Source organism: Trichocoleus sp. DQ-A2, from assembly GCF_039961915.1.
Taxonomy (GTDB): domain Bacteria; phylum Cyanobacteriota; class Cyanobacteriia; order Cyanobacteriales; family FACHB-T130; genus FACHB-T130.
In genome coordinates, this window is the sequence record NZ_JAMPKD010000018.1 from 57,672 (window position 1) to 115,342 (window position 57,671).

General features: G+C 47.0%; 48 protein-coding genes (1 of these 48 only partly in view). 14 read left to right on the top strand and 34 right to left on the bottom strand.

Features of this window, described 5'->3' with window-relative positions; genetic code table 11:
- Positions 1-536 precede the first annotated feature (536 nt).
- From NC997_RS18260 to NC997_RS18270, 3 genes are all read left to right on the top strand, one after another.
- Positions 537-2,312, top strand: coding sequence for a S8 family peptidase (locus NC997_RS18260; RefSeq protein WP_190525922.1), 1,776 nt, complete (start codon positions 537-539; stop codon positions 2,310-2,312).
- Positions 2,309-2,539 carry a hypothetical protein gene (locus tag NC997_RS18265; protein WP_190413096.1) on the top strand — a complete coding sequence of 77 codons (231 nt, stop codon included), beginning with the start codon at positions 2,309-2,311 and terminating at the stop codon, positions 2,537-2,539. The genes NC997_RS18260 and NC997_RS18265 overlap by 4 nt, the downstream gene beginning before the upstream one ends.
- Positions 2,540-3,058: 519 nt before the next feature.
- Complete coding sequence (locus NC997_RS18270) at positions 3,059-5,608, top strand: CHAT domain-containing protein (RefSeq protein WP_190525854.1); 2,550 nt, start codon at positions 3,059-3,061, stop codon at positions 5,606-5,608.
- Positions 5,609-5,717: 109 nt separating this feature from the next.
- Here NC997_RS18270 and NC997_RS18275 read toward each other — a convergent pair whose 3' ends face one another.
- Positions 5,718-6,407: a hypothetical protein gene (locus NC997_RS18275; RefSeq protein WP_190413092.1), complete on the bottom strand. Its 690-nt coding sequence runs from the start codon at positions 6,405-6,407 to the stop codon at positions 5,718-5,720.
- 374 nt (positions 6,408-6,781) lie between these two features.
- Between NC997_RS18275 and speA the strand changes: the two genes are divergently transcribed.
- On the top strand, positions 6,782-8,839 hold the full coding sequence (gene speA / locus NC997_RS18280) for a biosynthetic arginine decarboxylase (protein WP_339380229.1): 2,058 nt from the start codon (positions 6,782-6,784) through the stop codon (positions 8,837-8,839).
- 73 nt (positions 8,840-8,912) lie between these two features.
- Here speA and NC997_RS18285 read toward each other — a convergent pair whose 3' ends face one another.
- The 3 genes from NC997_RS18285 to NC997_RS18295 form a co-directional block, all read right to left on the bottom strand.
- Positions 8,913-10,082, bottom strand: coding sequence for an NDP-sugar synthase (locus NC997_RS18285; RefSeq protein ID WP_190413091.1), 1,170 nt, complete (start codon positions 10,080-10,082; stop codon positions 8,913-8,915).
- A 199-nt stretch (positions 10,083-10,281) separates the two neighbouring features.
- The gene (locus NC997_RS18290; RefSeq protein ID WP_339380694.1) at positions 10,282-11,100 is read right to left on the bottom strand and encodes a ScpA family protein; all 819 of its coding nucleotides are present in this window, start codon (positions 11,098-11,100) and stop codon (positions 10,282-10,284) included.
- A 29-nt stretch (positions 11,101-11,129) separates the two neighbouring features.
- The gene (locus NC997_RS18295; protein ID WP_190413090.1) at positions 11,130-11,540 is read right to left on the bottom strand and encodes a LapA family protein; all 411 of its coding nucleotides are present in this window, start codon (positions 11,538-11,540) and stop codon (positions 11,130-11,132) included.
- Between the two features lie 54 nt (positions 11,541-11,594).
- On the opposite strand from NC997_RS18295, the gene NC997_RS18300 reads away from it, so the two are divergent.
- Positions 11,595-11,726 (top strand): hypothetical protein, encoded by a 132-nt coding sequence (locus tag NC997_RS18300; RefSeq protein WP_277878341.1) that lies wholly within the window; start codon positions 11,595-11,597, stop codon positions 11,724-11,726.
- 197 nt (positions 11,727-11,923) lie between these two features.
- On the opposite strand, the gene NC997_RS18305 is transcribed toward NC997_RS18300, so the two are convergent.
- Complete coding sequence (locus tag NC997_RS18305; RefSeq protein ID WP_190525924.1) at positions 11,924-13,009, bottom strand: AI-2E family transporter; 1,086 nt, start codon at positions 13,007-13,009, stop codon at positions 11,924-11,926.
- Between the two features lie 199 nt (positions 13,010-13,208).
- Here NC997_RS18305 and pdxH point away from each other — a divergent pair, with 199 nt between their 5' ends.
- From pdxH to NC997_RS18320, 3 genes are all read left to right on the top strand, one after another.
- Entirely contained in the window at positions 13,209-13,853 is a 645-nt protein-coding gene (gene pdxH, locus NC997_RS18310; protein WP_190413088.1) for a pyridoxamine 5'-phosphate oxidase, read from the top strand.
- Between the two features lie 391 nt (positions 13,854-14,244).
- Positions 14,245-14,745: a hypothetical protein gene (locus tag NC997_RS18315; protein WP_190413087.1), complete on the top strand. Its 501-nt coding sequence runs from the start codon at positions 14,245-14,247 to the stop codon at positions 14,743-14,745.
- Positions 14,746-14,893: 148 nt separating this feature from the next.
- Positions 14,894-15,358 (top strand): translation initiation factor, encoded by a 465-nt coding sequence (locus NC997_RS18320; protein ID WP_190525856.1) that lies wholly within the window; start codon positions 14,894-14,896, stop codon positions 15,356-15,358.
- Between the two features lie 126 nt (positions 15,359-15,484).
- Here the strand turns inward: NC997_RS18320 and NC997_RS18325 are convergent, their stop codons facing one another.
- Both NC997_RS18325 and NC997_RS18330 read right to left on the bottom strand, forming a co-directional pair.
- Entirely contained in the window at positions 15,485-16,144 is a 660-nt protein-coding gene (locus tag NC997_RS18325) for an HAD family hydrolase (RefSeq protein WP_190438643.1), read from the bottom strand.
- A 111-nt stretch (positions 16,145-16,255) separates the two neighbouring features.
- Positions 16,256-18,274: a hypothetical protein gene (locus NC997_RS18330; protein ID WP_190525926.1), complete on the bottom strand. Its 2,019-nt coding sequence runs from the start codon at positions 18,272-18,274 to the stop codon at positions 16,256-16,258.
- Positions 18,275-18,764: 490 nt separating this feature from the next.
- On the opposite strand from NC997_RS18330, the gene NC997_RS18335 reads away from it, so the two are divergent.
- Both NC997_RS18335 and NC997_RS18340 read left to right on the top strand, forming a co-directional pair.
- Positions 18,765-19,508 carry a DUF2993 domain-containing protein gene (locus NC997_RS18335; protein WP_190525858.1) on the top strand — a complete coding sequence of 248 codons (744 nt, stop codon included), beginning with the start codon at positions 18,765-18,767 and terminating at the stop codon, positions 19,506-19,508.
- 579 nt (positions 19,509-20,087) lie between these two features.
- Complete coding sequence (locus NC997_RS18340; RefSeq protein WP_190525860.1) at positions 20,088-21,398, top strand: nucleotide disphospho-sugar-binding domain-containing protein; 1,311 nt, start codon at positions 20,088-20,090, stop codon at positions 21,396-21,398.
- Between the two features lie 173 nt (positions 21,399-21,571).
- Here the strand turns inward: NC997_RS18340 and NC997_RS18345 are convergent, their stop codons facing one another.
- On the bottom strand, positions 21,572-21,766 hold the full coding sequence (locus tag NC997_RS18345; RefSeq protein WP_190428159.1) for a hypothetical protein: 195 nt from the start codon (positions 21,764-21,766) through the stop codon (positions 21,572-21,574).
- A gap of 573 nt (positions 21,767-22,339) precedes the next feature.
- On the opposite strand from NC997_RS18345, the gene NC997_RS18350 reads away from it, so the two are divergent.
- A complete protein-coding gene (locus tag NC997_RS18350; protein ID WP_190438630.1) occupies positions 22,340-22,684 on the top strand; it encodes a helix-turn-helix transcriptional regulator in 345 nt (114 codons plus the stop codon).
- Positions 22,685-23,189: 505 nt separating this feature from the next.
- Here the strand turns inward: NC997_RS18350 and NC997_RS18355 are convergent.
- From NC997_RS18355 to NC997_RS18370, 4 genes are all read right to left on the bottom strand, one after another.
- Entirely contained in the window at positions 23,190-23,456 is a 267-nt protein-coding gene (locus tag NC997_RS18355; protein ID WP_190438627.1) for a hypothetical protein, read from the bottom strand.
- A gap of 392 nt (positions 23,457-23,848) precedes the next feature.
- Positions 23,849-24,253, bottom strand: a complete 405-nt coding sequence (locus NC997_RS18360; protein WP_190525862.1) for an endonuclease domain-containing protein — start codon at positions 24,251-24,253, stop codon at positions 23,849-23,851.
- Positions 24,254-24,550: 297 nt separating this feature from the next.
- On the bottom strand, positions 24,551-24,757 hold the full coding sequence (locus NC997_RS18365; RefSeq protein WP_190413078.1) for a hypothetical protein: 207 nt from the start codon (positions 24,755-24,757) through the stop codon (positions 24,551-24,553).
- A gap of 191 nt (positions 24,758-24,948) precedes the next feature.
- Positions 24,949-26,760, bottom strand: coding sequence for an ATP-binding protein (locus NC997_RS18370; protein WP_347276076.1), 1,812 nt, complete (start codon positions 26,758-26,760; stop codon positions 24,949-24,951).
- Between the two features lie 767 nt (positions 26,761-27,527).
- Here NC997_RS18370 and NC997_RS18375 point away from each other — a divergent pair.
- On the top strand, positions 27,528-28,511 hold the full coding sequence (locus NC997_RS18375; protein WP_190525864.1) for a hypothetical protein: 984 nt from the start codon (positions 27,528-27,530) through the stop codon (positions 28,509-28,511).
- Here NC997_RS18375 and NC997_RS18380 read toward each other — a convergent pair.
- The 14 genes from NC997_RS18380 to NC997_RS18445 form a co-directional block, all read right to left on the bottom strand.
- On the bottom strand, positions 28,508-28,651 hold the full coding sequence (locus NC997_RS18380) for a hypothetical protein (protein WP_190525866.1): 144 nt from the start codon (positions 28,649-28,651) through the stop codon (positions 28,508-28,510). The two genes, NC997_RS18375 and NC997_RS18380, sit on opposite strands and share 4 nt — an antisense overlap.
- A 62-nt stretch (positions 28,652-28,713) precedes the next feature.
- A complete protein-coding gene (locus NC997_RS18385; protein ID WP_190413075.1) occupies positions 28,714-29,589 on the bottom strand; it encodes a manganese catalase family protein in 876 nt (291 codons plus the stop codon).
- Between the two features lie 342 nt (positions 29,590-29,931).
- Positions 29,932-30,273 (bottom strand): cupin domain-containing protein, encoded by a 342-nt coding sequence (locus tag NC997_RS18390; RefSeq protein ID WP_190413074.1) that lies wholly within the window; start codon positions 30,271-30,273, stop codon positions 29,932-29,934.
- 40 nt (positions 30,274-30,313) lie between these two features.
- A complete protein-coding gene (locus NC997_RS18395) occupies positions 30,314-31,471 on the bottom strand; it encodes an L-dopachrome tautomerase-related protein (RefSeq protein WP_347276079.1) in 1,158 nt (385 codons plus the stop codon).
- 239 nt (positions 31,472-31,710) lie between these two features.
- Positions 31,711-31,893, bottom strand: coding sequence for a hypothetical protein (locus NC997_RS18400; RefSeq protein WP_190413073.1), 183 nt, complete (start codon positions 31,891-31,893; stop codon positions 31,711-31,713).
- Positions 31,894-31,902: 9 nt separating this feature from the next.
- Complete coding sequence (locus NC997_RS18405; protein WP_190413072.1) at positions 31,903-33,072, bottom strand: zinc-dependent alcohol dehydrogenase; 1,170 nt, start codon at positions 33,070-33,072, stop codon at positions 31,903-31,905.
- A 247-nt stretch (positions 33,073-33,319) separates the two neighbouring features.
- Positions 33,320-33,760 (bottom strand): hypothetical protein, encoded by a 441-nt coding sequence (locus NC997_RS18410; RefSeq protein ID WP_190525869.1) that lies wholly within the window; start codon positions 33,758-33,760, stop codon positions 33,320-33,322.
- A gap of 65 nt (positions 33,761-33,825) precedes the next feature.
- Positions 33,826-34,995: a zinc-dependent alcohol dehydrogenase gene (locus NC997_RS18415; RefSeq protein WP_190525871.1), complete on the bottom strand. Its 1,170-nt coding sequence runs from the start codon at positions 34,993-34,995 to the stop codon at positions 33,826-33,828.
- A gap of 129 nt (positions 34,996-35,124) precedes the next feature.
- Positions 35,125-35,529 (bottom strand): hypothetical protein, encoded by a 405-nt coding sequence (locus NC997_RS18420; RefSeq protein ID WP_190438613.1) that lies wholly within the window; start codon positions 35,527-35,529, stop codon positions 35,125-35,127.
- Positions 35,530-35,618: 89 nt separating this feature from the next.
- Positions 35,619-36,323 (bottom strand): SRPBCC family protein, encoded by a 705-nt coding sequence (locus tag NC997_RS18425; RefSeq protein ID WP_190438610.1) that lies wholly within the window; start codon positions 36,321-36,323, stop codon positions 35,619-35,621.
- 60 nt (positions 36,324-36,383) lie between these two features.
- Complete coding sequence (locus NC997_RS18430) at positions 36,384-37,259, bottom strand: SDR family oxidoreductase (protein ID WP_190525873.1); 876 nt, start codon at positions 37,257-37,259, stop codon at positions 36,384-36,386.
- A gap of 97 nt (positions 37,260-37,356) precedes the next feature.
- Positions 37,357-38,457 (bottom strand): DJ-1/PfpI/YhbO family deglycase/protease, encoded by a 1,101-nt coding sequence (locus NC997_RS18435; RefSeq protein WP_190413066.1) that lies wholly within the window; start codon positions 38,455-38,457, stop codon positions 37,357-37,359.
- Positions 38,458-38,552: 95 nt separating this feature from the next.
- On the bottom strand, positions 38,553-38,960 hold the full coding sequence (locus tag NC997_RS18440; protein ID WP_190413065.1) for a DUF2267 domain-containing protein: 408 nt from the start codon (positions 38,958-38,960) through the stop codon (positions 38,553-38,555).
- A gap of 249 nt (positions 38,961-39,209) precedes the next feature.
- A complete protein-coding gene (locus tag NC997_RS18445; protein ID WP_190425293.1) occupies positions 39,210-39,467 on the bottom strand; it encodes a hypothetical protein in 258 nt (85 codons plus the stop codon).
- A 904-nt stretch (positions 39,468-40,371) separates the two neighbouring features.
- Here NC997_RS18445 and NC997_RS18450 point away from each other — a divergent pair.
- The gene (locus NC997_RS18450) at positions 40,372-42,924 is read left to right on the top strand and encodes a PAS domain S-box protein (RefSeq protein ID WP_190525875.1); all 2,553 of its coding nucleotides are present in this window, start codon (positions 40,372-40,374) and stop codon (positions 42,922-42,924) included.
- A 148-nt stretch (positions 42,925-43,072) separates the two neighbouring features.
- Positions 43,073-45,214 carry an EAL domain-containing protein gene (locus NC997_RS18455; protein ID WP_190525877.1) on the top strand — a complete coding sequence of 714 codons (2,142 nt, stop codon included), beginning with the start codon at positions 43,073-43,075 and terminating at the stop codon, positions 45,212-45,214.
- 62 nt (positions 45,215-45,276) lie between these two features.
- Here NC997_RS18455 and NC997_RS18460 read toward each other — a convergent pair whose 3' ends face one another.
- The 8 genes from NC997_RS18460 to NC997_RS18495 form a co-directional block, all read right to left on the bottom strand.
- Positions 45,277-48,837 carry an AAA-like domain-containing protein gene (locus NC997_RS18460; protein ID WP_190525880.1) on the bottom strand — a complete coding sequence of 1,187 codons (3,561 nt, stop codon included), beginning with the start codon at positions 48,835-48,837 and terminating at the stop codon, positions 45,277-45,279.
- Complete coding sequence (locus NC997_RS18465) at positions 48,834-50,264, bottom strand: AAA-like domain-containing protein (RefSeq protein WP_190525882.1); 1,431 nt, start codon at positions 50,262-50,264, stop codon at positions 48,834-48,836. Before NC997_RS18465 ends, NC997_RS18460 begins: the two co-directional genes overlap by 4 nt.
- Before the next feature lie 359 nt (positions 50,265-50,623).
- Positions 50,624-51,196, bottom strand: a complete 573-nt coding sequence (locus NC997_RS18470) for an HD domain-containing protein (protein ID WP_190525932.1) — start codon at positions 51,194-51,196, stop codon at positions 50,624-50,626.
- Between the two features lie 109 nt (positions 51,197-51,305).
- Positions 51,306-51,962, bottom strand: coding sequence for a hypothetical protein (locus tag NC997_RS18475; protein ID WP_242031304.1), 657 nt, complete (start codon positions 51,960-51,962; stop codon positions 51,306-51,308).
- Between the two features lie 307 nt (positions 51,963-52,269).
- On the bottom strand, positions 52,270-53,292 hold the full coding sequence (locus tag NC997_RS18480) for a serine/threonine-protein kinase (protein WP_190525884.1): 1,023 nt from the start codon (positions 53,290-53,292) through the stop codon (positions 52,270-52,272).
- Between the two features lie 193 nt (positions 53,293-53,485).
- Entirely contained in the window at positions 53,486-55,033 is a 1,548-nt protein-coding gene (locus NC997_RS18485) for an ATP-binding protein (RefSeq protein WP_190525886.1), read from the bottom strand.
- Positions 55,030-55,476, bottom strand: coding sequence for a response regulator (locus NC997_RS18490; RefSeq protein ID WP_190413057.1), 447 nt, complete (start codon positions 55,474-55,476; stop codon positions 55,030-55,032). Before NC997_RS18490 ends, NC997_RS18485 begins: the two co-directional genes overlap by 4 nt.
- 41 nt (positions 55,477-55,517) lie before the next feature.
- On the bottom strand, positions 55,518-57,671 hold the 3' portion of the coding sequence (locus NC997_RS18495; protein WP_190525888.1) for a PAS domain S-box protein. The gene runs 279 nt beyond the window's last position; only the last 2,154 of its 2,433 coding nucleotides appear in the window; the start codon falls outside the window, past its right edge — the gene reads right to left on this strand; the stop codon is at positions 55,518-55,520.

The window sequence follows — 57,671 nt, forward strand, 5'->3', positions numbered from 1 at the left end:
TGATGTTATTCAGTTTACAGCACTGAATAATAGATCTGATTTAAAAAAATAATTTCATCATAATTATTTCAAAACGATAAAAATTTTATGAGTCATCTACTACTAAAAGCTACAGGAATATTCATCTTTATATTTGGGTTACAACTGCTCAATATTCAATTGAACTTTAGCGTCAGAACTCCCAATAATACTACACAAAATCAAACCTACAAACCCCCAAATCTAGGATTCTCGGACGATAATAGTCAAGGCGCAGGAACCCGCTAACGACAAGAGAATGCCTCCCTCACCTCAAACTGAGTATTAAATAGACGCTCATCGGCTGAAAACCCACAAGTCCTTCAGTAAGAGTAAAAATAGGGTTCTTTCGCTTCAAGAGAACTTTTGCCACAAGCAGCCTGATTCGTATCGCTTATTACTGCAAACGAGCGGTATTACTCCAACAAACAAAAATTAATAACTAAAAACTAAATACACCACGGGGCAGATGCATGAGTTATCGTGGGGAGAAACTGGCGCTCACAAGACGGGTGAATATGAGAAAGCTTTTGATAGCGTGCTTGTTTTTATTGGGGGTAGGTTTTGCCCTGTTTAACTTCAAAGGACTGGCAGCACAAGGTGAGTTTGACTCGATTGTGCTGGATTTCCGCGAAGACGTACCAGCAGAGGTGGTGCAAGAACAGGTGCGATCGCTTGGCGCTCAGTATAACAGCGAATTTTCCGAGTCAGATCAGTTGTATATCATTAAAGGCGATCGCAACCTGCTGAAAACTCTAAAAAAATCGCCTTTAGCCAAAAAAACCGAATATATTGAACCGAATTATGTCTACAAAGCTCTGGAAGTCCCCAACGACCCAGAGTACAGCAAACAGTGGAACCTACGGAGTATCAACGTAGAATCTGCTTGGGACGAAACCAAAGGCGCAGGGATGACAGTTGCCGTCATTGACACCGGCATCAGTCGCGTTCCTGACCTGAAAGATACCAAGTTTGTCCAAGGCTACGACTTTGTTAACAACCGAGACCAAGCAGACGACGACAACGGGCACGGCACCCACGTTGGCGGTACTGTTGCCCAAGCCACCAATAATGGCTATGGCGTCGCGGGTATTGCTTACGAAGCCAGCCTTATGCCTTTGAAAGTGTTGAGTGCAGAAGGCGGCGGCACCGTTGCCGATATTGCTGAAGCCATCAAATTTGCTGCCGATAACGGTGCTGATGTCATTAACATGAGCTTGGGCGGTGGTGGCGAAAGTCAGGTAATGCAAGAAGCGATTGATTATGCCTACAACAAAGGCGTCGTCATCGTAGCCGCAGCAGGAAACTCTAATGAGAATTCTGCCTCCTACCCAGCTCGATATCCCCACGTTATCGGTGTTTCAGCAATTGATTCTGCCGGTGAAAAAGCCTTTTACTCCAGCTATGGTGCTGGTGTGGATATCTCAGCCCCTGGTGGTGCAATCACCGAAGAAAATCCATCGGGTGGGATTCTGCAAGAGACCATTAGTTATGACGAAAACGGGAAGCTCATCCCCACTTTTGCTGCCTTCCAAGGCACCAGTATGGCGTCTCCCCACGTTGCCGGTGTCGCCGCTTTAGTGAAAGCCTCTGGCGTAACCGAACCGGAGGAAGTATTGGGTGTCCTCAAAAAGTCGGCACGGGTAATTTCAGATGACGCTCTCAACTACTTTGGTGCCGGTCATCTCGATGCTTCTGCGGCTGTAAAACTGGCGGTACGCGGGCAAATTACCTTCCGCGACTTCTTCCGCTGGTTGCGCGATAATGGCTATCTCAATCCTCGCTTCTGGATTGATGGCGGTGCGGTGGCACTGTTACCTAAGATTGCGATGGTATTAGGTTCTTATGTCCTTGCCTGGTTCTTGCGGAATTATTTCCCCTTTGGCTGGAGTTGGTCGCTAACCAGCGGTTTAGTTGCCGGGAGTTCTGGATTATTCTTCCTGCGCGGCTTCTATATTTTCGATCTTCCTCAGTGGCCTTTCCGGATGATGGGCAGTTCGATTCCCGAACTGGGCAATACGATTCAAGGCAGTGGTTTATTGAATCCCATCTTCGCCAGCGTGTTGATTCCTTTTGCATTAATCGCCTTGCTACTGGGACACCGCAGTTGGAAGTGGTTTGCGATCGGCTCGACCTTGGGCGTGGCATCCTGTTTATTAGTGAGTGCCGTAGCAGATCCGGCGATGTTGTGGTTAGGTCATGGCGCGATCGCTAGGCTATTCCTAATTACTAATGCCCTCCTGTGTATCGGACTCGCCTATTTATCCAGCAAAGGAGAAGGGCAAACAGCATGAGCATCAGCGTAGAAGGCACTATCGAACGCAAGGGGCTTGGTCCAGGCACCTGGGCGCTAGTCACACAAGAGGGTGAAACCTACGAACTCCACAAAGCTCCAGAAGATTTACGCAAATCGGGACTCAAAGTGAAAGTCAAAGGTGAGGTGCGAAAGGACGTGATGACCTTCGCGATGATTGGCCCAGTTCTAGAAGTTAAATCTTTTGAGGAAGTCAGTTCGGATTAGCCATGAGCGCTTAGCGGTTGGTCATTCGTTAACAGCGAATGAGCGATCGCTAATCTGCCTTCTGCTTCTTGTTATTTCTAGCACAGTGGCTCTCCCATCGCGGGGTTGAGGGATGGAAATGCCAAGCAACTTGTGTCAGTTCCCCCCTAACCCGCCTTTGAAGCCGGGAGAAATCCAGAAAGTCTTACACCGCCTAACGAACCGAAAAAAAAATCCCCGGCTCAAACCGGTGAGCCAGGGGATGTCAATCAGGGTGCATCTACCAATCTACTCTTCTAAAGGATTCCTCAACTATCCGGATTAAGTTGGGGTAAATTTAACGATTAAATTAGAATAAATAGAAATTTTCTCTCCCTTTCCCGGAATCCATCAACGGCATCAGCGTTCAAGAAAACGAAACTGCCCTTCATGGAAACTTTAAGTAACTTGAATCTATCTAGGAAGAAAGGGAAACAGTTCCTCCTCCAGGTAAGAAAAGCAGCTAGAAGGTTCTAACTGAAGCAGGAGTGCATAGCAGCAGTGGCTCAGGAATTTCATATCTCTGTAAATCCCTTAGGGGAAAGTAAATATTGGGTGCGGACAGAATGGGTTGCCGCACCGGGTGCCGTCCCATTTGCCGAAGAGCAGGTAACGTGGCAAGTAGAGGATTGGTTAGCTCAGGCGAGGCACCTGATGAATGACCCTTTGCTGATGGCTTTGTCTCCCAGCGATATTTCTCGCTCGGGTTCCCCGAACCGAGAAGCCACCCAATCTTCCCTTAACTTGGTGGCGCTGGGGCAGCAGATGTACGATGCTTTGTTCCAAGGAACGCTGCGAGATAGTTGGATGATCGCGCAAGCGATCGCTCAAGATCGGCAAGAAGTATTGCGGCTGCGCTTGGGATTAAAAGATAGTCGCTTACTGAGCTTACCTTGGGAAGTATTGCACGATGGCGATCGCCCCTTGGCAACTGGAACCGATGTTGCCTTCTCCCGCTACCAGATGAGTACAAGGTTGAGAAGTCCCACCGTTTCGTTAGGTTCTGGGTCAAATCAACCGGCGGTGCGAATCTTGATGGCGATCGCTGCCCCCAACGACCAGGAAAGTTTGGCGCTCAAACAAGAAGTCAGCCACCTGCAAGCAGAACTGAGTCACCGTTCCCGGAATGGCTTACCCGAAATTCAACTCACTGTTCTGGAGCAACCCGGTACGGAGCAGCTGACGCACGAGCTGGAACAAGGTCAATATCAAGTTTTCCACTACGCAGGTCATAGCGACCAAGGAGCCTACGGCGGCAATCTCTACCTCGTAAGCCGCCAAACCGGGCTGACGGAGATGTTAAGCGGAGATGACTTAGCGGGGTTGCTCGTCAATAACGGCATCCAGCTCGCAGTGTTTAACTCCTGTCGGGGCGCTCATACCGCCGCTTCAGCTCCCAGCGACGGTGCCGCAGAGGGAAATTTGGCAGAAGCGCTGGTCAAACGCGGCATCAAGAGCGTGCTGGCAATGGCAGAACGCATTCCGGATCAAGTCGCTTTGACCTTGGCACGGCGGTTTTACGGCAATCTGAATCAAGGTTATCCGATTGACCTCAGCCTGAGCCGAGCGCGGCAAAGTTTAATTTCTACTTACGGTTCTCGCCAGCTTTACTGGGCTTTACCGATCCTCTATCTTCACCCGGAATTTGACGGTTACTTGACACCAGGTCATCATGCCATCAATGCCAAAGCAGAGCGACTTCAGTTGCCTGACGCTTCTGGGGCAGACATTGCTTGGGGAGGAATGCTGAATCCTCTCTCTAGGGAGGAAGAAGCGGTCTTCACGGCAGCGCCGACTGGATCTCGATCCGGTTTCTTAACCACCGACGAGGCTTTAGACTCCTTAGAGGATGACTTCTACGGGGATGACGATCCCGACTGGACCGATCCGGTTGATGATTTGGAGTATGACGATATTGGCTACGAAGACGACTCGGCTTTGGTTGCGGATCTGTTTCGCCAGCTAAAGCCTGAAGTAGCAGCAGAGACACCGAGGGAAACTGAGGTAGACCAGACAAGGGACAGACCTGTAGAAAGAGAAAATCAGACAACGATCGCCCCTCACCCGCCCAGCGAGTCGAAAACCCCCCCCCAACCCGTCGCCGCAGCGATCGCTGCTGAGTCAGCAACGAAAAACGCGGGATCGGGAGAATCGCTACTGGGATATGCCGCCGGGAACCCCCGGCTGCGATTTTGGCAGCGTGGTGAAGGGAAGAAGGGACAGCGACAAGGCAAGCGTGCCCCACTGATTTTGCTGGCGTTAGGCTCGACGATGGCGATCGCGCTTTTGGGTTTCTGGTTCTTGCAACGTCGTCCGCAACCTTCAGACTTGTTGTTCTCTCAGGAGAATACCTCAACCTCCCTTCCGGCGCTCCCTAGCCCCAATCTCAAAAATGTCAATCTCCAGAAAGCCAATACCCCGACTGTCACGGCGATCGCCATTGAACAATTCAGTCAAAATAACTTATCCGCCGCCGGGGTGGCTGTAGAAGAATTGCTGAACCGAGGAGCGTTACAGCAAGCCCAAGGAGCGCTTGACAACGTTAACAAACAGAAAATCGACGATCCAGCCATCAGCTTCCTGAGAGGGCGTCTGGCGTGGCAGTCTGTTCAAACTGGCAGCAAGGATTACAGTTTGGATGATGCCCGTCGATTTTGGGAGCAAGCGGTCAAAAAGCAACCCAAATCTGCTAAATACCTGAATGCCCTAGGGTTTGCCTACTACTTAGAAGGGAATCTCGATCGTGCTAACCAAATTTGGTTTGATGCTTTTTACTTGATAGAAGAAAAGCAAGCGACTGTTGCCGGATCGGTTGCCCAACAAGAAGCTTTGACTACTTATGCAGGATTAGCAATTGGGCTGACAAAATTAGCTGCATCTCAACCTGCTGATAAGCAAGCAAAACTTTTGGATGAAGCCCGGAAGCTCCGACAAAAGGCGATCTCAGAAGACCCGGTTAACTTCCAACCGGAGGCCCTAAGTAAAAACTGGCTCTGGACAGAAAAAGCAATTAAAGACTGGCGATCGCTACTTTCGACAAGTCAAAAGTAATTCCCGAAAAAACATTTACTTGCACGTTGAATTTTAGTTATTAGTAAAAAAAATTGAGTTTTGAATTAAGGATTTTTTTCTAACTCAAAACTCAAAACTTTTATACTAATTACTTTTTGAGCAACGCAGAAAGAGACTGTCGCTTTCGCAGATCCATAATTTCTGCCAGACTATCCTCGCCCCAATCCAGAGGATGATTTTCTTCTGGAGGCACCACCGTTACCTCAGTCATCCCATAATTTGTCATCATTAGGGGCACTTCTTGAGGTTTAGAGAAGCCTTCTGCCGGTTGTGGCGGCATGGGACGACGCTTTTGCTTTTGAGTCGGGCGGCGTTGTTTTTTGCGGACGCTTGCAGTCGGCTTTGACCGTTTGAGAGATTTACGCTGCGGTGAACGACTCAGGTTTAGCGCTATCAACAGCGTTCCAGTGACAAAGCCCAAGGCGATCGCACCATACAACCACCGTGGCACTTCCTGTTGCTTTCGAGCTTCCGGAACTTCCGGCACCGCTGTAAAACCTGGCAACGGGGTTCCAGATGGCTGACTGGTTGTGAAGCTTGGCAGTAGTGATGTCTCTGGTTCTGGAACCGTCGTTTCGGCAGGCATCGGTTCAACAGATTTAGATTCCTCCTGCTCGATGGGGCCTGTACTAAATAGACCTAGCGCTGCTACTGCTGCGATGGTAATCATGGACGCCCACAAACCGCCCCAAAAGGCGAGTGGGTACTTCTGAACCATCTGGTACAGGAAAACAAGGCTAAAGCGCTGTATAGGAGGCTTATCGGGCTGATTGAGCATTGAACGCCCTCAACTAGCACGGCTGATTGATATTGGGTAATTTATATCAAAGTTTTATCAAATTTTGAAAAACTCGGTATAACTCACTAGAGGCAGATTTTAGCAAAAATTGCCTGCGATCTTCCAAAAAAAGAAAATATAGTACCCCGGACAAAGAGATGATTGTAGCAGCCAAGAACCAGAGATTTTGAAGATTTCAGAGTTCTCAAAGCAGAGAATTACTTATCCCCAATCCCCAAGTACAAATTTTGGTAACAATGGGAATTAAGCAGACATCCAACCGCAGGTACTGATTCAACAGAAGACACCTGCCTATGATAAATGAATGCGATAGACTAGCTACTCGACAGGGCACAGGGAGGATAGATAAAAAAATGGGCGAGCAGTTTACGCCTGCAATTGAAGAAGAGCCATCAGAAGAAGAAATTGTGGCACAGAGTTCATCGAATCGCCGTGGCACCTCCGGTGCCCTTGCCCGGAGAAATGCAGGACGGGAAAAACATGATATGGCTTTGACTCGGCTAAGCCGTGAAAGCTTGCCCCAATCCTGGTCAATAGAAAACAGTGAGAACCTTTATCGGATTGAAGGTTGGGGTCAACCGTACTTTTCGATTAATGCAGCCGGTCACGTTACAGTTTCTCCCAAGGGAGAGCGCGGTGGGTCTTTAGATTTATTTGAACTGGTCAACGCCCTGAAGCAGCGCAATCTGGGGCTACCACTGCTAATTCGCTTTTCAGATATTTTAGAAGACCGGATTGAGCGATTAAATGCTTGTTTTGCGAAAGCGATCGCGCGTTACAACTATTCCGGTACTTACAAAGGTGTCTTTCCGGTCAAGTGCAACCAGCAGCGACACTTGGTTGAAGATTTGGTGCGGTTTGGTAAACCCCATCAGTTTGGCTTGGAAGCTGGCTCGAAGCCAGAGATGATGATTGCTTTGGCAATGTTGGATACGCCTGGGGCATTACTCATCTGCAATGGCTATAAAGACCGAGAATACATCGAAACGGCGATGTTAGCGTCTCGACTGGGGCAAACGCCGCTGATCGTTTTAGAGCAGGTTGAAGAAGTACAGCTGTGTATTGAAGCCAGCCGTCAGTTGGGCATTAAGCCAATTTTGGGCATCCGGGCGAAGCTGAGTACCCAAGGCGTGGGACGCTGGGGAGGATCTACGGGCGATCGCGCTAAATTTGGTTTGACCATTCCCGAAATCATTCACGCGGTCAACGAATTACGAGACGCTGACTTGCTGGATTCGCTGCAATTGCTGCACTTCCACATTGGCTCTCAGATTTCCGCAATTAATGTCATTAAAGATGCCATCCAAGAAGCTAGCCGGATTTACGTCGAGTTAGCCAAGCTGGGGGCTGACATGAAATATCTCGATGTCGGCGGCGGTTTGGGCGTGGATTACGACGGCTCTCAAACCAATTTCTACGCTTCCAAAAATTACAATATGCAGAACTATGCCAACGATATCGTGGCAGAGTTGAAAGAAGCTTGTGCCGAACACCAGTTACCCGTTCCCACGCTGATTAGCGAGAGTGGGAGAGCGATCGCTTCCCATCAGTCGGTGCTGATTTTTGATGTTCTCGGCACCAGCGATGTCCCATCTGGGGCACCCGAACCCCCAAAAGAGGGCGAATCTCCGATTATTAATTACCTGTGGGAGACCTACCAATCGATTAACGAGGAGAATTTCCAAGAGCTATACCACGACGCCGCTCAATTCAAAGAAGAAGCCATCAGCCGATTTAATTTGGGGATTTTGCGCCTCACCGAACGAGCCAGAGCCGAGCGTCTTTACTGGGCTTGTTGTGAAAAAATTCTAGCGATTACCAGGAAGCAGGAATACGTTCCCGACGAACTGGAAGACCTAGAAAAAATTATGGCTTCCATCTACTATATCAACCTGTCTGTCTTCCAATCAGCGCCGGATTGTTGGGCAATTGACCAGCTGTTTCCCATCATGCCGATTCATCGCCTGGATGAGGAACCAACACGGCGGGGAATTTTGGCAGACCTCACCTGCGACAGCGATGGCAAAATCGATCGGTTTATCGACCTCAGAGATGTCAAGTCGGTTTTAGAACTGCATACGCTGAAGCCTGACGAACCCTACTACCTGGGGATGTTCTTGAATGGAGCTTACCAGGAAATTATGGGCAATCTGCACAACTTGTTTGGCGATACCAACACGATTCACATTCATTTGACGCCCAAGGCTTACAGGATTGAACATGTCGTCAAAGGTGACACCATGAAGGAAGTCTTGGGTTACGTACAGTACGATTCTGAGGATCTGATTGAGCAGATTCGTCGGCTATGCGAACAAGCGCTTATGGATAAGCGCATTACCATTCAGGAATCCCAGCGATTGCTGCAAAACTACGAGCAGAGTCTCAGTCGGTACACTTATCTGTCGTCCTGATGAGTAATGAGAAATGGGTAGAGAATCCACTTGTGACCCACTACCCATTTCCCAATGATCGCTGACCGATGATTTAAATCGCTTCCATCCCCAGCAGATCGGCGATCGCTTGCCGTTCTGCTGGCGGATTAGAGGGCAGAACTTGACGAGCATCGTTAATCAGCCAATCGAGGGCTGCTGCTTGGACATCAATCGTGGCACCTGTCTTATCCACGCAGTAACGTCCGAACACCAGCTTATCGACTAAGCGCACTCCTGGGCCTAGGCGGGAGTATTCAAAAATCACGCTATTTTCCACCTTGGCACCGCTGCACACCCAGCAATTGGGTCCGATGTAGGTGGGACCGACAATCTTGGCTCCATCTTCAATGCGTGTCATGGCACCAATGTAGACTGGGCCTGTGATGTCAACCTTGTCCCAGTTCACCGCTACATTTAATCCGGTATAAATACCGGGAGCCACTTTCTGTCCGGGAATTGCCACATTTTTGACTTCTCCCAGTAACACGCTGCGAATTGCCTGCCAGTAGTCTGGCACTTTGCCAATATCCACCCACTGGAAGTCCATCGGGATTCCGTAGAAAGGCGCACCCATTTCTACCAGTTTGGGGAATAACTGACCCCCGATATCGTACTCCTCGCCAGAAGGGATGTAATTTAAGATTTCTGGCTCGAAAATATAAATCCCGGTATTGATATTGGTACTGAGCGCTTCCTCCACTGATGGTTTTTCTTGGAAGGCTTTAATTCGTCCCTCTTCATCGGTGACGACGACTCCATAACTGGAAACCTCATTCTGTGGCACTGATTTCATCACAATCGTCGCGATCGAGCCTTTTTCTTTGTGCCACTTCACCGCTGCGGTCAGATCCAAATCGATCAACGCATCTCCGCACAGCACCACAAAGGTGTCATCAAAAAACGGAGAAAAATCTTGGATGCGACGCATCCCGCCAGCAGAACCGACCGCTTCGCCGATCAAGTCGCCATTTTCTTCAATCCGTCCTTCAAAGGAATAGCCAATTTGCACCCCAAAACGCTGACCATCCCGGAAATAGCTTTCAATTTCGTTAGCCAGGTGGCTGACATTGACCATGATCTGGTCAAACCCATGCTGCCTGAGTAGTTCCACCAAGAACTCCATCACTGGTTTTTGCAGAATGGGAATTAAAGGTTTGGGAATGGTGTAGGTAATCGGACGAACGCGGGTACCTTTACCAGCCGCCAGAATCATGGCTTTCATGAATATTTTTTCCTCAACCTAGGCCACTTTGTTTTCGTGCAATTTAGCTGTATCCCATCCCTTCACTGGAGGCAAGGGATGGCTGGTCAAATATTTTAGTCGATTGACCTTGTCGATATTCTAGATGTTTCTCACCCTAGCGTTTAATCAACATACCGGCAGGAACTGAATGCGCCCCTGTTACAGTACAGAATCATCGCTACAGCGTTCGGATTTTTAGGTCTTGGTAGAACTCCTCTTGGGCTAACTCTACCTTAGACTGAGCAGACAGGAGTAACAGCGCCCAAAAAACTCCCACTCGGTCATTGTGTTTCGGCGCAGTCTCCACCTCTTCAGGCAATTGATGCGCGTTTAACGGTGCTGACCGTTGTTTTACCCCTGCCCATAACTCTAACAGCTGGTCTAATTCCAGCCAATCCTGACCGGGGGACATTTGGGGCCAATGACTGCTCAAAAACCGATCTAGGTGAGCTGCGGTTTCGGTCAGATTTTCTTGGTGAGCGAGGGCAGCGATCGCGCGGGCGGTTTGGGAACGAGACTGGGAACGGTAACTTGGGTCTTTAATCGCGTTTGGGCCAGCAGGTTTTTCTTCCAGTACCGTGGCTATTTGCTGTAGCTGTTCGATTAATTCGTGTAGGGTTACACGACGAGTTTGGGGAGGCATTGCTGTCCCTCGGCGTCGCAAATGGCGCTCCAACCGCGTTGGCAATTGTCTGGGATCGGCGGCGGTGTCGTCCAGCTCGTCCTCAGTGGGTTCGAGATTGTCTGGGAGCGATTGCGAAAACAGGGTATCCGCCTTGAGCAATACCAGCATGGACGCATACAGAAACGCCTGCCCGGATTGGGACAGCTCTACTTCAAATGTGCCAGAGAGCTTCTCCCCAGCTTTCTCCAATTCCAATAAACATCGATCGATCGCCTCAATCACTTGGACATCCCAAGGGTCGATTTCTCCCCGCTGAGCCAAATCGATTAAAAGGGCGATCGCTTCCTGGGCTGGGCCAATGGTCATCGGCATAAACTCAAGCTCAAATGAAGCTAAATTGATTAGGCAAGGGATTCCTGTTCTTTTGCTGCCGCGAGACTTGCTAGCTTCCCTCCAACTACCTCTGTGTTTTCAGTCTGGAGGGTCGCGTTTAAGGGCAGACTTTGTCTCTCTTCAATTTCTGCCTTGTAGTGTTCAATATTTTCCTCTAATTCTTGGATGCGCTCGTCTTTGGCACGCATCTGACGCAATTGTTTTCCAGATTCTAGACTTCGCAGCAACCGCGCCCAGATACTAAAAATCCACGCCAAGACAGCTCCAAGACCCATCGCCAGAATCAGTTCAATACACAAGGGCGCTTGCACTTCGACACCTTGAACAATTTGAATGGCGGCAGGTTCGGTATTTTCTAAGCTGAATAAAACTAGCGCTAGTAACACCGCGAAGATCAGCAAAAAATTAATCTGTCGCATCAATTAACTCCTAAACAATGCAGATCCCTTGCCAATTTTACAAGGAAGAAAGAGATGAATTCGCTATTTAAGGATGAGAAGGATTTGAGTCTCACCTATCCTACTCTACGTCTACGCCAAGTGCATACACTCGCCAGTTTTGAGAAAATCTTGAACCCAAAAGGGGTACCTGTTAATGTTGTCTGAGTGCAAGAGCGATCGCGCTTATTTCGTATGATAAGTAGAAGCCGATTTCTCTTCAGAGAACAGAAATAAAAGTCTTGAAATGACACAGACAAACCAATATTGGGGATCGTGCAGAATCTTTTTTGAGTGTGCCAGCGCATCCTCGCTTGGTTTGTAGTAGGTATAGCTTTTAGGGCGGTATTTATTCTGATAATCCTTCAGCTGCCATTAGGGTTTCGGGAAACCGTCTCTGTCGTCACAACTGAAGGCTGACGCAAAAGGCGGAGGGTATCGATAGTGTCCTTAATCGTACCCGCGAGGGGCACGGACACGAGAACTCCCAACAGTCCAGCTATCTGACCTCCGATCAATAAAGCGATAAAGATCCAGATTGGATTAAGTCCGGTGAAATCGCCCATTAACTTAGGAGCAAGGACGTTATCTTTGATCTGCTGCATGAAAATCGATGCGATCGCGACCCAAACGGCTAACCAAAAATCTTGCAGCATCACCAAAAGCGTCACCATCCCAATCCCCAAGGTGGCACCGATAAAGGGAATGAGTTCGGCAACCCCAATTAACAAACCAAACAAGAGCGCAAACGGCAGGTTCAGAGTCAAAAAGATTGGCGTCAGCGTTGCCATCATAAACAGTCCTAGGAGGACTTGCGTAATGAAAAAATTCTGAAAGTTTAGCCGCAGGGATTCGCTCAACGGCAGACCGATCTGAGACGGAAGGAGATTAAACAAACCCTTCCACAAGCGATCGCCATACAGCAACATATAAAACGCCAGCACCACCACAAACACGACATCGATTAATCCGGTCAACGTCCCTAGCGCCACGCCAAACGCCTGACTTGCTAGAGCCTGCGCTTGGTTTTCGATCCGAAAACTGACGCGACGGCTAAACCCTTTGAGATCCAAAGGCAAACGACGAGTTTTTGTCCAGGCGTCCAACTGATCTAAATTTTGATTGCTTGCCTCTAACCAATCTGGAATATTTTTGAACAGTTGAGTCGTTTGATCTACCAATATCGGGACAAGAGTCACGCCCAAAATGACAAGCACCGCTAAAGTTACCACCAAAACGAGAATTACCGCCTGTGTCCGCTTGAAGCGAATCCGCTCTAACACCCGCACCGGGTAATTGAGTAAAAAAGCCAGAATTGCCGAAATGGTGAGGATGGTAATTAAATGCTCAAAATAGCGAAATATCTGGGACAGAACCCAGATATTTAAAGCCACAATCGGGCCGGTCAAACCGAGAATCAGCAGGCGTTGAAGATTGGCTGAACGGCGCATCGCACTCACAACCTGTAGCAGTGGCTCCCTGGGTACTCGTAGAACGACTGGCTAGACTTTACACTCTAACCCATAGCCAGTCTAAAGTCTAAAGTCTATGAATATAGCCGCAAGCGATAAATTTTTTTGTAGGATGTATGAAAACTGGGGTCAAGCAAGACTTTAAAATACTTAAATTAGGGATTGAAAAAATATAAAGATGGATACAAGCGTAGCCGATCTGCGTAAAAATTACACCCGATTTGGACTGAGCAAAGCGGATAGCGACCCCAATCCCTTTCAACAATTTAAAACTTGGTTTGACCAAGCACGGGCAGCTGAGCTTCTCGAACCCAATGCCATGACTGTTGCGACTGTTGGGGCTGATGGCAAACCTAGCGCCAGAATGGTTCTACTCAAAGACTTCGACGAACAAGGCTTCGTATTCTACACGAACTACGAAAGTCAAAAAGCACAACAACTCCTCGTCAATCCGTGGGCGTCCTTAGTCTTCTGGTGGGCGGAACTGGAACGCCAAGTGCGGATTGAGGGGCAAGTGGAGAAGGTTTCAGATGCTGAATCAGAAGCTTATTTTCACAGCCGTCCGCTCTTAAGCCAATTGGGGGCTTGGGCTTCGCGGCAAAGCCAAGTCATTGAAAACCGCGAGGTACTTGAGCAACGCTTGCAGGAACTCAAAGAGCAATATGAAAATCGGGAAATTCCTCGACCGCCCCATTGGGGAGGCTTTCGAGTCATTCCTACAACAATTGAGTTTTGGCAGGGGCGTCCGAGTCGGCTGCACGATCGCTTGCACTATCGACGTGGTGACGATGGCAACTGGGTAATTGAGCGATTATCACCTTAAGAAAGAATAATTTTAGAAAGCCCATAAAAACAGGCAAACCCTATCTTTATAAGCAATGCTTATAAGCAATACGTAGGGTTAATTTTTGTGTATTTCTCCTTTCTTCCGAAGCTGACCGAGTTGGTAAATGGCTGTCGGGTCTATTCCTCTTGGATGAAGCCTTTTCTCAAAATTCTATCTAGAGCTGTAGGGAATTATTCTTAACTTGCCTCATGATTGGGTGGAAACAAAAACACTGACTTGTGCTGTTGTCGGTCAGCGGTAAATACTCAATTTCTAAACTTGTTGTTGGAAATTTATTGAAGAAAAAAGTGTTTTTGGAATAGTGCAAGTTTTCCTCATGAGTGCGTCATAACAAGACATCCTGTAACGGAGGGAGAACAGGAAATTGATGAATACAATAGCCCCACAGCGTCAAAGATTTTTACGCCCAATGGCGCTGCTGCTTTCAGCGTTACTAATGGTTCCGTTTTTAAATGCTTGCGGTGAGTCGCAGACTAACACTCCACCGCCACCTGTTGACGATACGCGGGGTGGAACAGTGACAAATCCTCCCCCCACCAACCAACCCCAAGCCAAGAAAGGATTATCAACGGGTCAGAAAGTGGCAATCACTTTGGCGGGAGCGGCGGCACTTTACTATCTTTACAACAAGAATAAGAACAAGCAACAGCAGGGGGCGCAGGGGAAATACTACCTTTCTAAGAACGGTCGTGTCTACTACCGGGATGCCCAAAATCGGCCTCACTGGGTAACGCCGCCACCCGGAGGAATTCAAGTTTCGGAAGAGGAGGCACGGCAGTATCGTGACTTCCAGGGCTATAACAACAGACCCACAGGGCGCGACCTGAGAGGATTGGCTGAAGCGAATGCCCCGATTCCTGCACAGTAAGCGCACAGTAAGCGCTGCTATCTCTGGGTTGCAGATATGCGATCGCCCGACCAGCCATAAAAACGCCAAGATCCACAACGGCAATGAGGAATCAATCTGTACCCTCTACATAGCCGTTTCACATAGCAATTGAAAAAGGAGACAAATCATGGTAGATGGGTTTATCAGAAAGATGCAGGATGCCTTGCTTGGTAACGACCAAGACGCGACCAACTACGACGATCGGGAAGTCCGCCCCGCGAGTGAAGATCCCTTTGGCGATCCAGGAAATTATGGGCAGTATGGCGATGTCCGCCCCGCGAGTGAAGATCCCTTTGGCGATCCTGGCTACCAAGGGCAGTATGGCGATGTCCGTCCCGCTAGCGAAGATCCCTACGGCGATCCAGGAAATTATGGGCAGTATGGCGATGTTCGTCCCGCCAGCGAAGATCCCTACGGCGATCCGGCAGACTACCAAGGGCAGTTCGGACAAGGGCAGTTTGGAGATGTCCGTCCTGCAAGCGAAGATCCCTACGGCGATCCAGCAGATTACCAAGGGCAGTTCGGAGATGTTCGTCCCGCAAGCGAAGATCCTTACGGCGATCCGGCAGACCAGGAAAGTAGCGGCTGGTAAGCTAAAGCTGTTAGCAACTAGAAGTTGCACACAATCGTAAAAAAGCAAGTAAAAAGGCAGTAACGGAATTCGTTACTGCCTTTTCACTAAATGTAGGGAGTTGAAAAAAAACAGACCTTACCGTGTTTAGATCAAGGGAGAATTGTCATAATTGGCTAATAGATCGGCGGGGTGATCGTAGATAGCGATCGCACCCTTGAGTTGATTATCGTCAAAGCCACCAGAACGCACCGCAATTACACCCACACCAGCTTTATTTGCAGATTCAATATCGTAGGGAGTATCGGCAATCATCACTACTTGATTGGGTTCCATTTGCATCTTCTTCAATGCTGCTTCCACGATGTCTGGTGCTGGTTTAGAGGCATCGGCATCGCTAGAAGTTGTCGCTTCATCCAGTAGATCGTCAACTTGTGCGGCTTTCAGCAACGGGGAGAGTTCTTGACTTGATGCAGAGGTAGCGATAATCAGCTTTAATCCAGCCTCCTGCATTTTCAAGATCAGGTCTCTTGCGCCGTCTGTAGGAGACAGTGTTGGTGCAAAGCGGTTGACCATTAGTTCTCGACGCTTCTGAGAAACGGCTTTCCCATCTCCGTCTTCGTCATTTAATTCCGGCACCATTGCTGGGATGACGTGATCGCCACCCATCCCAATCAGCGGTCGAACTTTCTCAAAGGGTACGTCATAACCATACGTTGCAAATCCCTCAACCCAAGCTTGGGCATGGGCATCATTGCTCAGAACCAGGGTACCATCGATATCTAAAATTACGCCTTGCACTGTCATGGTTGTATTACCTTTGGATTTTGGTTGTATTTGTCCCCCTTTTTAAAGCGGGATTTTCTCTGCTTTGATTCCTTCAACCCCCTGCATCGGGGCGAAGAAAAAACGCGATCGCTAATTTGAGGCTACTGCTGGCAGCACTTCCGGGTCATCATCCAACGAGAGGAGGAATTGAATGATATCGGTCTGATCTTGGGAAGTGAAACCTGCCTCGGTGTCTACCCAATAAGCGTGTCCGCTGCCGTCTACATTCGACTGTTGTAAGTCAGAATTTGCCCGGTTAACGGCTACCGTTGTTTCACGCAGGTTGCGATCCAGCAGCACTCGCAAACTTGCGCTGGGATCGGGCTGGATATTGTTAAGCAACGTACCTGCCATGCCTAGTTGATTGGGATCGGCGACTTTAAAGCCGTCTTTATCTCGCTTCAGTGCTTCGGAACTAGCTGCCACACCGCCATCATGGAGATAAGGTGCGGTTACGGCAAGTCCAATTAAGCTAGGTACCTTGTAACCACCGGCTGGGTTGCTGATGGCAAAGGCTAATTCTAGCGATCGCTGTGGCGTGATATCAGTCGGCACTGACAGCACCGGCGGATCGGGCGGCAAGGGGACTGGGACGTTACTAGGATAAGTTTGGGGTTCTATCAAGATGCGGGCAAAGGGTGCTTGCGCCGGACCCCGTGAGGGCTGAGTTCCAATCTCATTTGCTGCAATTACTTCATGGTTGGTGAAGTAGCGTCCCCTATGACACTCAACGCAACCAGCTTTTGAGAAGATGGCTACACCCCGCTTCAGGGTGTCTGTACTAGCAGTTTGAGCGGGTGGCGGTGCCAAGCTATTCTGAAAAGCTGACATTCCGTTAAGTTGTTCGCCGACCGGGAATCCGGGTGAGTTTGCCATCAACCCATCCAAAATAAAAGGCGAACCTTTCGGGTATCCAGGCATCTTAATCACCTGGTTCATTGCCGGTTGCCCTGGTGTGGGATCGATTTTTTCAAAGAATTCTGATGGTTTTGCGCCTTCTGGCAACCGTAAAGCTTTACTGGCTGAATTTTGAAAAATAATTCCCAAATAGGTCTCTTTGTCAATATTTAGTAACGCTTGGCTGGAATCAGCCCCGGTTGTCGCGTCGGAATTGGTGCCGTGAACGTTGCTGTTGAGGGTAGTCAGTCCGTGAAACCAGCCAATGGCAGCGTTTCCACTCCAGCCGTAGGGCCAAGCTTTGTGGGTATAGGAGGAAGGATTCTGGGAGGGATTGTTGACCATGTTGCCGGTAGAATCAAAGTTCCCTGGAGGCCAACTGAGCAAATCGGCATCGACGGCATCTTCTACGGCTTGAACATCTGGGAGACGGGCGATTTGCCCATCAGCGTTGATGTAAGTGCGATCGCCTAAGGGAAGTTTAGTGGGATTCACACCCGTCTGGCGAAACATGGCGGCGGAGTTCGTAGCCATTGCCAAGACTAAGCCGGGATCGACATCGTTGTTCGGCGCACCTTCGATAACGCGCCCACTTCTGCTATCGATTGCTGCATGACACAAGGCGCAGGTGATGCCGACTCGAACCTTACCCTTCTCAATGCTGGTACGCATTCCCAAGGGCAGAATTGAACCAGCAGGCACGTCCATGCCGGTGTTCAGCAAGGTTCCGGCGGTAAAAGTTCTGCCGCCGATGGTGACATCTTTATCGATGGGAATCTGGAGGTTGGTGGTATGTTTCCCTCCCAGCCGCGCGATGGCTTTCGTCATCGTTACCAGGTTGATTGGCCCATTCAGCGCCCCGACAACATCGGTCTGAAATACCTGATCTTTAAAAGTTTCTGAGTAAAAAGCTTTGCGTCCCAGGTTAACTAAGTCCTCAGTAACCGCAACTGCCCCATTCTCCAGTGAAAGTTGCTTGCGCCCTTCCTCCGTTTGCAGCAGACTTTGGGCTTCGTCTTTGGCGATCGCATATCCCAACACATCATAGGAACCGATCTCCTGCGGTGCAAGCTTCGTGAGGGGTGTCAAGGTGTTGTAGCGGCTAGGTGTTGCGGGAATCGCTAGCTCAATTTGAAAAGCCAAAAAGCTGATGACAACAACCACTAAAGCTAGCAGGAAAAATGGGCGCGGTACCTTCGGCAACACCTTCATCGAACGCACGATGCCTCGCAAAGCTATCAATTACCTCCGCTACTTTAAAGCGACAAACGCTGTCTCTCGTCTGTCTGGAGGCTGAACCGCCTGAGTGTATATTTTTACACTCAAAAAAGCGGAGGTTTCTTAGCACAATTAGCACAATCGCGATCGCGTGTTGATGACAAAGTACCTTCCCAGGATGATTTTGTCAGCAGTGGAAAGCTCCGCATTCCAGCAGATCGGGGGCTTTCCACGCTTGTTGTCATCACAGGTTTTGACAGCACAGGAGGTTCACAAAAAGACCTGATTTCTAAAATGGTACTGCTTTAAGAATCTACAATTCAGATGAATTTCTGAAAGGTTTAAATAACCCCATCATCACCACTTTATCAGCTTATTCAATAGCTAAAACTGTAGCCCTAGCATTGCTTCTGTCATCAGGTAGATACACTCTTTTAAGCAAATTGCCTAGATTGAGCAGTGATAGGGCAATAGGAGAAGTAGCGTGACTCAAGATAAAGCTGGATTGGGAGAACAAACGCTTAACAAGCTAGCAGAGATGGCGCTAGCAAGCCAACTGGGAATAGTAGAAGAATTAAAAGTTCAGATCAAGACGGATCTAAGCAAACTTTCCCGTGGTGAAGTTGATTTTATCGCTATTAATATCAATGGTCTAATTATACAAAAGTTTTTGCCCTCGGAAGAATTAAAAATAGAAATTAATCGGATTAGTGTAAAACCTCGCCTTGCCCTAATCGGCAAAATCAAATTAACCAAGCCTTCCCAAGGAACACTTCGCGTTGTTATCAGTGAAGAGAATCTTACCCATGCCTTCAATTCTGAATCTTTTCAGAAACATCTGCACCAAAGCAAAATTTTTATTGAGAATAGAAAACTATCAATTCATATCCGAAAAGTAAACTTTTCTCTACTAGCAGACGGCAATATAGCTTTGAAGTCCGAGCTAATTCTGGATAAAACTGGACAAGTTCAGCAACTTGCCTTCACAGCTACACCTCTTATTGGAGCTGATGGGCAAGAAATTGTCCTCCAAGATGTGAATTATTTAGAGGGGAAGGAACTCCCACCACAACTAACAGATGTTTTGGTCGCACAAGTAAGCGAAGTTTTAAGCCTGCGTGACTTTGACAAAAAAGGGATGTCACGGCAATTTCAGCACATTGATGTAGTGGCAGGTAAGTTAACTTTGCAAGCCGCCATTCATATTGAGCAGATTCCTTCCTCTTAAGCCGACATTACACAAGTTTGAGTAAATTTTTGTTTACAAATAATTTTGGTGTTTAAAGTTACAATTTAACTTAACAGGACTACCATTCTTTAGCTAGAAGTAGAAGTGAATTAGTAGCAGGTACTTTAGTTCCTAACAGGCTAACAACGGATTATTTCTCTGAATTTTTTAATACCCGAAACCAATAGGTCTATTTTATCCGGTTCTGCGCTCCTGTTATTGATTTTGGTTTAGAAGCTCCCAGTCTTATGATTTTAATCTCCTAAGTAGCATCATCAGTTAACCGACTGGTTGCTCTTGAGGCTTACTTATGTTGATTACTTTTTGTATTTTTCCCTGACTGGATAACGCTGACCTAAAACCAAAACCCTCAGTAGAGATATCAGGAACTTGTCTTTGCTTACAAGGCTTAAAAGAAGTGCGTTCATACCGTGGGTTTCCTAAAAAGAAGCAGGATTGCTTGCTAATAAGTAAGATTACCTCCGCTTTATGAGGATAGGGTCTGAGCCTTAGGCGTGGCGTGCTTGCAGGAGCTTTAAATAGACCGCTTCATTGTTAAAACTCTATCTAAGCCGACCCATGACTCACTTTGGTGTAATTTGCCCGCCTTTTTCAGGTCATTTGAACCCCTTGGCAGCGTTGGGACGAGAATTGCAACAACGCGGTCATCGCGTCACTTTCCTGCAAATACCGGATCTAGAGGCATCTGTACGCTCAGAAGGGCTAAACTTTTATCCGATTGGGCAGGGGATTTATCGACCTGGATTTCTTGCCGAGTCCTTCGCGCAACTCGCTCAATTGAGCCGCTTAGAGTCGCTCCGTTATTCAGTCACCTTGTGCCAACAGGTGACTGAAATGTTCTGCCGAGATGCCCCCGATGCCATTCAAGCGGCGGGGATTGAAGCACTGCTGGTGGATCAGCTTGAACCAGCCGGTGAAGTTGTAGCTGAATCCCTCAATATCCCTTTTATTACTGTGTGCTGCGCCCAAGCTATCCGCCGACAGGCAGATGTTCCCCCCTTTTTTATGGGCTGGAGCTACCAGAATACCTGGTGGGCGCGTCTTCGCAATCTAGCTGCTTATTACCTATTAGATCGCAATAGCGAGCCGATTCAGAAAGCTCTAAATGAGTATCGCGCAGCGTGGAAGTTGCCCCTGAAACAAGGCTTCAGTCTCTCCTGTTCTCGACTTGCCCACATCAGTCAACAGCCTGCTGCTTTTGATTTTCCCTGCGCCAACCTGCCAGAAAACTTCTATTACACTGGGCCATTCCGTAATGCGTCACCGCGAACAATTCCCTTTCCCTATGAACGGTTGACCGGACAGCCCCTAATTTACGCTTCGCTGGGGACTGTGCAGAGTACCAAACAGGAAATTTTCTCCTGCATTGCAGAAGCCTGCGTTGGACTGGATGTTCAACTGGTTCTCTCTTATGGAGGTGGGATGAATGTAGAAGCGGTTGAAAGGATGCCCGGTTCGCCGCTGGTTGTAGAGTATGCCCCTCAGATGGAATTGATTTCTAAAGCAAGGTTAACCATCACGCACGGGGGACTGAACACAGTACTCGATTCGCTCAGCCACGGGGTTCCTCTGGTTGCTATCCCCATCACCTATGAACAACCGGGGACTGGAGCGCGAATCCAATGGACAGGTACGGGTGAGGTGGTTCCTTCAGACGGTCTGAGCATTTCTAAGTTGCGAGGCGCGATTCAACGAGTGCTTACGGAGGATTCTTACTCAAATAATGCATTTCGGCTCCAACAGGCTATCCGTCAATCAGGCGGCGTGAAGCGAGCTGCTGATGTTGTTGAGCAGGCTGTAGGGTTCAAGCATCCAGCTCTGTCGAAATTAACGTCCAATGTATCTAGTGTATCTAGGAGTGTTGCGTGAACTCTATCAAGTGAATTATCAAGTGAATTGTCCGCCGCGACTCTGCTTCGGTGATGGTTGGCTAATCCTCTAATGAAAAAACAGGATAGAACGCTGGCGTTCTATCCTGTTAGCAAAATAAAACTCTTACATCAACTGAAGTGATGATGAGAGTTTTTTTAAGGTGATTTTATTTAGGTCGTAACTTCGGCAGCTTTTGCTGCCACGTCGAAAACGATGTTGTAGCTTTCGCTTGGACCCAGGCGTTGGAGAACTCGCTGATGGGCTTCTGCGTCACAGCGGCGGCGAAAACGAGCAACAACCGAGGATTGCAACTTGGGTACGCGACGCATTAGGCACCAAGGGTGAAGCTGGTTAAAGTAGGTCATAAAACTTTCCCGATGATACCTAGGGTTTTTTTGATGAATATGCTTTGAATGATGGCGATGAGGGTGTGGCGATCGCTATCGTTCTTTTGCGAGTGCAGTCCGCATCTGTTAATGGGAGTGCGCTGAAATGCCAGCTAATATTGGTGTTTATCTGTTTTATCTGTAACCCAGACAGTCCAGATAGGCTGTTTATGGAGGAAAGCAGATGCGATCGCCGCTTTGGTTCAGTGCTGCTTTGATAGCAGCAATTCCCGGCGCTACCCGCAGTGCTTCTGTCGCTTTGGATTTGTTCATAGATATTTGATTGGGTAGATGGGTACAGGCGTGCGAACCTTGTCGTTCGCACAAACAGCACTCATCCAGCTTAATTTCCGGCAGCTATGAGCTGGAAATATGACTTTGTTGGGGGATTACTGGAAGGTTAAAAGGTTAACCTTTCTTATATATTGTAACATAAAGCGATTCAAGTTACTAACTTGAAACTAATAGTCGCAAAGTAGGGCATGATAGCTTAGTTTTAGGCAGTACAGGCGATTACTAGCGGTTTTACCTGTAAGAAGGAAGAGAGAGTCGTTGAGACGAAGGTTTACGGATGAAGGGCTGCGGCAGATGGGCAACTTCTTACGAGCCTGTCGGGAAGCGAAAGGCTTGAGTGTCCACAAGTTGAGCGAACAGACGAAGGAGTATGAGGCTCGCTTCTATGAAGGGTTGGGAGAGCCATTGCCTAAGGTTCTTGGGGTGAGCATTGCAGCCATTTCGAGAATCGAGAATGGAAACCTGAATAAACCAGCACCTGATATTTTGTGGATACTCTTAGACGTTCTTAAACCCGAACACCCAACTGAGAATCGTACTCTGACGCTGGAAGATTTGCTGCTGATTGGTACGGAAGCTTGGAACCCAAACATCGGAGACTGAAGCGGTCAGTTGCTCTTCGATACTGGGCTAGTTTTAACCAGAAGGCGAAAGTTAACAAGAGTTTGGACGATTTGCCTAACTCGTTGATAACGTAGCGATCGCACTCAGAAGAAGATTAGGCGATCGCATTGCAGTGGTGAAGGGGAGAATGCGATCGCACTTTGTTAGTATCGTAGACATCTTGGCAACAATTAATTAGAGCAAAAGGTAAGCTTGAGGAAGAGGCGATAAAAAACTGCTTAGGTAACTTGGTTAAGCCAGTAAATTATGATGTTTTAGCTTAGTAAAAAATGTTAAATCTTTAACTAAAAATTACCCCAATACTTGAAAACAATTTCTCGCAAGTATCCATTGTTAGAGTATGTTTGAAAAAATATCTATCCTAGTCCCCTTAAAAAGGGGTAAAACATTTAAAATACCCCCTAAAAAGGGGATTTAGAGGATATTTAACCTGATAACGCTAAAAAAGCACTTTTCAAACATCCTCCTACCTTAATACACTACTTTAAAATGTATCTATTTTGATGTATCTATTTTGACTTAACCATTCTCTGGCTGCTTGAGCGCTTGGAAATTCTTTTATTACTTGCTTATTATTATCTAAAACTTCAAATATTGTATTGTTAGAAGGAGAGCTTTGAAGAACTACAGACTTTAGAGCTTCCCATGAATCTTTAGGATACCCGTCAATCTCAATGCTTACATTGGTTCTTTCACGTTCTTGCCTCAAATAAGTTTCGCTTAGGGGGTGATTTTTATTACTACCTTGCATTAAATATTCTCCAAAAAACAATATAGCTGTAATAGTTTAATTATAGCAATCCTATTTGATTCGTTCAAAAACGAACCACTCCAGACGTCCCAGGGCAAGCCAGAAAGAAAAAAGAGAATTTTACAACTTAGACACGAATTGCTATATTACACATTGATTGAGACTTTCACTTTCGTTCATTACTTCGGGCAATTGGCAATGAATAGAACTTGAAAACTACAATCTAGAGAATCTGGTATAGGTTAGCTGTTTCAAGCAATTGCATTCTCTTCAAATAGGCTAATCCCAGATGCAATCGCTATTTTGAGAGATTCCCTTGGCGCTTGCTTATAAGTCAACATTAATAAGTATGATTACTAAAATATTGCTCGATCTCTCAACTCCTTAGACTCTTAAGCCCCCTTATTAAGGGGGGTTGGGGGGATCAACCCCTCTATCTGCCCACAGACACCTTCCAAATTACTCAGCACTTCACTATTATTAAATCTCATCACTTTCAGCCCATAGCCTTCTAATACTTGTGTTCTTTCCATGTCATAATTTTGCCCTTCCTCTGTAAAATGACTATTTCCATCAACTTCTATAACTAACTTCAACTCAGCACAGTAAAAATCAACAATAAAGTTACCAATTGGTCTCTGCCTCAAAACCCGAAACTTAAAAGTTTTCAAGTAGCCGTACCAAAGTTTTTTCTCGGCTTGCGTCATGTTTTGGCGGAGTTCTTTTGCTCGTGGTACAAGTTGTGGATTGTAGGGTAGATGAAAATCTGTTTTATTGAGGTTTTGCTCGCTAGCCATATAGATTTGATCCCCCCTGCCCCCCTTAAAAAGGGGGGTTAATAATAATTAACTTTAGGTATAGCGTTTTTTACAGGAGTGAGGTACGCAAAAATTCACTATTATCAAGCTTTCCAGTTTTGAGAATGTACCTCACATAACCGAGAACCGCTATAAATCTGTTAACTGATTATTGTAGGCGATCGCATCCTTCCCAAAAATCCAAATCTGGCAAAATTACCTGTACGGCGATCGCATCCTTTTAGATGCAATAAAAAAGGGCGCGATCGCACCCACGAAGACAATTATTAGAAAACTTTAGAATCTTGAGCCGCAGATAGATTCCACAACCGCTACAGGCTCATTTCGATGTTGCTCTCGGCAAATTAAATTCTTAGCCAAACGTTGCTCAGCATAGGCGCGATGAGTAAACCAGCCGATCGGTGTGCCAGCGATCGCGCCGATCAGCAGACCCGTTAGCAGACTATAAACCAGATGCTTTCGAGTAATCCTATTTTCTTTCATTTAAAAGTTTCTCCTAATGGCTGAACCATTTTAAAGAAAGCAAAATTTAGGATAAATTTACGTCCCTCTCCTTGCTTATATCCGAAGTCGCATCCGTGATGGTATACCGTCTTTGCTCCTATCCCATACCATACGCTTACGCCCGGTTTTGGGATTTTGGGTATTTAAAAATTTTGTTGCTGGCGATGAAATTAGACATTTCCAGTCCGTCCGACAAGGGAGGCGACGACTGCAATTAACTCAGTAGGGTCAATGGGTTTAGCGACATGGGATTGAAAACCTGCCGAAAGGGCTGCTTTTTGGTCGTCTGCTCTAACATAAGCCGTCAACGCTACAGATGGAATTTGTCCTTTTTCCGCCTCTAGCGCCCTCACCCGGCGAATTAGACTGTAGCCGTCCTCATTTGGCATCCCAATGTCGCTGATGAGTAAATCTGGCTTTGACTGTTGGATAGTTGCGATCGCTTCCTCGGCTGAGGCGGCAGCGATCGCTTCTGCTCCATACTGTTCTAGAATGCTCTTCAGCAACTCACGGGCATCAGCTTCATCATCAACAACAAGGATCTGCAAGCCATCAAGAGGGCTTTCCCAAAGGGTGGGACGAGGACTTTCTTGAGGATTGGGTGCTGAAGATTGAGAACGGCATAAAGATTGCGCTTCCTCAGCCCTCTTTTTCACCCCAGCACTGTTGAGAAGCGGCAACTTCACGATAAATGTTGACCCTTGCCCCTCTCCGGGACTCTCAGCACGCACGGTTCCTCCGTGTAGTTCCACCAAGTGGCGGACAATTGCCAATCCCAGCCCTAATCCTGTATAAGACCTAGTGATAGAGTTATCAGCTTGGCGAAAGCGGTCGAAGACGTAAGGCAGAAACTCTGCGCTGATACCCTCACCCGTATCGCTGACTAAAATTTCGACGTGAGAGCGATCGCCTTGAAGGTAAACTTGAACTCGTCCGCCTTCGGGCGTGAACTTAATCGCGTTGGTGAGCAGATTCCAGATTATTTGCTGCAAGCGGTCTGGATCTCCTGAAATTGAACCCACAAAAGTATCCAGCAGCAGATGAACTTGAATATTCTTGGCATCTGCTGCTGGACGTACCGTATTAATGGCTGACTCAATGACTGGAATCAGTTCCAGTGGGCGAACTGTGAGGCGGAGTTGACCTCGAATAATCCGCGAAACATCCAGAAGATCCTCAATCAAGCGTGCTTGCGCCTTGGCATTTCGCTCAATCGTTTCGATAGCACGAGCGGTCGTCGCCGCGTCAAATTTTCGGGTACGGAGAAGACTCGTCCACCCCAGCATCGCATTGAGGGGCGATCGCAGTTCGTGAGAAAGAGTCGCCAGGAACTCGTCTTTCATCCGGTTGGCTGATTCAGCCTGGGTGCGTGCCTCCTGTGCGCGGGCAAGTAACCGAGTCCGTTCCTCTTCAGCTTGCTTGCGATCCGTGAAGTCGCGCATGATTTTAGCCAACCCTTGCACCTGTCCGCTCTCATCGCGTAAAGACGTGACAATGCCACTGCCCCAGAAACGGCTGCCATCTTTACGGACGTGCCAGCGTTCGTTCTCAGCCCGACCTTCTGTTAATGCCTTTTGCAATTCTTTGTGGTCATCGCCGCGATCGCGATCTTCAGGTGTAAAAATTATGGAGCCAGATTTGCCCAAAATCTCTGCTTCCTGATAGCCTAAAATGCTTTCTGCCCCTGCTCCCCACTTAATAACACGTCCGTCGGGATCGAGGAAAAAAATTGCATAGTCTTTCATGTTTTCCAGCAACATCAGGAAGCGCTCTTCGTTTAACCGCAAAGCCTTCTCTGAGTGCTGATATTGATTTTCTCGTTTCTCTAACTCCGCAACTCGTTGGCGGAGTGCTACTAATTCAGCGATGAGTTCACTTTTAGTTTTATCTTCCTCTTTCATGGGGGGAGCATTACCATCGAGTCTCACTCTAGAGAAGGAGCTGGGATCGAGTTGTGGTCGATTTTTCAGAACTCTTTTCACAGTTGTAGCTCATAAGGTTTTTCTTCACCTATCTTTAGGCTGAAATTTAAATTATTTAAGTAGTTGAATTAATTTTTAGGGATAGAGAGTCCCCTTCGAGGCAAAAAAAGCTGAGATTTGGTAATTTTTAATCCAGCAGAAAATGCCAAAACATCTAATCTAGAGATTCAGCTACATTTTTTAATTAAACTAACGCGATGTGCAACTTTTCCGAATAAAAATCCCACGGAATTCTTTTAGGAAGTCCAGCTTTCATCCCACGCTTGTACTTGTATCAAGTGCTTATGAGACAGCCTAGCAGCCGTAGGTCGGCTCTGTGTGAGAGCAAAAACAAAGCAAACGTTTGCTGCATTTGGGTTACACGCACCTCAACCCAACCCATAGGGAATTTGTTAGTCAGCCGTTTCACCTCTCTTCTCCAAAAGAGGGATTCTTTTTTGGGCTTGCATACTAGCAAGTCTAGATCCAGCAGCTTGCCGTTAGTAACTTACAGCCTGCTCCTAATTATGAAGATTGTGTCAAGAATACTCCTGACTATTTTAAAGATTGTATAAACTTAATATTAAAAAATCTTCATCAGTGAAAATTCCTTGTATATTTACTTAGAAAACAAGTAGGGTGCATTGAAGAGGTTCAGTAACAATACGTTTATCGGAACAGCGATACCGTAAAATTTTAACCTCTAATAGAAGAAAAGTTACATGGGATACCAGGGAAAATGCTGAAACTTGTTACTTTTGCGAATAATTTATCTGTGTAACTTAATCATGGCGGCTAAAACACCAAAGGTTTGGTCATTCACCGAGAGGGCAACATTAGAATTTTGGGTAGAAGATCCACGACGGGGTGAACGACTCGAAGACATTCATCTTGATTCTGAGCAATGGTTCCAATGGCTAAATTTACCAAGTTCTAAGTCATTTAAATTTGAGCCAGTCGATCAACGTACATCTGATTTCATCGCTAGCAAAGAAACTAAAACCGATGGAGATTTTTGGTACGCCTACAAGAAAGTAAATGGCGAACTATATCACTGTTACATCGGGCTTAGCAAAGATTTAACGTTGATGCGACTCAGAGAAATAGGGTTGCAATTGCTACAAACTGCGAAAAATGATAGTCCTTCCAGCCAGCAAAGTTATATACAAGAAGTCCATTTAAATTTGCCTGGTGAATCTCAGGAAGTACACCATCTGAAACAGGAAATTCAGCGGTTACAGGACGAACTAACAAACTCTCGCCTAGAGCTTGAGAAGAATCAAAGTATTTGCACTCAACAAAGTGCTGCCAAAGAGGTTCATTTAACAGAATTAGAGCAGCTGAGACAGGAAAATCAGCGGTTACAAGATGAACTGGGAAATTCTCGGCTAGAGCTTGAAAAGAATCAAAGTATTTGCACTCAACAAAGCGCTCCCAAAGAAGTTCATTTGAAAATCTTGGTTGAATCCAAGGAATTAGAGCAGCTAAAACAGGAAAATCAACGGCTACAGGATGAACTGGCGAACTCTCGCCAAACTTACCTAATAGCTTGTCAAGAACATAAGGAAGCGATTCAACAGCTACGCCATCAAAATCAGCGGCTCCAAACTGAGTGTGACCAGATGAATGAAGAGATCGAACAGCTCTATGCTAAATATGGCGACCTGAAACTGGAAAAGATAATCCGGCACCAGGACAGCGAAAGAGTGAAAACCCGGACGACTTTCCCAGAGCAGAAGGTAAGCCTGTCAAACACTGCGTACAGCTTTTAGATATGGTGGCGTACAGAGCGATCGCTTGAGCGAAAAAAAGTAGGAAGCGATCGCTCTCCATCAAGTAGGGTGGCGTAGAGAGCGATCGCGTTACACACCTGCAAAAATACAGGTGTGTTGATACCTTGCTGCAATGGCATCGATTAGGTTTTGCTTGAGAATTAGCCAACACGCAGGCGAACTAATTCTCAGCAGTTATTTATTAGGTGTGTCGTGCCTTTTCAAAACCTGGGGTACCGTGCAACTTTGGTTCAGCCGGCGGAGGTGTCGGTTCTGGCCCTAACGGTTGTGGATTCTCTACATACTCAAACTCGCCTTTGCCGTCCATTGATTTGCCCTTTGCCCAACGTCCTTCAGCACTTTCAGTACCGTCAGAGTGATTCCAGAACTGATAGGCATACTCCCGCTTCTCCAATTCCAGCGGGAAGGAACTCGGAACCGGAGTGTCGTCCAGCCCGGAGTCTACGATATCCTCAATCGCTGCCAACCACTGGTTTTGGTGCATGGTGTCGCGGGCGATCATGAAACTCAAGGTATCTTTCACGCCTGGGTCGTCTGACATTTCATACATTCGCACCGCCTGCAAGCGACCTTGCGACTCGGCGTGGAGATTAGAGCGGAAATCTGCTAACAAATTACCGCTGGCGACGATAAAGCGACCGTTCCAAGGGTAGCCAACGCTGTCAGAGGGCGTCGCACCCAACCCGGAGACAATGGCGTGCTGCGGGTTCATCGCTGCTGCCATAATCTCATTCCGCACGTTAGAACCGCCCATAACCGCGCCGACTAGCCGATCTGCGGCACCTTCCTCTTGGACTTTTAGAGGCGCTTTGTCCAGCAGATGGGCGATCATCGTGGCAAGCATCTCAACGTGACCGATTTCTTCGGTACCAATGTCCAGTAGCATATCGCGGTACTTAGCAGGCCCTCGACAGTTCCATCCCTGAAATAGGTACTGCATCATCACAGTCATCTCGCCAAAGGTACCGCCGATGAGTTCCTGAATCTTCATGGCGTAGACCGGATCGGGGTTTTGTGGCGGAGTGAAATACTGAAGTTGCTTTTTATGGTAAAACATTCAAAAACTCCGAATTCTTTTTACTATCAGAACAACAGAAAAATGGTGCAAATTGATATTTAGCAAATTGCTAAATATCGAAATTTCAATTGCAAAACTTATGCTCTCTACTCCTATAGGAAACTATTTAAATCAAGGTCTTGCCTCTTCCTGGAGAAGGACAGTTTTAAGTTTATTTCGGTAAATTTATTCTTGATTTATGTGCCTATTTAATGACGAATTACCAATTATTTTGTATCAAGTTCATTCTTAAAAGTTTGTGTTAATAAAAAAACCGTCTTCATTAAAAAGACGGTTTTTTTATTAGCAGTATTTAAGTATTTTTGCTTAATTCATGTCGGATTAAGCTTCGTCGCGCCCGTGAACTTGGGCGGGTGGAGAAGTTGCCTCAACTGCCGTGAAAGGCTCCAGAATTTTATAGGTGTGGGATGCACCTTTTGGTACAGTCCAAGAATTACCGGGTTCTAACAAAATACTTTGACCTTCCAGGTGCAATTCAGCGCGACCGTTGATGACATAACCAACCGTCTCATATTCTCGCGCAGTTGGTTCCTTTGGTTCGTTGGGTTGCTCGTTTTCCCAAAGGCGCATCGAGATGGTTTTGCCTGATGCGAGATACTTTTGACCCATTTCCCCTTTGGGGGAATTGGTAGAATCTACTTTCATCACAGTTGTATCTGTCATATTTGCTGCTTCCTGGTTCAGATATGTTGTTTAAATGCTCTTAGCGGAGCAAGATCGGATTCCCATCAATGCGGACTCGGAATAGACTGTAGGGCTTTTCTCTTAAATCTCTGCCGCCATGAAAATTTGTTTGGCGATGCAGTTGATTGGCAGTGAAATAGAGATAGCCGTCTGATGCTACAGAAAGCGTATCGGGCCACAAAACGCGAGGATCGTGAACGAGCGTTTCATACATTCCATCCGGTAGGCGGCGAAGAATGGAATTGTGTTCGTAGTTCGTCAGGTAAACGCGGTTTTCAGCATCTGATTCCAGTCCATCTGAAGCACCACTTTTATCGCCGAGATCCACCACGGTTGCTGCTACTTGCGACTCTGTTAATTGCTCGTTTGCTAAAGCATCAACGCTGACACTGTATAAACGGCGACCTGCCAGAGGGCAGTAAAATAAGCGATCGCCATCAGCACTAATCGCAATCCCGTCTGCACCTACTTTGATATAGCTGGGTGGTTGATTAGGCGATCGCATCATCAACGGTTGTCCTTCGACGCTGGGCAAAAAATTTGGTTCGGCTTTGGTGGAGGGGTGATTGTTCAGCCGTCGCCAGCTTTTGCCAGAAGCCAGGTCTACAACAATAATTGCATTTGGCCCAGAACTAGAAGAATCGGTGATGAATGCCATTCCAGCTTTGCCGCGCCGCAAGTCAAATCTGACATCGTTTAAGTAAGTCGTTGGCAGCGCTACATTCTGGGGAAATAGAATTGTTTTGATAATCCGATTTTGCTTTAGGTCAATCCCAATTAATTTTGGTCCCCCGTAGGAAGTGGGGGCAAATTGCGGACTCCCAGTATCTAAAATCCACAGGCGGTTTTGCGGATCGACGACGACACTTTGAACCGAAATCAACGATTCAGCTTGGTTGCTGGGATTTGGGCGGTTAATTTCGGCATTGGGATAAGGCACCGCCGTCCCGTTTTTTAACTCAGCAACGGTAAATTCTACATTGTCTCCCCAGCGAGGGAAGTTCACAAAAATTCGACCGTCCTGAGACACGGTGACGCCAGTAAGCATCGGCCCATTAAAGGAGGCAACTGATTCAATGTTGCCAATCGTTTTCTCAGCAGGTTTCTCAACAAGTTTCTGTGTGGGTTCTTGTGCGGATAGCGCCCGACCGGATGATGCAAAGGGAATTGTCACCACAAGGCTTAAAAGAATTGGAAGCGATCGCCAACCCAGTTTTCCCACGTCTCTCTCCAGATACTTCACGGTGTCAGCACTACTGACTGAATGCTTCGTCAACACTCCTGCAACGCCAACGTCCAGCCGTGACGTCCTAGCAGACTGCTGATACCCCCTCTTATATTAGATGGCATTCATGGTTTCAATTCACTGACGAGACGCAACCCATTGACATCTCGACCACAGAACTAACAAAACACCTATTTCTGTCCAAAAGATTGACTTTCAGCAGTAAGAATCTCGCCAGCTTCTAACTCTTGTTGGAAACGCTGGCGATTTTCTTCTGCCTCTTGTTCAAGTTTTTCAACCAAGTGATAAACTTCTGCAAGCAAATTATTAATCTTGACGGTGTTTTCACCCCGATCAGAGCGGTCAAGTTCCATAGTTTGACCTTATGGTTTTAGTACAACTTTGATGCAGTTGTCTTTTTTATTTTTGAAAATTTCGTAACCGTGTTTCGCCTCTTCTAAAGGCAAGCGGTGTGTGATGACGAAAGAGGGATCGATATCGCCATTTTGGATATGTTCCAACAACGGTTTCAAGTATCTATGGACGTGTGTTTGTCCCATCTTGAACGTCAAGCCTTTGTTGAAAGCAGCGCCCATTGGAATCTTGTCGAGGAATCCACCGTAAACACCCGCTAGCGATACATGACCACCCTTGCTACAAGCGACAATGACTTGCCTCAGGGCGGTGGGGCGATCGGTTTCCATTCGCACGGCTTGCTTGACTTTATCGTAAAAAGCATCCGGCCCGGTACCGTGTGCTTCCATGCCGACGGCATCCAGACAAGAATCTGGCCCGCGTCCGCCAGTCATCTCTTTGAGTGCTTCACCGACATCGAGTTCTTCATAGTTGAGAATTTCTGCCCCGCATTGTTCTTTAGCCATTTGTAAGCGTTCGGGAATGCGGTCGATAGCGATAACGCGATGGGCACCTAGCATGAAGGCACTTTTGATTGCGAACTGTCCGACTGGCCCGCAGCCCCAGACAGCTACAATATCACCCGGTTTAATGTTGCAATTTTCCGCTGCCATGTAGCCGGTCGGGAAAATATCCGTCAGGAACAGTACCTGATCGTCTGTCAATCCATCGGGAATTTTGAACAAACCGACATCGGCAAAAGGCACCCGCGCATACTCCGCTTGACCTCCAGCATAGCCGCCGAACAAGTGGGAGTAGCCGAAAAGTCCTGATGGCGAATGACCGTACATCTGTTCAGCCATCCAGCCGTTCGGGTTGGAGTTATCGCACAGCGACCACAAGTCACGGTTGCAGAATAGGCAGTTACCGCAGGCGATAGTGAAAGGGACAACGACGCGATCGCCTATCTTCACATTCTTAACGGCGCTGCCAAGCTCAACCACTTCCCCCATAAATTCATGACCGAGGATATCGCCCGCTTGCATTGTCGGGATGAAACCATCGTAAATATGCAAATCGGAGCCGCAAATTGCTGTTGACGTAATTTTGACGATGGCATCGCGCGGGTTAAGAATTTTTGGATCGGGTACATTATCTACCCGCACATCGTTGTTTCCATGCCAACAAACAGCTTTCATTAAATTTTTCTCCTTAAGTCATTTGTCATTATTTATGAGTTATTTGTGATTCATTATTAGTCATTATCAATTACTAAGAACAATTTACTAATGACTAATAACTACACATACACCCTAGGTAAATCTTTCTCTTTGCGAGTTCTCCTGGTTAAGGAGGTTAGGAGGAGCGAAATGTCAAGCAAATATTATCCGTTGTTCCACTATCCCCCCTCGTTAAGGGGGGACAATTTGCACGCTGGATTACAGATTATTTTGAGTAAGATGGGCTGCTCAGGTTATTCGCCGCGTCGTTGAAACCTTCCTGCGTCCCTTGAACTGTCTTACCAACTACATCGTCAGCTTTATCTTGAATCTGATTAAAAAACTTTTTGGTACTTGGAGGCGTCGGCTCGTCAAGATTCAGTTTTTCCTTGACATTTTCAGCAGCATCTCCAATTTTATCCAACAAACTACTGCCTGTATCTTCAGTCTGGTCTTTTAGCGTTTCAGTCCTAGCATTGATTGAACCATTAGACCCTGGCACTTGGTAAGCGTTGGTTTCTGGTGTCAATGTGGTGTTATTCGCAAGGGCCTGTAGAGGAGTCCCGTAACCGAAAACTTGCATCACCAAAAATGCAGCACTTACCAGAAACGCAGTAGCAATCTGGCGCAAACGAATACTTTGTAGAAAAGAAATTACTTGATTCATGAAAACACTCCAGTTTATTATTTGATGATTCGTAATCGGTTAATTTTTTTTCCCAATTACTGACTTCAAGGTTTCAGCACAACCTTGATACACTTATCTTCTTTGTGCTTAAACATTTCGTAGCCATTCTTGGCTTCTGCTAGGGGTAACTGATGGGTGACAACGAAGGATGGATCGAGTTCGCCCTTCAAAACTTTATCCAGCAACATCTGCATATACTTTTGCCCGTGCATTTGCCCCATCCTGAAGGTCAAGCCTTTGTTGAAAGCAGCACCAAAGGGCAGTTTATCCACAAAGCCACCGTAAACACCCATGATTGAGAGCGTGCCGCCTTTACGACAAGCGACCATCATTTGCCGCAGGACGTGGGGACGGTCTGTTTCCAGCCGGACTGCTTGCTTTGCTTTGTCATAAACCCCTTCAACCCCCATGCCGTGCGCTTCTAATCCCACCGCGTCAATGCAGCAGTCTGGACCTCGTCCGCCAGTCATCTCTTTCAGCGCTTCGCCAGCATCAACTTCTTCGTAGTTAATCGTTTCCGCTTTTGCGTGTTCCCTCGCCATTTGGAGACGTTCGGGAAAACGGTCGATGCCGATTACTCTTTCGGCACCCAGCATATAGGCGCTAATCATGGCGAATTGTCCGACAGCGCCGCAACCCCAGACAGCGACAGTATCTCCTGGCTGAATATCGCATAACTCCGCGCCCATAAATCCGGTGGGAATGGCATCGGAGATAAACAATAATTTCTCGTCGGGAATTTCTGCGGGAACCTTGACGACACCCACATCCGCGAAGGGAACGCGGATATATTCGGCTTGCGCGCCTGCATAGCCGCCGAATAAGTGAGAGTAACCGTAAATTGCTGAAGTGACGTTACCGAAGAGCTTTTCTTCCATCCAAGCGTTGGGGTTGGAGTTGTCGCACAGCGACCACATATCATGGTTGCAATAGTGACAGTGACCGCATCCGATAGTGGAAGGAACGACAACGCGATCGCCTGGTTTCAAATTGGTTACTTTGCTACCAACTTCGACGATTTCCCCCATAAATTCGTGACCGATAATGTCACCCGGTTGCATCGTCGGAATGTAGCCGTCATAAATATGCAAATCGGAGCCACAAATTGCCGTCGAAGTAATTTTGAGAATGGCGTCGCGCGGATTGAGAATTTTGGGATCGGGTACGGTTTCGACCCGCACATCGGTGGCACCGTACCAACATACTGCTTTCATTGATGTTGTTTATCCTTTTATTAATTACCCCGCCCTTGTGTATCCGCAGGACGGGGTTTCTCACATCCCTGTCTCAGGTAATGCAGTCAGTCGCTTAACTTCTCAACCCGAATTGAGCGAAAAGCCGAATTATCTAGGTGCCCGATTCTTAGTCTTGGCGACTCCCTGCTCATTTTTGTCTTGAACAATACTTGGGTCGCCCACGTCACCAGGTTGATCGTTATCAAATCTTTGGCGGACAATCACATCGGCAGTTTCGGGAATATTTTCTCCCAGCTTTTTGATGTTCTTCAAGCCAGTATTGCCGATTCCATCTCTGTCCCCAACATGGTCTTCAGCCATGTCAATCGCTTTTTTGATCTGAGCGTTGCTGGTCTTATTAAAATCTAAATTGTCAGCAATCAGGGTTTGAGCTTGTGCTTGGAACGATGTGCTGTAGCTAAAAGTCGGAATTACTAAAAATGCGATCGCTGCTAGAACGACACTAGCCAAACGCAAACAAATTTTTTGCAAACGATTAATTCCTTGATTCATTTCAATCTCCGTTGTTTATTTTTGTTGTGAGAAGAACCTATTATTCAGTTTTCTCTCTTCTTAACTAAGAATCCCACGAAATAAAATTCTTAACTTCTTCCAGAAGGTTGACCTTCTGTTGTTGCAATTTCACCTGCTTCCATAATCATTTTGAAACGGCGCAAATCATCGCCAACTTGCTGTTCTGGTTCTTCGCCAAAAAGTTTAGCGATCGCAGCACCGACAGCACCACCCGGCGGATTATATTCAATGACGACTTTTACTTCCGTACCCCGATTCGCAGGCGCAGGTGAAAAGCGCACAAACCCTGCATTCTCAACGTCTGCTCCTTCCGTCGAAGCCCAAGCGATTAACTCGTTTTCTTTCTCGTTGATAATATCTGCATCCCATTCCACACTTGCACCCATTGGCGCATTGGCAACCCAGTGCGATCGCCGCTCGTTGACAACCGTTACCGATTTCAGATGCTTCATGAAATTAGGCAAGTTTTCAAAATTATGCCAAAAGCGATAAAGTTCATCTGCTGGTTTATTGATCGTGACGGTCTTTTCAACTTTGATACTTTGGTTCATCCCTGCTTTTTCCTGTATGGTGTCTTGGATACCTTTTTCTGCGGTCGCACCGTGATAAATTAGACCACCACCCGCGATCGCCATTAACGCTCCCCGAAGAGATCGTTGCTTTAAACCCATCAGTACAAGTGCGCCGCCGCCTAGTAACGATCCCCAACGCTCCTTATCGCCGACATTGCTGGGTTCATTCTGACCGCTGGGGACGATATCTTTGGATGTCATGTTCTATTTTCCTCAAACGGTAATTGATGATTTGCTGAGTAATATTAATTTCTTAGGCGCTTAACTAATCGTTTGGACTTGTTTGTGTTCTAGCCCTTCTGTGGCATGATCTAGACGCAGTTCTCCTTGCGGTTCAGCACGCAACGATTCTGGCGTCTGCTCGCCGATGGCTCCTTTCGCCACTGTGATGCCACCATCTGCCAGCCACAATGCCCCCGTGACGTAACTCGCTTCATCCGAAGCAATAAAGGCATAGACGTTTGCCATTTCCTCTGGCGTGCCGCGTCGAGCCATTGGAGTTGCATTAATCAGCATTTTCTCCATCTGAGCATCCATCGGCCCGGTTTCTTTGTGTGTCCAAGCGGTATCAATGGCACCGGGACAGACACAGTTAGCGCGAACACCGTATTGAGCTTGCTCAACCGCCACCCCTTTCATAAAGGAATGCATCCAGCCTTTAGTACCCCCGTAGGGAGTATTTCGCGCCAGTCCGTTAAAGCCAGCCTCAGACCCGGCAGAGACAATGTTTCCGCGTGTTTTTTGGAGGTGCGGTAGAGCGTACTTGGTCATCAGGAAGGCGGAACGGATGTTCATCCGGATCGTCTGGTCAAAAACATCAACGGGGTAGTCTTGAGTCTCCGCCGTTACTAAAAAGACACCCGCATTATTCACCAAAATGTCCAGACGCCCGTAATAGTCAATAGCGGCTTGAACACAAGCTTTCGCGTGGGATTCTTCCGAGATATCCCCCGCGTAGGCGATCGCTTCAGCACCATAGTGCTGAATTGCTTGTGCGACTTCATCCAGCGGATCGCTAGGGAGTCCATTAACAACGACTTTGGCACCTTCTTTGGCGAATTTGTGCGCGATCGCTTCGCCGATTCCAGTCCCTGCACCCGTGATAATGGCAACTTTGCCTTCCAGTTTTCTACTCATGCTCATTCCGGACATCTCCTTGAGAAACGTTTTGAGTGTTGAAGCGATTAGCAATTAAATAAGGTGAGCAATGCCCACCTTACTTGGCACTCAAAACTTACATCTTGACGGAAACACCAGTCGTCGGCTTCGCAGGCTTGACTTCCTGACCTGCCATCCGAGATTTATAAAGTGCCGCCAAACACTGTTCGTACTTCGACAAATCCACTTCAATCTCGGTGAGAATGGCGGTAGTAATCGGATCGGTAAATTTCATCCGCAAGTTGTTAATATCGACAACGCCGGTTTGCAAGTCGCCCATGCTGCGACGCAAAAGATCGGTGTCGTCACTGCCTTGCAGAGAAGCTTTGAACTTGGCATATTTGTCAGCAGCTTGTGCCGGAATCGAGGGGCTTTCTCCCAGAGCATTCAGCCGTTCTTCCAGCATTTGAATGTGATGCTGCTTATTTTTGATCATGTCTTGCAGCATCGAGGTCAATTCTGCATCTGTGCTTTTCTCGGCATACTGCCCAAACGCTTCTTGCGAATAACGTTCGCCAGCCAGCGCCGTATTCAAACCTTTGGCAATATCGCCCTTGGTGGAACCGCCCCAAGAATCAGCCAGTTTCCACCATTCAGCGGTGATATCGCTTTCATGGGGTAATGCAGCTTCTTTGCCACCGTAACCGAGACGGCTGAGAATTGCAGTGGTAAAAATTGCCAAATCACCCGGTTGACGCGAGGTGATCAGGTTGCCGTCAACCACGACCGGCTCATCCACATAATGGGCACCTGCATTGATAATGTCTGTGCGGATAGAGAAGAAGCCCGTTGCTTGCTTACCTCTGAGCAAATCAGCTTCAATCAGAACTTGTGGTCCGTGGCAAACGGCAGCCACCAATTTCCCATGCTCGAATGCGTCTTTTACAAAGTTGACGGTGTTGGGGTTCGTCCGCATCATATCCGGAGCGATGCCGCCGGGGATAATGACTGCATCGAAATCGAGAGCCACGGCTTCTGTCGTGGTGCCATCCGGTTTCTGGGACAATTTGCCTTGTTTACCGACATAATTCTCGTTCATCCGAGAACCGAGGACAACGACCTCCATTCCTGCCATTTGCAAGGCTTTATAAGGGACTTGAAATTCAGAATCTTCAACCCCATTTTCGATTAGGATGGCAACTCGCTTCTTGCTGCCGTTATTATTTTGCTGTGTCATGGAATCTCCTTTTTTATGAAAATTTTGCAAGGAAAAAAATTTTGAGCGATCGCGAGAAAAAGTAAAACTCCTTTGGAGTTTTACCTTTAAAATTCTTACGAACTGGGAACTTCACTCAATGAGGTTCCGGTAAGAAATAGCTCTGCGTCATCTTCTGAAAAATTAGCGCGGACATCTGCAAACTCACCAGGCGTTACGGCTTTTTGCAGCACTGCGAACACCGCTCGAACATGAGTTGCAGCATCGCTAGGATCGGTTCCCTCTTTTTCGCTGACGCGCTGGTAAAACTCTTGCAGCGAGAAAAATTGACCGTTTTCGCCCTCTCGCCCACGCAGACACTCTTGTAGTTCTGCTGGCAGTTGTGAAGCTAGGTCTTTTGCCTCGTCTCCAACGATGCGTTCTTTCAGTGTTTCCAGCGTGGCACGAGTGGCACGTTCTGCTTCCTGACGGTGGCTCAGTTGGGCAACGCTTTGAACCTGTTTAATGAACTGCTCGTATTTCACTATTGACCTCTTAAATCTTTCCAACTTTCACGCTTCGCTCTCTTTTCGCTCTCTTAATGACTTGCCAAAGCGTTGAATCTTTCTAAAAAAAGTACGCTCCTTACTCCATGAAGTTCGCGCCGTAATTGCGCGATATTTTAATTTGCACGTTTTTTACTCGTGCAAACTAGGGAATTCGTGGCTGCTTCAACCACGAATTCTCTCAAGAATTTAAAGGGGGAAATAAGTCTGAGCTAGCTTTTGCGATCGCTATCTAGCAACTGCCCCCTGCGGAGCAATCCGCTTGGCAAGCAATTCTTTCGCCCGTTCGGCGCGTTGAGATTCTTCTTCTTCTAGTTGCTGGAAGAACTCTACGAGTTCATCATCTCCAGCTTCCTCAGCATCCTGAATATAAATTTCGTAGGTACTGGCACCCTCTAGGGCATGGTATAGCACGCTGATCAGGTTGTAGTGTTCGTCTGCGGTTCCCGTGATGATCTCATCGTCATGATTGCCGTGATGCGTCATTTTCCCCTCCTTTTGCTTTCCCTAACAACTCAGCGCTAGAGTCTAAGTCTTGACTTTAAGCCTATGTATTCCCTCTAACGGTCTGCTTCGCTCCTAGGTGATATATCTATTTGTTTTTAATTCGCTCCAAAGTCATAGGTTTACTTACCAGTAAATCGCTATGCTGAAATTTAATCACCGTAATTTTTGCGGGGTGCGGACAATTTTAAATTGCGAATAGCGAGTCGTTATTTGCTTAAATGAGCGCACCCCTTTATTCTTATTTGAGATTCTTATTTGAGTTTGAGAATTTAGATAAATTTATCAGTTGGGTCTTTCGCCGAGAAGGCAGTATGAATCAGGTGCAGTCCTATGACCGAGCAACCCGATACACAAGCTCAAGAGACTGCAAACAAAGATTTACCGTAGGAAATTACCGTATTTTCAGGCACTAGTGTCCACCTAGAACCTGCATTCAATGTCGGCGACAATCGCCGAATGCGGAATGAGATCGGGCAGAATAAATTACCTAACTAACCCAGTACTGACGTAACCCGGTACTGACTGGGGGCAATGTGGATGCCGCTTAAAGTGTAGATTCAGTCAGTGATAAAGCGGTGGCTGGAATCGCTGTCATCTGGATCGGGACTTAAGAGAAGATTGTAAAACAGAAGATTTTAGAACAGCGCCACGGTCGTCGTTAGAAATTAGACCAATGTTTTTTAAAGATTATCTGGCGCGTAGAGATTAATCTGTTCCGACCACCTCAGGTAGAAACTCAGACTAAATAGCACTGAAGTTTGTATATTGCATCACACCGGAGAAATACGTCATTAGGTATATTAGAGAGAAGTTAAGATTCGTGTACGGTAAGAAACCGAGGCTTAATATTCGCTACTAATTACTTCTGAGAGCTGCAACTGCAATGGCAAGCCAGCAAGGCAAGGTAGGCAAGAAGTTTCACACTATCGAGCGGCACGGGGAAGCGGGAGGGTTATGCGATCGCATCCTCGCAACCATGCCTGTAGGTCTTGTGATTGTGGATGCTCGTACCCCCAATCCTTCTATAGCCTATTGCAATCCGGCTTTTGAGAAGATAACGGGCTATGCTTCAGCAGAAGTCATCGGACGCAACTGCTTTTTTTTGCAAGGAATCGATACTGACCAGGATGCGATTGAGCAAATTCACCAAGCCTTGCAGTTAGGGCAAGAGTGCCAGGTAGTGTTAAAGAATTATCGCAAAGATGGCACGCCTTTTTGGAATGAGCTAATTGTTGCTCCTGTCTGGGACGCCACTGGTGAACTGACTCAGTTTCTGGTTTTTCATACAGATATTACCGAGCGCCAGCTCGCTGAACAACAGTCACAAGCGGCGTTACAACAAAGCGAAACCAGGCTGGGGCTTGCTCTGAATGCTGCCAGTATGGGAGTTTGGGAGTGGGAGAGGCAGACGGGTCAGCTAACCTGGTCGGCAAATGCGGAATCTTTATTAGGTTTCCCACCTGGTTCCTTTGGTAGCACTTATGAAGCTTATTTAAAGTGTATTCATCTGGAGGACTGCGATCGCGTGACGGAAGCGATCGCGCAGATTGTACAGGCATCCCGGACAGAAAACTTGGCAGATCGTCTCTTCAGCCTCGAACATCGTCTCCTTTGCCCGGATGGTGCAGTTCGGTGGGTTGCCGTTACGGGTACCTTGTTTTGCAACCAAACCAATACACCGACACGGGTTACTGGGACGGTGATGGATATTACAGGTCGCAAACAGGTAGAAACGGCCTTATGGAAGCAAGCGACTGGAGAACGGCTGCTCAGAAACATGAATCAGCGCATCCGCCAGTCTCTGAACCTGGAAGAAGTCCTGAAAACGGCTGTATCGCAAGTCCGGCAATTTCTCAACACCGACCGGGTAACGATCTACCGCTTCGATTCAGATGGGCGTGGAATGGGGGTTGTAGAATCGGTCGGCGCGGGTTGGACTAAGAGTTTAGGAACTCAGATCCACAGCAGATGTTTTGGGGAAAATCACCTGCCTCTTTACCAACAAGGCGAGGTTCAAGCGATTGAGAATATCGACACGGCGAATCTCAGCCAGTGCCAGATTGATTGGCTAGTGAAGTTTCAGGTAAAAGCCAATCTGGTCGTCCCGATTGTCCAAAACAAGACGGAGGTGAAAGGACTCTTCCTCAACCCTCACACCTCAACCAGCCCTCCTCCCCCATCCACTCCTCAGTCCTCAGTCCTCAGTCCTCAGTCCTCTTCCAACCCTCAGTCCTCAGTCCTCAGTCCTCAGTCCTCTTCCAACCCTCAATTATGGGGGCTGCTTGTTGCCCAAAACTGCACCGAAACCCGGCAATGGCAGGCATCGGAAGTAGAATTGCTCAAACAGCTTAGCGTGCAGCTAGCGATCGCCATTCAGCAATCGACGCTATTTGAGCAACTGGAAGCCGAACTCGTCGAACGGAAGCAAGCGGAGGAAGCATTACAGAAATCAGAAGCACAATTAAGGAAAAAAACGACCAAACTTAAACAAGCGCTGCATCGGCTGCGGAAAACCCAAACCCAGTTGATCCAAAGCGAAAAAATGTCCAGTTTGGGGCAGTTAGTAGCGGGTGTCGCCCATGAAATTAATAACCCCGTCTCCTTCATTTATGGGAATTTGACCCCGGCTTTGCAGTATGCCCAAGATTTGCTGCATTTGTTAAACCTCTACCAGCAGCACTATCCTCAGCCAGCAGCGGAAATTCAAACAGAAGCCGAGGCAATGGATTGGGAGTTTCTGGTTGAAGATTTCCCAAGGCTATTGGATTCTATGCAAATGGGGGCGGAACGCATCCGCCAGATTGTCCTGAGCTTGCGGAATTTCTCCCGCCATGATGAGAGCCAGAAAAAGCCGGTGGATTTGCATGAAGGCATCGACAGCACCCTGTTGATCTTGCAGCATCGATTGAAGCCACAGGGAGGAAAACCAGGTATTCTGATTATCAAAGAATACGGGAACCTACCCCAGGTGGAATGCTACGCAGGGCAGATAAATCAGGTTTTTATGAATCTGCTGAGCAATGCCATTGATGCTCTGGAACGGGAAAACGTTCAGGCTTCATGGGTGATGAATCATGGAGAAGAAAGTAGCGATCGCCAATTCCCGATCGCCAATTCCCCTTTACCGACAATTCGGATTTGCACAACAGCGAACAACCAAAATCAAGTAATTATCCGGATTGCAGATAATGGTTGCGGCATTCCAGAAGCAGTCCAAAAACGAATCTTTGACCCCTTTTTTACGACTAAACCTGTAGGAGAAGGGACTGGGCTGGGGCTGTCCATTAGCTACCAAGTGGTGGTGGAGCGTCACGGAGGTCAACTAAAGTGTCTGTCAACGCCCGGACAAGGGACAGAGTTTGTTCTAGAAATTCCGCTTCAGCAGTCTACCGCCTCTGCAACCCCACTCCCGATGGCTCCCTCCCAGGTTGCGTAATCAGTGGTTAGGTATACGCTGATGAGTGGCAGACGATCCCAAGAGGGAAATCTTAAGAAATAATAAAGAATTATCAGGAAATCCTAGCCGGAAAAATATGGAGCCGATGGAGCTGAAACCAATATCCCAGTCCCACAGGATAAGGACGATGCGATGCGAAAGGATCGACACTGCTAGGAACGGTGACGGTTCTAGTATGGGTATATCGCCACAGCATTGCCTCAGTTCCTTGGGATTAGGTAATGAACAGCTGCTACGCGCCAGTGTTGGAAATGCACCAATTATTTTGTATGCCCTAGATAGCAATGGCATTTTTACGCTTTCTGAGGGCAAGGGACTGGAGGCTCTCGGACTGAAAGCCGGTGAGGTAATCGGGCAGTCGGTCTTTGACCTTTACAAAGACCGGCCTGAAATCTTAGCGAATATTCGCAATGTTTTAGCTGGAAAAGAAGTAACCTGGATTGTCCAGATAGGCGATGTGGTGTACGAAAACCGCACCACCCCGCTGCAAAATCAAACAGGTCAAGTGGTTGGTCTAGTGGGTGTGGCGATTGACATTACGGAACGCCAGCGTACAGAAGAAAGGTTACGGCAACTGGCGGCGGCGGTTGAATGTGCGGAAGATGCGATCGCGATTACTTCGACTCACTTAACTTTTCCCGGCCCAGAAATCGTCTTTGTCAATCGCGCATTTACGAGAATGACCGGCTACACCCCAGAGGAAGTCATCGGTGAATCACCGAGGATCTTGCAAGGACCCAAAACCGATCGGACTCTCCTCGACCGACTGCGACAAACTCTGTCCGAAGGGAAAGTATTTTATGGCGAAGCGATTAACTATCGCAAAGATGGCACGGAGTTTTACAACGAGTGGCACATCGAACCGATCAAAAATGAACAAGATGAGACGACTCATTACCTAGCAATTCAACGCGATATCACTCAGCGCAAGCAAGTAGAGTCGCAATTATTCCATGCAGCCTATCACGATGCTTTGACAGGTTTGCCCAACCGAGCTTTATTTATGGATCGGTTGCGGCAAACCCTGGAACGGGCGAATCAATGCCAGGACTATTTATTTGCTGTGCTGTTTTTGGATGTCGATCGATTTAAGGTGATTAACGATAGCCTGGGACACCTAGCGGGAGATCAATTGCTGGTAGCGATCGCAAAAATTCTACAGGCATCGGTACGCCCAGAAGATACAGTGGCGCGGTTGAGTGGAGACGAGTTTGCTATTGTGCTAGCAGATTTACCAGACTTGAGCCACGTGACTCGCATTGCCAATCGATTGCAAAGACAACTGCGAAAACCATTGCAGATTGAGGGGCAAGAAGTATTCAGCACTGTCAGTATTGGCATTGCTTTGAGTATGCTGGGCTATGACCAGGCAGAAGACATCCTGCGCGATGCCGACATTGCCATGTATCGAGCAAAGGCACTAGGGAGGGCGCGGTATGCGGTGTTTAACAAGACCATGCACCACCAAGCAGTTGCCCGATTGCAGATGGAAACGGATCTGCGACACGTTCTGGAACGCCAGGAGTTACGGCTGCACTATCAGCCGATAGTATCGCTGGCAACAGGTCAAATTTCTGGCTTCGAGGCACTGGTGCGCTGGCAGCATCCCACACGCGGCTTAGTTTCCCCAGCGGAGTTTATCCCCGTGGCGGAAGAAACGGGACTGATTCTGCCGATGGGTGAGTGGGTGCTGCGCGAGGCTTGCAGCCAGTTGCAACGCTGGCATTCGGCATTTCCGAACCAACGGGGACTGACAATGAGCGTCAATTTGTCGGGCAGGCAGTTTTTGCAACCCGATTTAATTGAAAAGATCGACCAGATTTTGCACAAAACCGAGTGCGATCCCTACAGTTTAAAGCTAGAGATTACCGAAAGCGCGATCGCAGACAATGAAGATGCGATCGCGATGCTGGAATATTTGAGAGTTTTGGGTGTTGAGCTATCGATTGATGACTTCGGCACCGGCTATTCTTCTTTAAGCCGGTTGTATCATTTTCCGATTAATACCTTGAAGATTGACCGTTCTTTTGTTAGCCGCATGGGCATCGGTGGCGAAAGTTTACCCATTGTCCGAGCGATTGTGACGCTGGCTAATAATTTGGGAATGGATGTCACCGCCGAAGGCATCGAAACGATTCAACAGATGAAACAACTCCAGACGATGGGATGCGAATCCGGACAAGGATATTTGTTTTCTAAGCCAGTCGATAGCATGGCAGCTGAAACATTAATCGCCGCATCGTCGTGCTACAACCTCAGCCCAATCTGAGCGAATTCTCTTCAAATTTTGCAGGTAGAACGGATTAGTTTATGGTGAATATCTAATGTAAATCAGGATTGAATTCCATCGCAAAGATGGCGATCGCTTTCCTCCACATCTGCATTCGTCTGCAAATAATCCCGCACCCAATCGCATCCATACTGGAGGAAATCGAGCTGGAAAATTCGCTCTAAATTCCACAAAATTGCGGTTCTATCCTGACTTGCTGAGGCGATTAACTTCCCATCAGGGCTAAAGGTAACTCCGAACACCCCATCGCTATGTCCCTTTAAGGTTTCAAGCTCCTTACCGTCGTAGTTCCAAAGTTTGACTGTGCCATCGAAACTTGCTGAGGCGATCGTCTTGCCATCAGGGCTAAATGCTACCCCGAACACCCCATTTTTGTGTCCCTTCAAGGCTCTGATTTCTGTACCGTCGCGCCGCCAAAGTCTCACCATGCTATCCATACCTGCTGAAGCTAGGGTCTTGCCATCAGGGCTAAATGCCACTCCAGCCACCTGACGGCGATGGCTTTTTAACGTGTGTAGAAGCCTGTAGCTGGGTGTTCCAGATGTGGCATTATCCCACTGCCAAAGTCTGACGGTACCGTCCACGCTAGCTGAAGCAATGAGTTCTCCGTCAGGGCTAAATGCCACTCCGTTAATGTGATCGGTATGTCCTTGAAGAGTTGCCAATTCAGTGCCGTCAATCCTCCAGACTTTGACGGTTCTGTCCTCACCCGCCGAGGCGAGTGACTGTCCATCTGGATGGAAATCAACGGCGAAGACTCTGCCTTGATGTCCAGTAAAAGTGTGGAGTAAGGTTCCATCGGGTCGCCACAACCGAACAGTGCTGTCATAACCGCCTGTAGCAAGGGTGGCGACCTTTGGGCTGAAATCGACTCCAAAAACTTTATCGGCTTGTTTGGGGAAAGTGCGAATTAAGCTACCATCAAGCCGCCAAAGTTTAACGGTCTGATCGCGACTGGCGGTGGCAATTGTCTGACCATCCGGGCTAAATTTTATGGTGTAAATTGATGCTTGATGTCCGTTAAGAGTCTGGCTAAAACTGTCATCAAGCTTCCAGAGCGCGATCGGGCCATCCCAACTGGCTGAGGCGAGGATTTGTCCGTCAGGACTCCACGCCACTCCAGAAACGACATCCTTGGCGGCTGGCAGGGTTTTTACGAGAGTCCCGTCAAGGTTCCAAAGTTTAACTGTTCTATCAAGACTTGCCGAGGCGATTAAACGACCTTGAGGGTTAAAAGCGATTTTGCCTACTGCATCGCTGTGTCCAGTTAGGGTTTGGACTAAAGTTCCATCAAGGTGCCAAAGTTTGACTGTTTTATCCCAACTCGCCGAGGCAATCAGATTTCCGTGAGGGCTAAAGGTAACGTCCCTAACTCTATCCGTATGTCCGGTAAGGGTTCTCAGCAGTTTACCGTCTGCACTCCAGAGTTTGATGGTTTTATCGTGAGAAGCAGATGCAACGATCTGACTGTCAGGGCTAAAGGCAACGCTGGCAACTTCATCTGTATGTCCAGTGAGAGTTCTCAGCAGTTTGCCGTCTGCACTCCAGAGTTTAACTGTTTTATCTTTAGAAGCGGAAGCAATGGTCTGACCGTTAGGAGCGATCGCGACTTCTGCAACGTCTTTGGTATGTCCTTTTAAGGTCTGCCACAAGGTATAAATCGGCTTTCCGTCTGGTGAATTTGTCCTGTTTTTGCGCCAAAGTTTAATGGTGTTATCCCCAGAACCAGTAGCAATTAGATCCCCTCTGGGGCTAAATACGACACTCCAAACCGTATTGTTGTGACCTTGAAGCGTTCCCAGTTTTGTACCGTCTTTTTTCCAAAGATCGATGCTTTTGTCCGCAGAAGCTGAGGCAATGAGTTCGCCATCAGGGCTGAACGTTACATCATTAACCACATTGTCATGCCCGGATAAGTGGTTATAGTCAACCGCTCCATAAACAGCCTGATGGAGAGCCTCCTTCACTGAGTGCTGAATATCTGCATCTGCAACATTCAACTTGTCTAATCGTCGCTGTGCTGCGATCGCTTGTACGAGTGCATCTAACTTTTGATTTGAGGCGAATAGTGCTTCGGAAGATTTAGCGATCGCTTTGATCTCGCTTACAGCCGTTTGCCGATACTGAACATAAACCGCTAGCCCCAATGCACAAGCTAAAATTAATACAATACTTACGACAAAAAGCAAAAACCTTTGTCGCCTAGAACTTTTTTTCTCTAGTGCTAATCTTTTTTGTTCCTCCGCCAGTCGCGCTTCTACTTCTTTCAGCCGTTCTGCTTCTAGAGTTTGCTGCATTTCCAACCTATCCAATTCGCCAGAAGCGGCTAAAAATTGATAGTCCAAATCGCTCAAGCTTTTACCTTGTGCCCATATTTGAGCGTCTTTCAGCGCTTGTCCGCGCAACAGCCGCGATGCATCCTTTTGCTTTGAAACAATCCAAGCATCAAAAAGTTGAGAGTAAGGGCGCAGTTCCTTTAATTGCTTGTCTACCCATTCGAGATTAAATACTTCTTCATAGATTCGATTTTTTATCTTTAAATAACCCTGAGCTTTTACCACTAAGCCTGATAACAACAGTTCTATTTGCTCTCGGCTGTCATCGGTTGGTACTTCCACACCTTGTAGGATTTGCTGGTAAATTCCCAAAAATCTGCCAGTGCGTTCCTCGTTGCGAAGGATGCGATCGCGTATTGTCTTTAAATGCTCTGGTTCATCTTGGCTTTCCCATTTATGAATGATGCGTGTCTTCACCAAGTTTTCTACCCAAAACGCCTCATTTCCTGGTGGAATGGTCAGAACGCTGTTCATCGTCTCAGACTCGCTCAATCGCGTGTCAACAAGATTCCCTACCAAGTTACACAACTTTTGAGTGAGAAAGGGTTGCCCTCCACTCCAGGCTAATATTTCTTTTAAAACGGTTTGTGAGTTTCCTTCTTTTACCTCTAATCCTTTCACTAATGGCTGAGCTTCGTGCAGTCGAATGCCAGTTAGTTCTATCGCTTTCCCAATATTAAAGGGGGTTCGGTTTCTATCAACAATGAGATCGCTTGGGGTTGCTACACCAAAAATTGCAAAAGTAATCCGTCTGTATTCTGGATTGATGGCTCGTTGGTTGTAGCAGAACCGAATCCAGGCAAAGAAGTCATCGACCGGAAAATCCAAACTTAAAATGCTATCAACTTCATCTATAAAGATAAATAGTCTTTCATTCGGAAATTGAACCAATAACAAATCGGCAAGAAATCGGCTCAACCTTTGGAGTAGGGAGATATCTTCTTGCTCTCGCCACCAAGCTTTCAAATTAAGTTTTTCTAACAAGTTAAAACCCGACCACAGATCGGCAACAATTCCCTTGTACCACTGAGTCGGCGTAATATTTTCACTGCCGATATTAGTCATATCCACAGCAGTGCATTTAAACCCTTCTTGTTGCAAGCGATGGCGAGTTCTCACCAGCAGAGAGGATTTGCCCATTTGTCGGGAGTTGAGAACGTAGCAAAACTCACCCTGTTTTAATGCTTCATAGAGTTGGGAGTCTGCAATTCGTTGTACATAGCTGGGAGCTTCGCTGGTTAGACTGCCACCGACTTGGTATTTCATCGCTCAGTATTCTTGGAGTGGCATTGGCATTCTTTTTTCTCTCCTAGCTGCGAGCGAAAATAGAGACGATATAGCTGGCAGCTGGGACTTGCCCGATTTCCATCCATTTGGATCAATCCCATGCTTTCTAACTTATAGGCTGCGATCGCTTCTAATTGTACGCTCTCATCAGCAGTAACAACTTGTTGCAAAGCCGATGCTAATTGTGGTTCATCTTGGAGCATCACCAAATGACTCCGTAGATGGTCGCTATAAATCCCAGCGGGTGTAGGAGCCACTTGCAATAACTCCTCTAATGTCATCGCTCCTCGACGCAGGTGATAAAGCGCTACGCTTACCAAATAGGGATGTCCGCCCACCATTGCCATTAGTAGAGATGTGTAATTATTGCGGCAGGAAGTGCCATTTTGTGTCTCTATTTTATCGCTCCAATCAAGTCCATAGCGCTGTGCAAAATCCTGCACTTGTTCGCTTGAAAACTGTGGCAACCTAATGGATATGCCAACATTGAATGGGGACTGATTCAGCTTTAGCGGAATATAAATTTCCGTACTATGAACAACCAAAAGTCTGAGCTTTTGCCAAACTTCTACTGTCCGTGCTTGTTCGTGCCAAAATCGCAGCATCGGGAGAAAATCTAAGGCGATTTTGGGATGTTCAAAAACCCGATTTACTTCATTCAAAGCCAACACCAGAGGGCTATTAACTTGCTTGAAAAGATAACCCTCAAAATAGATTTTGCAGCTAACTTTACTGCCCATATCCTCATCCCAAAACTCATCTATTAGGGGATTCAAATTCAACTGTCTGCTGACATTGGCACAGAACCAGCGTAGGAATTTATCGAGGGAGGCAAAAACTGCTTCGTCGGCTTCCTGAAAATCTAAAGAGACCGTTTTGTAACCAACATCTGTAGCGCGAGCTAGAATCCGGATAAGTAGCGAACTTTTCCCCATCTGCTTGGGTGCTTTGATGCGGAGCAGACATCCAGGTTGGGTAATCTCAGTGCAGGCGAGTTCTTCAATCGGGGGACGATTGATATAGAGAGGAGAATCTAGCGGTACAGGACCCCCAGGAAATTTTTGCTCGGTTTCTGTTTCTGACGCTATAAAATTATCTTCTACTCCTGTGTCTGTTTGCACCTCTTGCGCTCTATTTTGCTGTTCACCTGTCCGGTTTTGCTGGTGCAGGTTAACGAGTAAATGCAAATTTTTTTTCGTCACTCTCTGGTTGAGTGCTGCTGAGAGAGCCTGCCACAAGTGGGAGCCAACTTCTTTGAGGTAGGGGAGACTGTAAGCAGAATCCCGTGCCATTTCACGATAATCGTCTCCTAACCAAGAGCGACGCAGGATTAATCGCTCAACAGGACTGAGTTGCCGAAAAAGCAGAACTCTTTCTACGGCTTCCAGAACTTCATCTACATTCATGCGATGGCATCATTTGACGTAGAATCACATCTAGCAAGTTGTCTACAGAATTTTCGGTTCCTAAAACCAAAAGTTCTATCTTAATATTCTTACTTTTTATCGATAAAAATAGATAATTTTTGTACTTTTTATTTGTCAAATAAAGGGAAAATAGGCTAGTTTTCGGAACTGCCTTCGCTGTATTTTCCTGTAGTCAAGAGGTTAGTACAGGAATTAGGGGGTCTCTACTTAAGAATCAGATGGCAACCCAAACAACCACGGCAAAAGCATCTAGCCTCTTGTAAAGGTAATGATACCGCTCCCGCATGAGACCACCCTAAAAATTGGCAGGGTTTCAAGAGATTTGTCAATCAAGCAGCTTAAGTCGCTTTGTCTACCTGATGTTCTATTTCTGACACGACCCGTTCTAATTCATCAATGAGTGGTGATGAACCGGCTTTGCGAAATGCGCCAACCAAAGAGCGATAATACCAAAGGGTTCCTTGTTTGCCTGCTTGGAAGCGTTCCCAAATTGCCTCGCCTACAATGTGATAATCAGTCAAAATCGAGCGGGCATTGTGGAGTTTATCGGCTGCTGAGACAAGACGCACCGAGGTTGAAGCAGTCGGGATATGGGCAATATAAGCTTCTTTGCGTTCCTGCCAAGGGGGTTTGGGTGTTGTGTCAGCATCGGTACAACCGTTGACAATTTCCGTAACGGTATCTCCAAACCGACGGCGAATTTCTTCTCGTGTCGCGGCACCGCCTTGGTCTTCGATGGCATCATGGAGTAGGGCAGCGATCGCTTCATCTTCATTCGCCCCATGCTCTAAGGCAATACTGGTGACGCCGAGTAAATGGGAAATATAGGGAACACCTGAACCTTTGCGAATTTGGTTCGCGTGCAAGGCGGTGGCAAAGGTCAGGGCATCTGTAAAGCGTTGTGAGAGAATCATTTTAATTTTGGGTAATGGGTAACAATCGATCGTTTTTAGTCGTTGGTATGTGGCTGCTGACGAATGACAAATGACCCATTACTAATTCCCAACTACTTACCGATCTTTAGTGTAAGCCTGCCTCCCAAATGCCAATATAAACGCGATCGCCCTTATCCCGCTCAATCACTCCCCGCAGGGACTCTAGAGAAAAAAAGAATTTGGGAGACTGACGCTGCTGCACCTGTTGTAAACCCTGCTTGATGGCGTCGTTGAGCTTGCAACCCAACATACTATTCAACGTCACTAGGACGATCTCGCTATTCACCCATTGGGCAAAAGATGCTTCAGTTTGGCGTATGAGTCCAGAATTTTTATCAAATAAAAAACCCAGGCTCACCTGATCTGGGATTAATTGATAGGATATGGCACGAGTATTCGGCCAGTAACCTCTAGTGGTTACGCCGGGACTGCCGAGTATTCGTTGGACAACGCTATTATGTACTCCTGGTTGAAATCCTGGAACGCCAACGCCCATCGGAATATCCTGACAAATATTGGCATTAAAATCGTCCAGGGTTGGCTCTGGACTCAATTCCGGTGGTATTTTTTCTAAAACCCGTGAAGGTGTATAAGGCTGAGCGCTCAGAAAAATGCTTGCTGATACTACCAGCGGTTTTGGCAAGTGCTGAGGAAAAACTAATCCCTGTGCTGGTTTAGTAAACAGTAAACCAGCAAAAATATAGGCACCCATCAACATCATTCGGTGAGGCGGTTTCACCATGTCCTTAGAATTTTTTTTGCATTAGGTATTTACTCATAAAAAGCTGCCCTTTCATCCCAGAACATGGTAAAAGGACAAAAACTAGCAGTCTTCGCTTCTCAGTCTTACCTGGATCTGACGCCAAAGCGATCGCTCTAAGTTCCCCACGGTCTTAAGGATGCAGCGCATCCAGATTCTCGTTTTTCCGGGCGTCAGCGCCCAAAAACGAGGGAAACTAGGTTTTATTTGAGTGCAATGAGTTTCAGGATGCGATCGCATCCCGAACTGACAACTTCAAGATTCGGCTATCGGAGCCATCTTTTCTCTGTCACTTTTGACAAGCTTTTCGCAAGCGATCGCGCCAATTATGATTATCTTTTAATCTGTCTTCTTGCGCTTTTCGGAATCGCTCCCGCCACTCATTACTACCATTTAATTTATTTTCTTGTGCTTCACGCAATCGCTCCTGCAATTGGACAAGAGGACTGGGGTTAGCATTTAGGGGAGGTAAGATTCCCAACAATGCTAGCCATTCCTGCACTGACTGAGGGCGATCTTCTGGTTTTAAGGCCATACCTTTGACGATAGCGTAATTTACGCGATCGCCGAGGAGAGAATTAATGCGTTTGGGTGGTGTGAGTTCCATCCCATACGCTCTCATTGGTGAAGGTGTAGGTACTTGAGCCGTTAATAAGGTATAAAGCGTTGCAGCTAAAGAATAAACATCCGTGTAAGCACTGCGTTTGGAGCGCCAGTCATACTGCTCAATCGGGGCAAAGCCGCTGGAGCAAAATTCTGTCTGTGTTTGGGTGATATCTGGGGTAAACTCGCGGGCAATGCCAAAGTCAACGAGAACCGCTTCAAAGACACCCTCTATGTCAGAAGTGACAACATCGGCATTTTTACAACGCAGCATGATGTTGAGTGGCTTGACATCCCGATGTAGTAAACCATTGTTGTGAACTAGCGTCAGGGCGTCACCTATCTGCTGAATGTAGCGCAATGCTTCCGCCTCGCACATTGCCCCTTTCTGCCAAACTCGATGGGCTAGACTTTCTCCGGCAATATATTCCATCACAATGCACCACAGCCCATCCTCTTGAATAACTTCATCAATTTTGACGATATGAGGATGATTAAATTTGGCTAACCGCACCGCTTCATTCAGAAAATCCTGCTGAAATTTGCCGAAGTCGTGTTGGCGTTGCAGAACGTGGTTGAGGGTTTTGATGACAAGCAAATTGCCTTTTTTGTTTTTAACTAAATGCGCGATCCCAAAACCACCTTGTCCAAGCACTTTTTCAATCGTGTACTTGCCGTTTTGTAACTTCTGCCCAGGATTCCAAGCCATTATTTCTGACTCCCTTGCGCTTGCATCGATTTTGGCGCGGTCTGAAGAAGTATTCAATTTAACTTAGTACAAGTGTACTATGGTTAAAGTACAAATACAAGCGATCGCGCTTTAGCCTAAGCAAAAAGCAATCTTCATGGCTGTGATACTCTACCGTGAAGCTCGGTAGTTGAGAACTGCTCTAAATGACAGTTTAATTGGCAAAATACGCAGTCGCATCGTCTAACTCCTCGGTAGACATCTGACTGTTCAATGGCAACAGCACAGTAAAAGTAGTGCCTACCCCAACTTCACTACTGACAGAAATCTGACCGCCGTGCAAGTCCACGAATTTTTTAACAATTGATAATCCCAGCCCTGTACCGGGAATCTTGCCAACATTTTTGGCTCGGTGAAACACTTCAAATAGTTGTTCTTGGTCGGTTGGAGGAATGCCAATTCCTTCATCTTTAATTTGAATTGTTGCCTGTCCATCATGACAAGAAAGTTCAAGCTGGACAGTGCCGCCTTGCGGTGAATACTTAATTGCATTCGAGACCAAATTTGTCAGAATATGCCATAGAAGTTTTTGATCCATGCACACCTGGGCACATTTACATTTACTGACAAAGATGAGCGTGTGTTCCTTCTCAGTCGTAAACTGAATTTCCTCCATCAAATCGTGGCAAAATTGTTTTAATTCAAAAGGCTCTATGTTAATCTCTAATTCTCCAACTTCTGCTCGACTAATTGTTAAAACATCTTCTAACAACTGCGTCATCTGTTTAGCAGCTGAACGAATGCGATTGAAATATAAAGCTTTTTGTTCTTCAGTCGCTTTGTAGTTGTAGTGTTCAAGGAGTTCGGCAGACATGAGGATTGTGTTGAGGGGATTGCGAAACTCATGAGCCATCATTGAAACAAAGTAAAATTTCCCTTCGTTTAGTTCTTTTTCTTTTTCCAAAGCAATGCGAACTTCTTCTGCTCGGTTCCGTTCCGTAATGTCCCGGCAGTTTACAACAATTCTAGGAATTCCTGAATGAGGGATAAAATTTTTGCAAATGGCTTCCAATATCTGCCAAAAGCCATTTTGATGAAGAACTTTAAATTCTATAGATAGGGTAATATTTGGGTTTTCAACTGCTTGATTGAGAGTCTGAATAACCCTTACTACATTTTCAGGATGAATAAAATCATAGAGGTTTTTGCTAACTAGCTCTTCCGGTTCGTAACCTAAAACTTTCTCAACGGATGGACTTGTGTAATAAATAGTGCCATCAGTATCTAGAACAGCGATGATGTCTAAGGCATTTTCGATCAGTAAGCGGAAGCGTTCATCATTTTCCCGTAAAGCTTGTTCTGCTTCGCGCCGTTTGCGCCGCTCAACGGCTTCGCGCAACTCGCGTTCAACTGCGGGAATTAATCGCGCCAGCTTGCCTTTCATCAAGTAGTCAGACGCTCCAGCTTTCATCGCAGCGACTGCGACATCCTCTCCAATGTTGCCGGAAACAATAATGAATGGTAAATCTAGCCCTTTGTCTTTCAACAAAGTTAAAGCAGCAGGAGCGCTAAAAGTGGGCATTGAGTAGTCTGATATGACAATATCCCAATGTTGTTTATCTAGTGCTGTATTCATGGCAGCAGCTGTATCTACCCGCTCGTAAATCGGCTCGTAACCACCGTGCTCTAGTTCGTTGAGCAGTAATTCAGCATCATCTTCTAAATCTTCAACGATGAGAACTCGCAGCGGTTGATTCATCATATTCCTAGTAACGGCGGGGCTTCATTGAAAAGCAGCCAATACATTCCCAACTGCTTTACTGCTGTCATAAATTGTACATAATCTACAGGTTTGCGAATGTAACTGTTACAACCGAAGCTATAGCCGTTGAGTCGGTCTTGCTCCTCTGTTGATGTCGTGAGAATGACGACTGGCAAGAGTTTTGTCAGATCGTTGGCACGCAGTCGTTGCAACACTTCTAAACCATCAATTCTGGGCATTTTTATATCTAGTAGAACGACTGCGGGTAGTCTGTTAATGTCCCTGTCAGTGTACCTACCTGTACCAAACAGATAATCGAGTGCCTCTACTCCATCGCGGGCTACTACAACATTGTATGGAATACCGCTTTGATCCAAAGCAAGTAAGGTAAGCTCTTCATCGTCAGGATTATCTTCCACCAATAGGATGTGTCGGTTATTCAATTTATTTTCCGTTTAGAAGCTAAGTTTAAATTCTGCCCGCCTTAGAGCGTGAAATAAAAAGTTGCACCTTGTTCTACTGCGCTTTCGGCCCATACTCGACCACCGTGGCGGTGAACGATTCGCTGGACAGTTGCCAGTCCAATGCCAGTTCCGGGGAACTCAGTCATTGAGTGTAGGCGCTGAAAGGCTCCAAACAATTTGTTGGCATAAGCCATGTCAAAGCCAGCGCCATTGTCACGTACAAAATAAGCAGGTTGAGAATCTATCTTTAGTGTGATGCCAAATTCAATACAAGCATATGAGCGATTTGACGTAAATTTCCAGGCGTTATGAAGTAGATTTTCCAGAATTATTCGTAGAAGCCGCGCATCCCCTTGTGCAACAATGCCTGGAGCGATCGCAACTTCAACGGGTCGTTCCGGTTGCGACTGTCTTAGTTCAATGACAATCTCAGAAGCGATCGCGCTTAAATCAACTTCCGTGGTACGCATCTCGGTGCGTGTCACCCGCGAAAGCTCCAGCAGGTCATCAATGAGTTCTCCCATTCGCTGGCTGCCTGCACGAATCCGATGCAGGTAGTGTTTGCCTTTCTCATCCAGCGTGTCAGCGTAGCGCTCCAAAAGCGCCTGACTAAACCCATCAACACTCCGCAGTGGCGCACGTAAATCGTGGGACACCGAATAAGAAAAAGCTTCCAGTTCCCGATTGGCGGCTTCGAGTTGTGCAGTCCGTTCGACCACCCGGCGTTCCAAGTCTTGATTGAGTTGTGTAATTTCCTGCTGGAATCGTTTGCGATCGCTAATGTCTTCAATAATGGAAATAAAGTACCTGAGTTCACCTGCACAATTACGCACAACCGATCCAGTCAGATTAATCCAGACTGGGGAGGTGTCTTTGCGGATGTAGCGCTTTTCCATTGAGTATGTTGAAATCTCACCAGCTAACATTCGACCAACATTTTCGAGGTCAGTATTGAGGTCATCAGGGTGAGTAATATCTTGGAAAGTTCGTTCTAAAAGTTCCTCACGAGTGTAACCAGTAATATCGCAAAGCTTTTGGTTCACCAGTCGCCATTGTCCATTCCTTTCTACCTCTGCAATACCGACAGCAGCTTGATTGAAAGTGGCACGGAATCGTTGCTCGCTGTTCCGCAAGGCTTCTTCCACCTGCTTCAGTCCAGTAATGTCCCGGGAGATACCCAGTACAGAATTGATTAAACCGTCTTCGGTAAATTCTGCAACCAGGCGAGATTGATAATATTTCAGACCATTCGGTGTCGGAAACTGAAATTCAACAACATTCTCTTGACCCGTTTCAAAAACTTGGCGGAAAATGCTTTCCCATTGGGAGACGAGATCCTCAGACATTCCTAATTCGCGATTCGTTTTGCCGATAAATACCTCAGACGGTACTCCTGTTGCCAGTTCCACTGCTGAGTTGACATAGATATGACGTAAATGTCGATCGAACCGGGCAATGATATCTGGAGTATTTTCGATTAGTGCTTTGAGTTCTTGTTCTCGTTGGTGTAGTGCTGCTTGCGCCTGTTTACGCTCAGCAATTTCAGCTTCTAACGATGCGTTTATGGTTGTTAATTCTGCCGTTCGTTCCCGAACCCGAATTTCTAGTTGCTCGTAAGCTCGCTGTAATGCTTCTTCTGCCCGTTTGCGCTCGGTAATTTCCCGACCTTCTGGAATTAATAGCACCACTTGTCCTGTCTCGTCTTTCACAGGTTTGAGCGAGGCATCAACAAACATTGTGCCTTGAGGAGTGGGCAGATTCCCTTCAAAACGAACAAAGTTACCGTTTGCTGCTTCGGTAATCGCTGCTTTCCACTGATTCAGGAATTCGGTGGGTAGGTTCCAAACTTCATCCCAAAATGGACGACCGACTATATCCGCCGCCTTAATTCCAACGAACTCTAGCGCTGTTTGATTAATCTCTAAGACAGTGCCATCCGGTTTTAGTAATCCAATGAATTGAAATGTTTGGTTAAAAATGGCGCGGAACCGTCTTTCACTTTCGCGTAGCGCTTCCTCCACTTGCTGACGCTCTAGTATTTCGTTTCTCAGCGCCAGGTTTACCGCTTCTAATTCTGCTGGACTAGGGAGAACCAGCGCTTTAGGGATCAATTCTGACAGCAGCACCGCCGTACCGAGGGAGACAATTGCAGTAAAAGCTTTGATCCATCCGGC

Bases quoted from the DNA above. Each gene is read 5' to 3' on its own strand.
- NC997_RS18455 (WP_190525877.1), top strand. From the start codon at position 43,073: ATGCGATGCGAAAGGATCGACACTGCTAGGAACGGTGACGGTTCTAGT.
- NC997_RS18400 (WP_190413073.1), bottom strand. From the start codon at position 31,893: ATGGAACTTGACCGCTCTGATCGGGGTGAAAACACCGTCAAGATTAAT.
- NC997_RS18375 (WP_190525864.1), top strand. From the start codon at position 27,528: ATGGCGGCTAAAACACCAAAGGTTTGGTCATTCACCGAGAGGGCAACA.
- NC997_RS18305 (WP_190525924.1), bottom strand. From the start codon at position 13,009: ATGCGCCGTTCAGCCAATCTTCAACGCCTGCTGATTCTCGGTTTGACC.
- NC997_RS18410 (WP_190525869.1), bottom strand. From the start codon at position 33,760: ATGAATCAAGTAATTTCTTTTCTACAAAGTATTCGTTTGCGCCAGATT.
- NC997_RS18320 (WP_190525856.1), top strand. From the start codon at position 14,894: ATGGTAGATGGGTTTATCAGAAAGATGCAGGATGCCTTGCTTGGTAAC.
- NC997_RS18445 (WP_190425293.1), bottom strand. From the start codon at position 39,467: ATGACGCATCACGGCAATCATGACGATGAGATCATCACGGGAACCGCA.
- NC997_RS18485 (WP_190525886.1), bottom strand. From the start codon at position 55,033: ATGATGAATCAACCGCTGCGAGTTCTCATCGTTGAAGATTTAGAAGAT.
- NC997_RS18285 (WP_190413091.1), bottom strand. From the start codon at position 10,082: ATGAAAGCCATGATTCTGGCGGCTGGTAAAGGTACCCGCGTTCGTCCG.
- NC997_RS18315 (WP_190413087.1), top strand. From the start codon at position 14,245: ATGAATACAATAGCCCCACAGCGTCAAAGATTTTTACGCCCAATGGCG.
- NC997_RS18405 (WP_190413072.1), bottom strand. From the start codon at position 33,072: ATGAAAGCTGTTTGTTGGCATGGAAACAACGATGTGCGGGTAGATAAT.
- NC997_RS18365 (WP_190413078.1), bottom strand. From the start codon at position 24,757: ATGAAAGAAAATAGGATTACTCGAAAGCATCTGGTTTATAGTCTGCTA.
- NC997_RS18380 (WP_190525866.1), bottom strand. From the start codon at position 28,651: ATGCCATTGCAGCAAGGTATCAACACACCTGTATTTTTGCAGGTGTGT.
- NC997_RS18435 (WP_190413066.1), bottom strand. From the start codon at position 38,457: ATGACACAGCAAAATAATAACGGCAGCAAGAAGCGAGTTGCCATCCTA.
- NC997_RS18385 (WP_190413075.1), bottom strand. From the start codon at position 29,589: ATGTTTTACCATAAAAAGCAACTTCAGTATTTCACTCCGCCACAAAAC.
- NC997_RS18265 (WP_190413096.1), top strand. From the start codon at position 2,309: ATGAGCATCAGCGTAGAAGGCACTATCGAACGCAAGGGGCTTGGTCCA.
- NC997_RS18460 (WP_190525880.1), bottom strand. From the start codon at position 48,837: ATGAAATACCAAGTCGGTGGCAGTCTAACCAGCGAAGCTCCCAGCTAT.
- NC997_RS18275 (WP_190413092.1), bottom strand. From the start codon at position 6,407: ATGCTCAATCAGCCCGATAAGCCTCCTATACAGCGCTTTAGCCTTGTT.
- NC997_RS18360 (WP_190525862.1), bottom strand. From the start codon at position 24,253: ATGGCTAGCGAGCAAAACCTCAATAAAACAGATTTTCATCTACCCTAC.
- NC997_RS18325 (WP_190438643.1), bottom strand. From the start codon at position 16,144: ATGACAGTGCAAGGCGTAATTTTAGATATCGATGGTACCCTGGTTCTG.
- pdxH (WP_190413088.1), top strand. From the start codon at position 13,209: ATGGATACAAGCGTAGCCGATCTGCGTAAAAATTACACCCGATTTGGA.
- NC997_RS18475 (WP_242031304.1), bottom strand. From the start codon at position 51,962: ATGGTGAAACCGCCTCACCGAATGATGTTGATGGGTGCCTATATTTTT.
- speA (WP_339380229.1), top strand. From the start codon at position 6,782: ATGGGCGAGCAGTTTACGCCTGCAATTGAAGAAGAGCCATCAGAAGAA.
- NC997_RS18300 (WP_277878341.1), top strand. From the start codon at position 11,595: ATGAATTCGCTATTTAAGGATGAGAAGGATTTGAGTCTCACCTATCCT.
- NC997_RS18295 (WP_190413090.1), bottom strand. From the start codon at position 11,540: ATGCGACAGATTAATTTTTTGCTGATCTTCGCGGTGTTACTAGCGCTA.
- NC997_RS18415 (WP_190525871.1), bottom strand. From the start codon at position 34,995: ATGAAAGCAGTATGTTGGTACGGTGCCACCGATGTGCGGGTCGAAACC.
- NC997_RS18390 (WP_190413074.1), bottom strand. From the start codon at position 30,273: ATGACAGATACAACTGTGATGAAAGTAGATTCTACCAATTCCCCCAAA.
- NC997_RS18430 (WP_190525873.1), bottom strand. From the start codon at position 37,259: ATGAGTAGAAAACTGGAAGGCAAAGTTGCCATTATCACGGGTGCAGGG.
- NC997_RS18420 (WP_190438613.1), bottom strand. From the start codon at position 35,529: ATGAATCAAGGAATTAATCGTTTGCAAAAAATTTGTTTGCGTTTGGCT.
- NC997_RS18480 (WP_190525884.1), bottom strand. From the start codon at position 53,292: ATGGCTTGGAATCCTGGGCAGAAGTTACAAAACGGCAAGTACACGATT.
- NC997_RS18290 (WP_339380694.1), bottom strand. From the start codon at position 11,100: ATGCCGATGACCATTGGCCCAGCCCAGGAAGCGATCGCCCTTTTAATC.
- NC997_RS18260 (WP_190525922.1), top strand. From the start codon at position 537: ATGAGAAAGCTTTTGATAGCGTGCTTGTTTTTATTGGGGGTAGGTTTT.
- NC997_RS18330 (WP_190525926.1), bottom strand. From the start codon at position 18,274: ATGAAGGTGTTGCCGAAGGTACCGCGCCCATTTTTCCTGCTAGCTTTA.
- NC997_RS18340 (WP_190525860.1), top strand. From the start codon at position 20,088: ATGACTCACTTTGGTGTAATTTGCCCGCCTTTTTCAGGTCATTTGAAC.
- NC997_RS18425 (WP_190438610.1), bottom strand. From the start codon at position 36,323: ATGACATCCAAAGATATCGTCCCCAGCGGTCAGAATGAACCCAGCAAT.
- NC997_RS18345 (WP_190428159.1), bottom strand. From the start codon at position 21,766: ATGACCTACTTTAACCAGCTTCACCCTTGGTGCCTAATGCGTCGCGTA.
- NC997_RS18355 (WP_190438627.1), bottom strand. From the start codon at position 23,456: ATGCAAGGTAGTAATAAAAATCACCCCCTAAGCGAAACTTATTTGAGG.
- NC997_RS18465 (WP_190525882.1), bottom strand. From the start codon at position 50,264: ATGAATGTAGATGAAGTTCTGGAAGCCGTAGAAAGAGTTCTGCTTTTT.
- NC997_RS18450 (WP_190525875.1), top strand. From the start codon at position 40,372: ATGGCAAGCCAGCAAGGCAAGGTAGGCAAGAAGTTTCACACTATCGAG.